This is a genomic window from Shinella zoogloeoides, from assembly GCF_033705735.1.
GTDB lineage: Bacteria > Pseudomonadota > Alphaproteobacteria > Rhizobiales > Rhizobiaceae > Shinella > Shinella zoogloeoides_A.
Genome location: NZ_CP131131.1, coordinates 1,839,372 through 1,891,767, shown reverse-complemented (window position 1 = coordinate 1,891,767; position 52,396 = coordinate 1,839,372). Strand labels below are relative to the sequence as shown.

Annotated in this window: 51 protein-coding genes and 1 riboswitch (1 of these 52 running past the window's edge); of the genes, 32 read left to right on the top strand and 19 right to left on the bottom strand. The window is 66.3% G+C overall.

Going from position 1 to position 52,396, the window contains the following annotated elements; all coding sequences use genetic code 11:
* Window positions 1–257: 257 nt before the first annotated feature.
* On the bottom strand, window positions 258–887 hold the full coding sequence (locus tag ShzoTeo12_RS26460) for a hypothetical protein (RefSeq protein ID WP_318914382.1): 630 nt from the start codon (window positions 885–887) through the stop codon (window positions 258–260).
* Window positions 888–1,050: 163 nt separating this feature from the next.
* Here ShzoTeo12_RS26460 and ShzoTeo12_RS26455 point away from each other — a divergent pair, with 163 nt between their 5' ends.
* The 3 genes from ShzoTeo12_RS26455 (at window position 1,051) to ShzoTeo12_RS26445 (ending at window position 3,580) form a co-directional block, all read left to right on the top strand.
* Window positions 1,051–1,440 carry a RidA family protein gene (locus ShzoTeo12_RS26455; protein WP_318913194.1) on the top strand — a complete coding sequence of 130 codons (390 nt, stop codon included), beginning with the start codon at window positions 1,051–1,053 and terminating at the stop codon, window positions 1,438–1,440.
* A 138-nt stretch (window positions 1,441–1,578) separates the two neighbouring features.
* Complete coding sequence (locus ShzoTeo12_RS26450) at window positions 1,579–2,121, top strand: flavin reductase family protein (RefSeq protein WP_318913193.1); 543 nt, start codon at window positions 1,579–1,581, stop codon at window positions 2,119–2,121.
* 142 nt (window positions 2,122–2,263) lie between these two features.
* Entirely contained in the window at window positions 2,264–3,580 is a 1,317-nt protein-coding gene (locus ShzoTeo12_RS26445) for a replication-associated recombination protein A (protein ID WP_318913192.1), read from the top strand.
* Window positions 3,581–3,584: 4 nt separating this feature from the next.
* Here ShzoTeo12_RS26445 and ShzoTeo12_RS26440 read toward each other — a convergent pair whose 3' ends face one another.
* Window positions 3,585–4,181, bottom strand: a complete 597-nt coding sequence (locus tag ShzoTeo12_RS26440) for a CDP-alcohol phosphatidyltransferase family protein (protein WP_318913191.1) — start codon at window positions 4,179–4,181, stop codon at window positions 3,585–3,587.
* 122 nt (window positions 4,182–4,303) lie between these two features.
* On the opposite strand from ShzoTeo12_RS26440, the gene ShzoTeo12_RS26435 reads away from it, so the two are divergent.
* The 6 genes from ShzoTeo12_RS26435 (at window position 4,304) to speB (ending at window position 10,524) form a co-directional block, all read left to right on the top strand.
* Window positions 4,304–6,040: a bifunctional alpha/beta hydrolase/class I SAM-dependent methyltransferase gene (locus ShzoTeo12_RS26435; RefSeq protein ID WP_318913190.1), complete on the top strand. Its 1,737-nt coding sequence runs from the start codon at window positions 4,304–4,306 to the stop codon at window positions 6,038–6,040.
* Between the two features lie 7 nt (window positions 6,041–6,047).
* A complete protein-coding gene (locus ShzoTeo12_RS26430) occupies window positions 6,048–7,382 on the top strand; it encodes a phosphatase PAP2/dual specificity phosphatase family protein (RefSeq protein WP_318913188.1) in 1,335 nt (444 codons plus the stop codon).
* A complete protein-coding gene (locus tag ShzoTeo12_RS26425) occupies window positions 7,379–7,810 on the top strand; it encodes a hypothetical protein (RefSeq protein ID WP_318913187.1) in 432 nt (143 codons plus the stop codon). The genes ShzoTeo12_RS26430 and ShzoTeo12_RS26425 overlap by 4 nt, the downstream gene beginning before the upstream one ends.
* Complete coding sequence (locus ShzoTeo12_RS26420; RefSeq protein ID WP_318913186.1) at window positions 7,807–8,463, top strand: lysophospholipid acyltransferase family protein; 657 nt, start codon at window positions 7,807–7,809, stop codon at window positions 8,461–8,463. Before ShzoTeo12_RS26425 ends, ShzoTeo12_RS26420 begins: the two co-directional genes overlap by 4 nt.
* A complete protein-coding gene (locus ShzoTeo12_RS26415) occupies window positions 8,460–9,392 on the top strand; it encodes a phosphatidate cytidylyltransferase (protein WP_119255402.1) in 933 nt (310 codons plus the stop codon). The genes ShzoTeo12_RS26420 and ShzoTeo12_RS26415 overlap by 4 nt, the downstream gene beginning before the upstream one ends.
* 178 nt (window positions 9,393–9,570) lie before the next feature.
* A complete protein-coding gene (speB, locus tag ShzoTeo12_RS26410; RefSeq protein ID WP_318913184.1) occupies window positions 9,571–10,524 on the top strand; it encodes an agmatinase in 954 nt (317 codons plus the stop codon).
* A gap of 68 nt (window positions 10,525–10,592) precedes the next feature.
* Here speB and ShzoTeo12_RS26405 read toward each other — a convergent pair whose 3' ends face one another.
* From ShzoTeo12_RS26405 to ShzoTeo12_RS26360, 10 genes are all read right to left on the bottom strand, one after another.
* The gene (locus tag ShzoTeo12_RS26405) at window positions 10,593–11,357 is read right to left on the bottom strand and encodes an ABC transporter ATP-binding protein (RefSeq protein WP_318913182.1); all 765 of its coding nucleotides are present in this window, start codon (window positions 11,355–11,357) and stop codon (window positions 10,593–10,595) included.
* Window positions 11,354–12,394, bottom strand: a complete 1,041-nt coding sequence (locus ShzoTeo12_RS26400; RefSeq protein WP_318913181.1) for an iron ABC transporter permease — start codon at window positions 12,392–12,394, stop codon at window positions 11,354–11,356. The genes ShzoTeo12_RS26405 and ShzoTeo12_RS26400 overlap by 4 nt, the downstream gene beginning before the upstream one ends.
* On the bottom strand, window positions 12,391–13,407 hold the full coding sequence (locus tag ShzoTeo12_RS26395; protein WP_318913179.1) for an ABC transporter substrate-binding protein: 1,017 nt from the start codon (window positions 13,405–13,407) through the stop codon (window positions 12,391–12,393). Before ShzoTeo12_RS26395 ends, ShzoTeo12_RS26400 begins: the two co-directional genes overlap by 4 nt.
* A 154-nt stretch (window positions 13,408–13,561) precedes the next feature.
* A riboswitch (cobalamin riboswitch) is annotated at window positions 13,562–13,811 on the bottom strand.
* Between the two features lie 51 nt (window positions 13,812–13,862).
* Window positions 13,863–15,656, bottom strand: coding sequence for an ABC transporter ATP-binding protein (locus ShzoTeo12_RS26390; RefSeq protein ID WP_318913178.1), 1,794 nt, complete (start codon window positions 15,654–15,656; stop codon window positions 13,863–13,865).
* A 53-nt stretch (window positions 15,657–15,709) separates the two neighbouring features.
* Complete coding sequence (locus tag ShzoTeo12_RS26385) at window positions 15,710–16,654, bottom strand: acetamidase/formamidase family protein (protein WP_318913176.1); 945 nt, start codon at window positions 16,652–16,654, stop codon at window positions 15,710–15,712.
* Window positions 16,644–18,269, bottom strand: a complete 1,626-nt coding sequence (locus ShzoTeo12_RS26380) for an ABC transporter substrate-binding protein (protein WP_413251176.1) — start codon at window positions 18,267–18,269, stop codon at window positions 16,644–16,646. The genes ShzoTeo12_RS26385 and ShzoTeo12_RS26380 overlap by 11 nt, the downstream gene beginning before the upstream one ends.
* Before the next feature lie 29 nt (window positions 18,270–18,298).
* Window positions 18,299–19,219, bottom strand: a complete 921-nt coding sequence (locus ShzoTeo12_RS26375) for an ABC transporter permease (protein ID WP_318913174.1) — start codon at window positions 19,217–19,219, stop codon at window positions 18,299–18,301.
* On the bottom strand, window positions 19,219–20,112 hold the full coding sequence (locus ShzoTeo12_RS26370) for an ABC transporter permease (protein ID WP_318913173.1): 894 nt from the start codon (window positions 20,110–20,112) through the stop codon (window positions 19,219–19,221). The genes ShzoTeo12_RS26375 and ShzoTeo12_RS26370 overlap by 1 nt, the downstream gene beginning before the upstream one ends.
* Entirely contained in the window at window positions 20,099–20,722 is a 624-nt protein-coding gene (locus ShzoTeo12_RS26365) for an ANTAR domain-containing response regulator (RefSeq protein WP_119255395.1), read from the bottom strand. The genes ShzoTeo12_RS26370 and ShzoTeo12_RS26365 overlap by 14 nt, the downstream gene beginning before the upstream one ends.
* Complete coding sequence (locus ShzoTeo12_RS26360; protein ID WP_318913171.1) at window positions 20,719–21,888, bottom strand: transporter substrate-binding protein; 1,170 nt, start codon at window positions 21,886–21,888, stop codon at window positions 20,719–20,721. The genes ShzoTeo12_RS26365 and ShzoTeo12_RS26360 overlap by 4 nt, the downstream gene beginning before the upstream one ends.
* 294 nt (window positions 21,889–22,182) lie before the next feature.
* Here ShzoTeo12_RS26360 and ShzoTeo12_RS26355 point away from each other — a divergent pair, with 294 nt between their 5' ends.
* Window positions 22,183–23,397 (top strand): M24 family metallopeptidase, encoded by a 1,215-nt coding sequence (locus tag ShzoTeo12_RS26355; RefSeq protein ID WP_318914380.1) that lies wholly within the window; start codon window positions 22,183–22,185, stop codon window positions 23,395–23,397.
* Window positions 23,398–23,465: 68 nt separating this feature from the next.
* Window positions 23,466–24,341 (top strand): LysR family transcriptional regulator, encoded by an 876-nt coding sequence (locus ShzoTeo12_RS26350; RefSeq protein ID WP_318913170.1) that lies wholly within the window; start codon window positions 23,466–23,468, stop codon window positions 24,339–24,341.
* Window positions 24,342–24,359: 18 nt separating this feature from the next.
* Here the strand turns inward: ShzoTeo12_RS26350 and ShzoTeo12_RS26345 are convergent, their stop codons facing one another.
* From ShzoTeo12_RS26345 to ShzoTeo12_RS26330, 4 genes are read right to left on the bottom strand one after another with little or no spacing between them, the layout of a single operon-like run.
* Complete coding sequence (locus ShzoTeo12_RS26345; RefSeq protein ID WP_318913169.1) at window positions 24,360–25,169, bottom strand: ABC transporter permease; 810 nt, start codon at window positions 25,167–25,169, stop codon at window positions 24,360–24,362.
* 5 nt (window positions 25,170–25,174) lie between these two features.
* The gene (locus ShzoTeo12_RS26340) at window positions 25,175–26,422 is read right to left on the bottom strand and encodes an ABC transporter permease (RefSeq protein ID WP_318913168.1); all 1,248 of its coding nucleotides are present in this window, start codon (window positions 26,420–26,422) and stop codon (window positions 25,175–25,177) included.
* A 2-nt stretch (window positions 26,423–26,424) separates the two neighbouring features.
* On the bottom strand, window positions 26,425–27,561 hold the full coding sequence (locus ShzoTeo12_RS26335; protein WP_318913167.1) for an ABC transporter ATP-binding protein: 1,137 nt from the start codon (window positions 27,559–27,561) through the stop codon (window positions 26,425–26,427).
* An 11-nt stretch (window positions 27,562–27,572) separates the two neighbouring features.
* Complete coding sequence (locus ShzoTeo12_RS26330) at window positions 27,573–28,616, bottom strand: ABC transporter substrate-binding protein (RefSeq protein ID WP_318913165.1); 1,044 nt, start codon at window positions 28,614–28,616, stop codon at window positions 27,573–27,575.
* A 221-nt stretch (window positions 28,617–28,837) separates the two neighbouring features.
* Here ShzoTeo12_RS26330 and ShzoTeo12_RS26325 point away from each other — a divergent pair, with 221 nt between their 5' ends.
* The 3 genes from ShzoTeo12_RS26325 to ShzoTeo12_RS26315 all read left to right on the top strand — a co-directional run bounded on the left by ShzoTeo12_RS26325 (window position 28,838) and on the right by ShzoTeo12_RS26315 (window position 33,897).
* Entirely contained in the window at window positions 28,838–29,353 is a 516-nt protein-coding gene (locus ShzoTeo12_RS26325) for an RNA polymerase sigma factor (RefSeq protein ID WP_318913164.1), read from the top strand.
* Between the two features lie 141 nt (window positions 29,354–29,494).
* Window positions 29,495–30,514: a FecR family protein gene (locus ShzoTeo12_RS26320; protein ID WP_318913163.1), complete on the top strand. Its 1,020-nt coding sequence runs from the start codon at window positions 29,495–29,497 to the stop codon at window positions 30,512–30,514.
* Between the two features lie 107 nt (window positions 30,515–30,621).
* On the top strand, window positions 30,622–33,897 hold the full coding sequence (locus ShzoTeo12_RS26315) for a TonB-dependent receptor domain-containing protein (RefSeq protein ID WP_318913161.1): 3,276 nt from the start codon (window positions 30,622–30,624) through the stop codon (window positions 33,895–33,897).
* 34 nt (window positions 33,898–33,931) lie between these two features.
* On the opposite strand, the gene ShzoTeo12_RS26310 is transcribed toward ShzoTeo12_RS26315, so the two are convergent.
* Window positions 33,932–34,087: a hypothetical protein gene (locus ShzoTeo12_RS26310; RefSeq protein ID WP_162911266.1), complete on the bottom strand. Its 156-nt coding sequence runs from the start codon at window positions 34,085–34,087 to the stop codon at window positions 33,932–33,934.
* A 98-nt stretch (window positions 34,088–34,185) separates the two neighbouring features.
* On the opposite strand from ShzoTeo12_RS26310, the gene ShzoTeo12_RS26305 reads away from it, so the two are divergent.
* From ShzoTeo12_RS26305 to ShzoTeo12_RS26280, 6 genes are all read left to right on the top strand, one after another.
* Window positions 34,186–34,746, top strand: coding sequence for a cytochrome c oxidase subunit 3 (locus ShzoTeo12_RS26305; RefSeq protein WP_318913160.1), 561 nt, complete (start codon window positions 34,186–34,188; stop codon window positions 34,744–34,746).
* Window positions 34,747–34,756: 10 nt separating this feature from the next.
* Complete coding sequence (locus ShzoTeo12_RS26300) at window positions 34,757–35,032, top strand: cytochrome C oxidase subunit IV family protein (RefSeq protein WP_318913158.1); 276 nt, start codon at window positions 34,757–34,759, stop codon at window positions 35,030–35,032.
* 155 nt (window positions 35,033–35,187) lie between these two features.
* Complete coding sequence (locus ShzoTeo12_RS26295) at window positions 35,188–35,640, top strand: c-type cytochrome (RefSeq protein ID WP_119255383.1); 453 nt, start codon at window positions 35,188–35,190, stop codon at window positions 35,638–35,640.
* 24 nt (window positions 35,641–35,664) lie between these two features.
* Entirely contained in the window at window positions 35,665–37,011 is a 1,347-nt protein-coding gene (locus ShzoTeo12_RS26290; protein WP_318913156.1) for a nitric-oxide reductase large subunit, read from the top strand.
* A 64-nt stretch (window positions 37,012–37,075) separates the two neighbouring features.
* On the top strand, window positions 37,076–37,879 hold the full coding sequence (locus tag ShzoTeo12_RS26285) for a CbbQ/NirQ/NorQ/GpvN family protein (protein WP_318913155.1): 804 nt from the start codon (window positions 37,076–37,078) through the stop codon (window positions 37,877–37,879).
* Window positions 37,880–37,887: 8 nt separating this feature from the next.
* Window positions 37,888–39,786 (top strand): nitric oxide reductase activation protein NorD, encoded by a 1,899-nt coding sequence (locus tag ShzoTeo12_RS26280; RefSeq protein ID WP_318913154.1) that lies wholly within the window; start codon window positions 37,888–37,890, stop codon window positions 39,784–39,786.
* Between the two features lie 60 nt (window positions 39,787–39,846).
* Here ShzoTeo12_RS26280 and hemN read toward each other — a convergent pair whose 3' ends face one another.
* A complete protein-coding gene (hemN, locus tag ShzoTeo12_RS26275; protein ID WP_318913153.1) occupies window positions 39,847–41,199 on the bottom strand; it encodes an oxygen-independent coproporphyrinogen III oxidase in 1,353 nt (450 codons plus the stop codon).
* A gap of 228 nt (window positions 41,200–41,427) precedes the next feature.
* On the opposite strand from hemN, the gene ShzoTeo12_RS26270 reads away from it, so the two are divergent.
* The 4 genes from ShzoTeo12_RS26270 to ShzoTeo12_RS26255 are packed head-to-tail and all read left to right on the top strand — an operon-like array spanning window position 41,428 to window position 43,918.
* Window positions 41,428–41,706, top strand: a complete 279-nt coding sequence (locus ShzoTeo12_RS26270) for a DUF2249 domain-containing protein (protein WP_119255378.1) — start codon at window positions 41,428–41,430, stop codon at window positions 41,704–41,706.
* A gap of 26 nt (window positions 41,707–41,732) precedes the next feature.
* Window positions 41,733–43,085: a hypothetical protein gene (locus tag ShzoTeo12_RS26265; protein WP_318913151.1), complete on the top strand. Its 1,353-nt coding sequence runs from the start codon at window positions 41,733–41,735 to the stop codon at window positions 43,083–43,085.
* Between the two features lie 3 nt (window positions 43,086–43,088).
* Window positions 43,089–43,619 carry a DUF2249 domain-containing protein gene (locus ShzoTeo12_RS26260; RefSeq protein ID WP_318913149.1) on the top strand — a complete coding sequence of 177 codons (531 nt, stop codon included), beginning with the start codon at window positions 43,089–43,091 and terminating at the stop codon, window positions 43,617–43,619.
* Window positions 43,620–43,624: 5 nt separating this feature from the next.
* Window positions 43,625–43,918 (top strand): metal-sulfur cluster assembly factor, encoded by a 294-nt coding sequence (locus ShzoTeo12_RS26255; protein ID WP_313192007.1) that lies wholly within the window; start codon window positions 43,625–43,627, stop codon window positions 43,916–43,918.
* A 39-nt stretch (window positions 43,919–43,957) separates the two neighbouring features.
* Here the strand turns inward: ShzoTeo12_RS26255 and ShzoTeo12_RS26250 are convergent, their stop codons facing one another.
* Window positions 43,958–45,172, bottom strand: a complete 1,215-nt coding sequence (locus ShzoTeo12_RS26250) for an NnrS family protein (RefSeq protein WP_318913146.1) — start codon at window positions 45,170–45,172, stop codon at window positions 43,958–43,960.
* A gap of 213 nt (window positions 45,173–45,385) precedes the next feature.
* On the opposite strand from ShzoTeo12_RS26250, the gene nirK reads away from it, so the two are divergent.
* From nirK to ShzoTeo12_RS26210, 8 genes are all read left to right on the top strand, one after another.
* Window positions 45,386–46,525 (top strand): copper-containing nitrite reductase, encoded by a 1,140-nt coding sequence (gene nirK, locus ShzoTeo12_RS26245; RefSeq protein WP_318913144.1) that lies wholly within the window; start codon window positions 45,386–45,388, stop codon window positions 46,523–46,525.
* Window positions 46,526–46,649: 124 nt separating this feature from the next.
* The gene (locus ShzoTeo12_RS26240) at window positions 46,650–47,567 is read left to right on the top strand and encodes a formylglycine-generating enzyme family protein (RefSeq protein ID WP_318913143.1); all 918 of its coding nucleotides are present in this window, start codon (window positions 46,650–46,652) and stop codon (window positions 47,565–47,567) included.
* A 76-nt stretch (window positions 47,568–47,643) separates the two neighbouring features.
* A complete protein-coding gene (locus ShzoTeo12_RS26235; RefSeq protein ID WP_119255371.1) occupies window positions 47,644–48,339 on the top strand; it encodes a Crp/Fnr family transcriptional regulator in 696 nt (231 codons plus the stop codon).
* Window positions 48,340–48,596: 257 nt separating this feature from the next.
* Window positions 48,597–48,764: a periplasmic nitrate reductase, NapE protein gene (gene napE / locus ShzoTeo12_RS26230; protein ID WP_413251205.1), complete on the top strand. Its 168-nt coding sequence runs from the start codon at window positions 48,597–48,599 to the stop codon at window positions 48,762–48,764.
* An 11-nt stretch (window positions 48,765–48,775) separates the two neighbouring features.
* Window positions 48,776–49,276, top strand: coding sequence for a ferredoxin-type protein NapF (gene napF / locus ShzoTeo12_RS26225; protein WP_318913139.1), 501 nt, complete (start codon window positions 48,776–48,778; stop codon window positions 49,274–49,276).
* Window positions 49,269–49,553 (top strand): chaperone NapD, encoded by a 285-nt coding sequence (locus tag ShzoTeo12_RS26220; RefSeq protein WP_318913136.1) that lies wholly within the window; start codon window positions 49,269–49,271, stop codon window positions 49,551–49,553. The genes napF and ShzoTeo12_RS26220 overlap by 8 nt, the downstream gene beginning before the upstream one ends.
* Window positions 49,528–52,032 carry a periplasmic nitrate reductase subunit alpha gene (gene napA / locus ShzoTeo12_RS26215; RefSeq protein ID WP_318913135.1) on the top strand — a complete coding sequence of 835 codons (2,505 nt, stop codon included), beginning with the start codon at window positions 49,528–49,530 and terminating at the stop codon, window positions 52,030–52,032. The genes ShzoTeo12_RS26220 and napA overlap by 26 nt, the downstream gene beginning before the upstream one ends.
* On the top strand, window positions 52,002–52,396 hold the 5' portion of the coding sequence (locus ShzoTeo12_RS26210; RefSeq protein ID WP_119255367.1) for a nitrate reductase cytochrome c-type subunit. The gene runs 97 nt beyond the window's last position; 395 of the gene's 492 nt are visible here — the first part of the coding sequence; it begins with the start codon at window positions 52,002–52,004; its stop codon lies off the right edge, out of view. The genes napA and ShzoTeo12_RS26210 overlap by 31 nt, the downstream gene beginning before the upstream one ends.

The following is a 52,396-nucleotide window of genomic DNA, read 5'->3' as shown; positions in this document are numbered from 1 at the left end:
GTCACGGATCTCAAGGTGCGATTTCAAGCCCATATGAGGGATTAAACCGCATCTAGAACCGATTCTGATGTAAGAGCAAGGCATTATGTTCGGCGGGAAAGCGCGCCTCACGGGACCACGAACCGCCTTCCACGTTGATCTTCCGCGGGATTCCCCACAAAGTTGCCTTATTTCCCGTCGTGGAATGGCGGGGCGTATAACAGGACTTTGTAACAGGTTATCGCCCTCTGCGGCCTGAAGACACCCGTTGGAAGGCTTTACCCACCGCTTGTTGTGCGAATCGCGGGATGAAATACGGGCCGATATCCGGCACCAAGAACCCTGAGCGTGGAGGGCGGCGTCAGAAGCCAGTCGGCGCACCGAAGCTTGCGGGGCGGATCGTATCCCGCCTCCGTCCAGCGATGGGCAAGACCCGCGTGCAATGTAAAGGCATCCTCTCCGACGACGACCATCGCGCCATCCGGTAGGTCCGCGACAGGGGCGGGAATCGGATGCAGCCGCTTCCTGCGCCGCTCCAGGCGTTCGCCGTGCAGCACGGTATCCATGCCGGCGGCCGTTGGGAGCGCCTGCCTGCCGGACGATGCCCATAGCGTCCGGAACCGCTCGGCGGCCTCCCTCCGGCAGAAGAAGCATGGCCTGTGGCCGGCAGCGAGGGCTACGGCCTCGTCCAGGAAAAAGAGCTCGGTCCAGCTTCGCCCGCCCATCACCGTGCGGCGGCGGCCCTGGAATTCGCAGGCACAGATCAGCCAGGCCTTGCCGGCCCATCGCCGGCCGAGCAGCGTTCTCGTCGCCGGATCGTGGAGGATGCCGCGATTGCCCGTGAAAAGGCCCCGCTGGGCGATGGCGACGATATCTCCGAAGGGCGTGACGCGGTTTTGCAGCGGCATGGTTTCGCACTTGAGTTGGAGCGCAGGCATTCTCCTATAAGCGCAGGCTAGCCGCCGGCGGGCGCAAACGCCACCCGCTTCGAGGGGACCGGATGGTTTTCGGTTGACGGCAGGCGGCAAAGCCGGTGGTTCTCTGACGAAAGACAGCAAAGGAGAATCAGTCATGGCCCACGGCACCGCCCCCTTTTTCATCGAGGATACGGACGAGAGCGAGATTTCCTCGGACGTCGCCGGCCTCGGCAATCTCCTGATGACGACGCATATCCCGCTGCGGGCCGATGGCTCCATCGAGACGGGCGACATCCGGACGCAGAGCATCGCGACGCTGGAAAGCCTCAAGGCTTCGCTGCAGAAGGCGGGCAGCACGCTCGCCGACGTGATCCACCTGACGATCTACCTCACGGACATGGCCGACCGCCCGGCCTTCAACGAGGTCTATTGCAGCTATTTCAAAAAACCCTATCCCGTCCGCTGCGCCGTCGGCGTCGGCGCCCTTGCCGATCCCGGCATGAAGGTTGAGGTGACGGCCATGGCCGCGCGGCGGACCGCCTAGAGATATCCACCCGCATCGGGAAAGGCATTCGGCTACATATTTTCTATAAAAATAGTAGATTTAGAAAAGCCATGCCTGCTGCGCTCCATGGCCCTCTGCTATCCCTTCCCGCATGAGGCCTCCAGCGGAGCGGGAAGCATGAATGCACATATCGAAACCACGCTTTTCAACATCGGCGGTGCCGCTCCGTCCGGGCAGCCCGTCGATGCCGACAGCCTGAAGGCCGCGTTGCGCACGCTCGGCGGCGGCGTCAGCATCATCACGGCAGGGGAGGGGGAGAACCGCACGGGCGCCACCGTCACATCGGCGACGGCGCTCTCCGTCGAGCCGGCGCGCATGCTCGTCTCCCTCAACCGCACCTCTTCCACCTGGCCCATCGTCGAACGCCATGGCCATTTCGGCATCAACATCGTCGGCGCGGATCATGAAGAGCTTGCCAACCAGTTCGCCGGGCGCGGCGGCCTGCGCGGCCCCGATCGCTACCGCGGCGCAGAATGGACGACCGCCGTCAGCGGCGCACCGCTTCTCCTCGGAGCCGTCGCCGCCATCGACTGCACCGTCGAGGAAGCCATCGAGCGGCACAGCCACGTGATCGTCATCGGCAAGGTGCAGGGTATCCGCACCGGCACCGGCCATTCGCTGCTCTATCAGGACGGCCGCTATCACGCCGTTCCCCGCTAGGGAGATTTGCAGCCGTAGGCACCGTGGCGCACGATTGGCTTTGACCCTGCCCGTTCCGACCGGTAGACGAACGTCTTCCGGTCGCATGCGGTTTTCCCGCATGCCCGGCCGGAAAGGACAGCGCCTTTCGACGGGGAATTCCATGACCGATCTTTTCGATGCCGCACCGCGCACCGGTTCCATGCCGCTCGCCGCCGAACTGCGCCCGGCGACGCTGGACGACGTGATCGGCCAGGAGAAGGTCATCGGCCCCGGCACCATGCTGCGCCGGCGCATCGCTGCCGGCAGGCTCGGCAGCATCATCCTTTACGGGCCGCCGGGGCTGGGCAAGACGTCGATCGCCCGCGCCATCGGCAACATGCTCGGCAAGAATTTTCGCCCGCTGCATGCCGCCCACAACAATGTCGCGGACATCCGCAAGATCGCCGACGAGGCGCGCATGCGCCCCACCCTGCTTTTCGCCGACGAGGTGCATCGCTTCAGCGCGACGCAGCAGGACCATCTGCTGGCGCTGTGCGAAGAGGGCGTCGCCGATTTCATCGGCGCGACCACGGGCAATCCTTATCATACGCTGACGCCCGCTCTCATTTCCCGCTCGACCATTTTGAAGCTCGAGCCGCTCGCCATCGAGGAGATGGAAGATGTGGTCCGGCGCGGTCTCCATCACCTCGCCGTGCGTGGCATCGAAGTGACGCTGGAGCCGGCATTGCTGCGCCGTATCGCCGGCCGTTCCGGCGGCGACGCCCGCCGGGCGCTGACCGTTCTGGAAAGCCTTGCGGTCGGCCACGCGCCCGGCGAGCCCGTCGTCATCACGGAAGCCATGGTCGAGGAGGCCTATGCGGCCGCGCCCGTCAACCATGATCGCTCGGGCGATGCGCATTACGACGTGGTGTCGGCCTTCGTGAAATCGATGCGCGGCTCGGATCCCGACGCGACGCTCTACTGGCTCGCCCGGCTGATCCACGGCGGCGAGGATCCGCGCTATATCGCCCGGCGGATCATGATCCATGCCTCCGAGGATGTCGGACTTGCCGACAATACCGCGCTCCAGACCGCCGTCGCTGCGCTGCACGCCGTTGAAAAGATCGGTTATCCCGAGGCGCAGATCATCCTGGCCCACGCGGCCCTGCATGTCGCCCGCGCGCCCAAGTCCAACTCCGCCTGCCGCGGCATTTCGCTGGCGCTCGCCCATGTGGCGAGCGAGGCGCCGTCCGCGGTGCCGCTGCATCTGCGCGACGCGCATTACAAGGGCGCGGCGGCGCTCGGCCATGTCGGCTATGCCTTTCCCCATGACGACGGGCGCGGCTGGAGCGAGCAGGCCTATGCGCCGGACGTGCCGCGCGGCGCCTTCTACCAGAGCGATGCGCGCGATGCCGCCACCTTCGAGCGGCGGGCGGACGAGCATTGGGAGCAGGTGACGGGGCGGCCGGCACCGCGCCGCTTCGGCGAAAAGCGCTGACGGATCAGCTTTCGGCAAGGCCCGCGCGCACGCGGTTGACCACGGTCCAGACGAGCAGCACGCAGGCCATCGGCTGGATATGCCATGTCCAGGCCGGCAGCGTGCCGAAAGCGGCGACGAGGGCGCCCAGCGCCCCGAAAAGCAGCGCACGGTCGCTCTTGCCCATCGGCCCCTCGTAGTTGCGCCCGCTGCCATGGGCGACGCCGAGAACGCCGGCGAACTCCGTGAGGGTCGCGAGGAACACGATGGCCGCCATCCAGGGCAGCGAGAAGGGGGCGATCAGGGCGAAGGGCACATAGAGCGCCGCATCGGAAACGACATCGGCGATCTCGTTGAGATAGCCGCCGAGCGCGCTCTTCTGGCCATGCTCGCGCGCCAACATGCCGTCGATGGCGTTGAACGCCATGCGCAGGAACATCCAGACCGGCACGAGCGCGAAGAGCGCCGGCTCGGGCCGGGCAAGCAGCAGCGCGCCGATCCCCACCGAGACGATGGCGGCGACGAGCGTCACCTGGTTGGCGGTGAGCCCCATGGCCGCCAGCCGTCCCACCAGTGGACGAAGCAGGCTCTGGAAGGACGATTTCAGTTTATAGATCGACATGAAAGCGAAAATCCGCTCGATTGCTTCGATTGAAAAGAAAGCGCAATCGACGAGAAATCAACTGCGAATATGGGGCCTCATCCGTATAGGGGAGGACGATATCAGTGCAAGGGGATGACGGCATGATCGAAAAGGCGTTTGCGAGCCATGATGGCGTGGAGCTGTTCTATCGCGTCTGGCCCGCCCGCTCCGGCACCGCCAGGGGCGCGATCGTGCTTCTGCATCGCGGCCACGAACATGGCGGACGCGTCGCGCATATCGCCGAGGAACTCGGCCTCGACGATTTCACCTTCTATGCCTGGGATGCGCGCGGGCATGGCCGCTCGCCCGGCGAGCGGGGCCATTCCCCGTCCTTCGCCCATTCGGTGCGCGACCTCGACTGCTTCGTGCGCCATATAAGCGAGACGGACGGCTTTGCCATGGAGGACATCGCCGTCGTCGCCCAGAGCGTCGGCGCCGTCCTGGCCGCGACCTGGGTGCACGACTACGCGCCGCATATCCGCGCGCTGGCGCTCGCTTCGCCCGCTTTCGACGTGAAGCTCTACGTGCCCTTCGCGAAGGAGGGCATCGCGCTCTGGCAGAAGCTGAAGGGCACGTTCTTCGTCAACTCCTATGTCAAGGCGCGCTTCCTGACGCACGATCCCGAGCGCATCGCCTCCTTCGAAGCCGATCCGCTGATCACCCGTCCCATCGCCTCCAACATCCTCCTGGAACTCTACGAGGCGGCGGACCGCGTGGTGGCCGATGCCCGCGCGATCACGGTGCCGACGCAGCTTCTCGTTTCGGGCAGCGATTTCGTCGTGCGCCACGCGCCGCAGCACCGCTTCTTCGAAAATCTCGGCTCGACGATCAAGGAACGCCATGTGCTGCCCGGCTTCTATCACGACACGCTCGGCGAGCGGGACCGGGCGAAGGCGCTGGAAAAGCTGCGCGCCTTCATCCTCGCCCGCTTTGCCGCGCCGCCGGTCGCCGCGGATCTCCGGCAGGCCCATTTGTCTAGTCATACGCGCGACGAGGCGGATCGTCTGGCAACGCCGCTTTCGCCCTTCTCCCCGCGCGGCCTCTACTGGGCGATGACGCGCGCCTCGATCCGGCTGGGCGCCCTCTTTTCCAAGGGGATGGCGACCGGCGTTCGCACCGGCTTCGATTCCGGCTCCACGCTGGACTATGTCTATGAAAACGAACCGCGCGGCCTCGGACCCGGCGGGCGGCGGGTCGACAGGCAATTCCTCGAGGCCATCGGCTGGCGCGGCATCCGGCAGCGGAAGATCCATCTGGAGGAACTGATCGCAAAGGCGCTTTCGCGCCTTGCGGCGGAAGGAAGGCCACTGCGCGTCCTCGACATCGCCGCCGGTCACGGCCGCTACGTGCTGGATGCCGTCACCGCCTCGGATGCGAAGCCGGAGAGCATCCGCCTGCAGGATTATTCGCTGATCAACGTGGAGAAAGGCTCGGTGCTGATCGCCGAACGCGGCCTTCGGGACATCGCCGCCTTCCACCGCGCCGACGCCTTCGACACGGAGGGGCTTGCCGCCGTCGCGCCGAAGCCGACGCTCGCCATCGTCTCCGGCCTCTATGAACTCTTCCCGGACAATGCGCTGATCGAGGGCTCGCTTGCCGGCCTCGCGCGGGCGATGGAGCCGGGAGCGCTGCTCGTCTATACCGGCCAGCCCTGGCATCCGCAGCTCGAGATGATCGCCCGTGCGCTCACCTCGCATCGCGGCGGCGAGGCCTGGATCATGCGCCGGCGCACCCAGCAGGAGATGGACCAGCTCGTGGCCGCCGCCGGCTTCCGCAAGATCGAGCAGCGTATCGACAAGTGGGGCATCTTCACCGTGTCGCTCGCCGAGCGCATCTGAGGATCGCATGGGAGAGGGTATCGCATCCGTTCCGTCGAGCGGCCGACGCGCGGTTTTCCGGGCAGCGGCGCTCTGGCTCGCCGTCCTCGCGCCGTTCTTCTATCTCACCTACGGCACGGCGAACTGGCTTGCCTCGCTGAGGGCCGATGTGCCGAACCTCGCCTTCGGCTGGGAAGGGCGCATTCCCTTCATCGCCTGGACCATCGTTCCCTACTGGTCGATCAATGCCTTCTATGCGCTCTCGCTCTTCGTCAACGACAGTCCGGAAGAGGTCGGGCGCCTCGCGCGCCGCTATCTCACCGCGCAGCTCGTCGCCGTCGCCTGCTTCGTCGCCTTCCCGCTGCAGGCGATCTTCCAGCGGCCGGAAACGCATGGCCTGCCGGGCTTCATGTTCGACGTGCTCGGCGGTTTCGACAAGCCGTTCAACCAGGCGCCTTCCCTGCATATCGCCCTGCTCGTCATCATCTGGGACCATTGGCGCACGCGGCTTGCCGGAGGATGGCGTGCCGCATGGCATGCCTGGTGCTTCCTCATCGGCATCTCGGTGCTGACCACATGGCAGCACCATGTCATCGACATTCCGACGGGCGCGCTGCTCGGCCTCCTCGCGCTCTGGCTCTTCCCGTCCGGGCAATCCTCGCCGCTTGCCGGCTTCCGCCTGACGAAGGACGCCAAGGCCCGGGGGCTTGCGATCTGCTACGGGTCGGGCGCGGCGATCCTGCTTGCCCTTACGGTTCCGGCAACGCGCGGCTCCGGGGCCGGCCTCCTCCTTCTCTGGCCGGCGCTCGCGCTCGCCCTTGTCGCCGCCGGCTATGCCGGGGCCGGGGAACGGGTCTTCCAGAAGGGGGCCGATGGCGCGATCAGCCTTGCCGGCCGCTGGCTGTTGCTGCCCTACCGGCTCGGGGTGCGGCTGAATATCCGCTGGTGGACGCGGCATCTTGCACCAGCGGCCGAAATCGCCGACGGCGTCCTCCTCGGCCGCATGCCCGCGCGCGGCGAACTTGCGACCCGTGCCGCGGTCGTCGACATGACGGCGGAACTGCCGGGCCTGAAGGCGCCCGGCCTTGCCTGGCATGCCTTCCCCTCGCTCGACCTGTTGCCCGTCCCTGTCGCGCGCATCCGCGAGGCCGCGCTGGCGGTCGAGACGGCCAGCCGGCATGGCCCCGTTCTTATCTGCTGCGCCCTCGGCTTCCAGCGTAGCGCCATGGTTGCCGCCTGCTGGCTGCTGCGGTCGGGGCATGCGGGAAGTGCCGCGGCCGCCGTGGCGCAGATCGAGGCATCCGGCCGGCCGGTCCGTCTGGACGTCGGGGTCTATGCGGCCATCGAGGAGGCGGCGCGATGACCGCGTGGAGCAGCATGGCGGAAGGCGCCGGCCGTCGGCTGCGGCGCAATGGCCTCACCGGCGGGCTCATCGCCTTGCTGGTCCTCGCACTCGCGCCGCCGACCGCGGGGGCCGAAGGCTTTGCGGGGCCGCTTGCCTGGTGGCTGCTGCTGGCCTTCTGCCTCCTGCCGCTCGTCTTCTCGGTCCATCTTCTCTTCGATGCCGCGCTCTTCCGGCTCGGCGCCTCCTACGGCGAGGAGGCGACAGGCCTTGCCGCGGTGGATGACGTGCTGGCGCGAATGGGCCTTCGCGCGAGGGACGGGGTGGTGCGCACCATGCCGGAACGCCTTGCCGGATGCCGCCGGCTTCTCTGGCTGCAACGCGTTTCGCTCGCCATCGGCGTGATGCTCTATGCCGTTCTCTTGCTCGACGCTGTGGTGGGAACATGAGATACGGCAAGGCATCGCTGCTCCAGAAAGCATCGAGCGCGGCGCTCGCGGGCCTTTCGCGCGCCGTCACCGGCGTCCGGCCGATCTGGGCGGGCGTGAAGCCGAACGGCCCGCAGCGCATCTATTTCGCCAATCACGCGAGCCACGGCGATTTCATTCTGGTTTCCACCTGCCTCAATCCCGCAGAGCGCTGCCGGACGGCCGCGGTCGCCGGCGCGGATTACTGGAAGGCGGATGCCGTCCGCCGCTTCATTGCGCAAAAGCTGCTGCGCACTGTGCTCGTCGAGCGCAACTGGGTTGAGCGCACCACCGATCCCCTTGCCGTCATGCTCGCGGCGCTCGATGCGGGCGAATCCCTGATCTTCTTCCCCGAGGGCACGCGCAACATGACGGATGAACCGCTGCTGCGCTTCCGCTCCGGCCTCTACAATCTCGCGGCCGCCCGGCCGGATGTTGAGCTCGTGCCCTGCTGGATCGAGAACATGTCGCGCGTCCTGCCGAAGGGCGCGCTGCTGCCGGTGCCGCTGCTCTGCCGCGTCGTCTTCGGCGAACCCGTCAGGCTGGAGGCGGGGGAGGACCGGAAGGTCTTCCTCGACCGCGCCCGCGCCGCCCTTCTTGCCCTTGCGCCCCGAAAGGATGGAAATCGCCAATGAGCGACGACACCACGCGCCTCTTCCTCGGCCTCGTCGCCGTCCTCACCACGGCAAGCCTCGTTGCCGGCGTCCTTTCCTGGCGCAGCACGCGGCCGCTGCCGGCAACGCTCGACAACCTCAATGCCCGCATCAAGGCCTGGTGGATCATGGTCGCGGGCATCAGCGCCGCCTTCCTGTTCGGTCCCGGCGGGGTGATCCTGCTCTTCGCCTTCGTCTCCTTCGCGGCGCTGCGCGAATATGTGACGCTCACCAACACCCGCCATGCCGACCGCTGGACGCTGCTCGGCATGTTCCTGATCGTCATCCCGGTCCAGTACTACCTGATCTGGATCGACTGGTACGGGCTCTATTCGATCTTCGTTCCCGTCTATTGCTTCCTCGCCATGCCGGCGCTGACGGCGATCCGCGGCGACACGTCCCGCTTCCTGGAGCGGGTCAGCGAGCAGCAATGGGGGATCATGCTCTCGGTCTATTGCATCAGCCACGTGCCGGCGTTGGTGACGCTGCCCATTCCCGGCAACGAGGGCAGGGGGCTCCTGCTGATCGCCTTCCTGATCGCGACGGTGCAGGGCAGCGACGTGCTGCAATATATCTTCGGCAAGCTCTTCGGCCGCCACAAGGTTGCGCCGAACATCTCGCCTTCCAAGACCTGGGAAGGCCTGATCGGCGGCATCGCCAGCGCGTCGCTCCTGGGGGCCGGGCTCTACTGGCTGACGCCCTTCTCGCCGCTGGAGGCGGGCGTGCTGGCCGGCCTTGCCTGCATCATGGGCTTCTTCGGCGGGCTTGTCGCCTCGGCGATCAAGCGCGACCGCGGCGTCAAGGACTGGGGCCATATGATCGAGGGGCACGGCGGCATGCTCGACCGCGCCGACAGCCTGGTCTTCGCCGCGCCGGTCTTCTTCCATATCGTGCGTTATGCCTGGACGTAACGAGTATCCTGCATCGGATATGCGCAGAATGGTGCACAATGCGCCGGTGCCTGCCTGATTCTCTTCCAGTCGGTGAATAATCGAAAAGGGGTATTCCGGGCGCCCGGGCAAGTTTCGTAAAGTGATGTTCAGGATGGGGCAAACGACAGAAACAGGCTGCCCCACCGGAGGAAGATAGATGACGACCAAGACGTTCAACCAGCCGCTCGGCGGCAACGAGATGCCGCGCTTCGGCGGTCCTGCCACCATGATGCGCCTGCCGACGCAGCCGACGACGGAAGGGCTCGACGCCTGCTTCGTCGGCATCCCCATGGATATCGGCACCTCGAACCGGCCGGGCACGCGCTTCGGGCCGCGCCAGATCCGCACCGAGAGCTGCATGATCCGCCCCTACAACATGGCGACGCGCGCCGCGCCCTTCGACAGCCTGCAGGTCGCCGATATCGGCGATGTGGCGATCGACACGTTCAACCTGCCGAAATGCGTCGACATCATCACCGATGCCTACCGCGATATCATCAGGGACGGCTGCAAGCCGCTGACGCTCGGCGGCGACCATACGCTCTCCTATCCGATCCTGCGCGCCATGGCCGAGAAATACGGCCCCGTCGGCCTCATCCATGTCGATGCCCATGCCGATATCAACGAACACATGTTCGGTGAAGCCATCGCCCATGGCACGCCCTTCCGCCGCGCCGTGGAAGCCGGCGTGCTCGACACCAGCCGCTGCATCCAGATCGGCGTGCGCGGCACCGGCTATGCGGCGGACGATTTCGACTGGCCGCGCGAGCAGGGTTTCCGCGTCGTGCAGGTGGAGGAGTGCTGGCACAAGTCGCTCACCCCGCTGATGGAGGAGGTGCGCGCGCAGATGGGTGACCGTCCCGTCTATCTTTCCTTCGACATCGACAGCCTCGACCCGTCGATCGCGCCCGGCACCGGCACGCCGGAAATCGCCGGCCTCAACACGATCCAGGCGCTGGAGATCATCCGCGGCTGCTGGGGCCTCAACCTCGTCGGCTGCGACCTCGTCGAGGTCTCGCCGCCCTACGATCCGTCCGGCAACACGGCGATCACCGCGGCCAACCTGCTGTTCGAAATGCTCTGCGTCCTGCCGGGCGTACAGAGGCGATAGCCCGCCCGTCGTCCAAAGACCCGGAGTGCCGAACGATCGTCGGCACTCCGCAAGAGCGCCGCCGTCCTTCAGTCCATCGCGTACTGGATATTGTACCGGCCATGGACCGCCGACCGTTCGATATGCGCCCGGACGCCGAAGACGCGCGCGATCAGCTCTTCCGTCAAAACCGCCTGCGGCGTTCCCGCAGCGACGATCCTACCCTTGTCGAGCACGGCGAGACTGTCGCAGAACATCGCCGCGAGATTGAGGTCATGCATGGCGATGATGCAGGTGATGCCGAGCTTCGATACCAGGGAGAGGATGTCCAGCTGGTGCTGGATGTCGAGGTGGTTCGTCGGCTCGTCGAGCAGCAGCTCGCTCGGCGTCTGCGCGAGCGCCCTTGCTATGTGAACCCGCTGGCGCTCGCCGCCGGAAAGGGTCTGCCAGAGCTGGCCGGCCCGGTGGCTCATGTCGACCCGTTCGAGTGCAATGTCCACCGCCGCATCCCCTTCGGGCGTCCATGAGGACAGAAGGCCGCGATGGGGCGTGCGTCCGAGCTGGACGATGTCGCGCACCGTCAGCGGGATATCGGTCGTCGACTGCTGCTCCACGAAGGCGACGCGGCGGGCAAGGCTGGCGCGCGAGAGGGTGGAGACATCGTCCCCGCCCAGCCGGATCACCCCGCTCTCGACGTGGCGCAGGCGGCAGATCAGGCGTAAGAGGCTGGATTTGCCCGATCCGTTCGGCCCCAGCAGGCCGAGCACCTTGCCCTGCGTTACCGCAAGCGTGACCCCGTCGATGATCAGGGTGTTCCCGGCCGAATAGGATACGTCTTCGATGGAGATGCTCATGCGCTTTTCCGGACGCGATAGAGGATGATGGCGAAGGCCGGTGCGCCGAACAGCGCCGTGACCACCCCGATGGGCAGGATCTGCTGCGGGATGATGATGCGCGAGACGATGTCGGCGGCCACCACGAAGATCGCGCCGCCGAGTGCGGTCGCCGGAAGGAGGCGGCCATGCGAGGGCCCGACGAGGAAGCGGGCGGCATGCGGGATGACGAGCCCGACGAAACCGACCGAGCCGACCATGCTGACGACGGCCGCGGTCATGATCGCCGTGACGGCGAAGAGGACGATCTGGGTCCTGCGCACGGCAATCCCCAGCGATGCCGCGGCGTCGCTTCCGAAGGCGAAGGCATCGAGGGCGCGGGCATGGAACAGGCAGGCGGCAAACCCGGCAAGCGTGATCGGCACCGAGAGATAGACATCGGGCCAGCGCACGCCGCTCATCGAGCCGAGAAGCCAGAACAGTACGCCGCGGGCCTGTTCCGCATTCGCCGACGTCGTGACGATATAGGAGGTCAGCGCATTGAAGAGCTGCGAGCCGGCGACGCCGCACAGGATGATCCGCTCACTCGACCCGCCCGTGCCCGAGGCAAGGATGCCCACCAGCAGGAAGGCGACCAGTGCGCCGGCGAAGGCGCCGCCGGAAAGCGAGAGGACGCCGTAGCCGAGGCCGAGGATCATCACGCAGACGGCGCCGGTCGATGCGCCGGCCGATATGCCGAGCACATAGGGCTCGGCCAGCGGGTTGCGAAGCAATGCCTGGAGGATGGCGCCGCACAGCGCGAGCGAGGCCCCCGCGCTGGCCGCCACCAGCGCCCGGCTGAGACGATAGTCCCAGATGACGCCCTCATGGATGCGGTTGAGCTCGAACGCCGTTGCGAAAAGCCGGTTCGACACGGCCCTCGCGGTCGTGGAAACGGGAATCGCGATCTCGCCGATGGAGACCGCGAGGCCGATCATGAGGGCAAGGAGAAGGGTGGCGGCGATGGCAAGTGCCGCAAGCACCCACCACCGATGCCGCCACGAAGCGGTAATCCTCACTGCGCGAGGCCGAAGGCCTTGATGCCGTTCGCCAGCGTCTCGATGCCGTCGATCGTGCGGATCGTCGGGTTCATCGACTGGGCGTCCATCATCACGAAGTGCTTGTTCTTGACGGCATCGAGTTCCCTGGTGACGGGATCGTTTTCGAGGAAGTCGATCTTCACCTTCGGATCGTCCGCGGCATAGCGACGGCGGTCCATGGTCGCGAGCACGATGACGGCGGGGTTCGCCTGCGCGATCGTCTCCCAGCCGACCAGCGGCCATTCCTCCTCGGTCGTGACGACATTCTTCGCGCCGATGGTCTTGAGGATATAGGCCGGCGCGCTGTTCTTGCCGGCGATGAAGGCATCGCCGTTGACTTCCTTGCTGGAGAACCAGAACACGACGGGAAGGTTCTTGCCGGCCGCGCCCGCGATGGACGCCACGGCATCCGCCTCGCGCTTCTTCAGCTCGGCGATCAGCGCGTCGCCCCGGTCCTTCACGTCGAAGATCTCGGAGAGTTCGGCGATTTCCCGATAGACCAGGTCCATGGTGAACAGCGTCTCGCGCACGCCGTCTCCGCCGTCCGTGTTGATCTTGGCGACGCAATCGGCCGGCGCGATATAGGTCTCGATGCCGAGATCGGCGAATTGCTCGCGCTTGCCGACGGAGCCCTGCGCGCCGACATGCCATTCGAATTCCGCGGCCACCAGATCGGGTTCCTGCCCGACCACGGCCTCGAAGCTCGGATCGTTGTCCGCCAGCCTTTTGATCCTGCTATTGGCCTCGGCATATTGCGGCAGCACCGGCCCGACCCAGACCGCCGTTCCCGCGACCTTGTCGGCAAGGCCGAGCGAGAAAAGCACCTCGGTCATGCCCTGGCCGATGGAGACGATCTTCTCCGGCGCTTTCTCGAAGGTGACCTGCCGGCCGCAATTTTCGAGCGTCAGCGGATACTGGGTGGCGGCGAAAGCCGTGCCGGCAAGGCCGGTAAGGCCGAGGGCGAAGGTGATGGTTGCGATTGTCTGGCGCATGGGAGCCTCGATCTCGGGGAGGGCGGCAATACGGCGCAGCGGATTGCTCACGCCTCGTGGACGGGAAAAGCCCAATCGAGGCGGATGAAGGCCGTGTATCGGCGAAGGCTCAGGTCAAACATGTCTGCTCCCTTCCAGGCATCCCCGCCCGGCTGATTGGATCGTGTTCGACGGCAGGTCTCCTGGCTCGCGGATATCTGTCGATCACCTGCCTTCCCGCGACATCCGCAGTGGCATGGCCCTTGGCCCGGAAAAGGCCTTGCTGGCCCTTCCCGTGATGATCGGCAATCCGCTTACAGTTGCGGGGGCAGCCACGGTCTTGGTCCCTGTTGGGTCGTCCGCACCGTGTTCCCTATTAATCCCGTCGGAGTCTTCCTCCGGGAACCGTCGGGCCCAATTAGGACGCCGGTCCGCACGGCGTCAAGTGGCGTCCTGCCCGATCCCTATCCCGGGTCTCAGGCGACCTTCGCCTCCTGCCAGACCACGTGCCCGTTCCCGACCTCCCTGCGGACGGAGAGGGGCGGGGCGTAGTCGAGCGGCTTGACGGGGCTGGGCAGCTCGCCCTCGTTCGGGAGGAAAAGGCGGCGCTCGCGGTCGGCGTCGGCAATGGGCACCGCATCCATCAGCTTGCGCGTATAGTTGTGCTGCGGGTTCTCGAACACCTGGGCGCGCGTGCCCATCTCGACGAAGCGGCCGGCATACATCACGGCGACGCGATGGCTGATCTGTTCCACCACCGCCATGTCGTGGCTGATGAACAGGTAGGAGATGCCGGTCTCGTTCTGGATGTCCTGCAAAAGGTCGAGCACCTGCGCCTGGATGGAGACGTCGAGCGCCGCGACGCTCTCGTCGGCGACGATCAGTTTCGGCGACAGCGACAGGGCGCGGGCGATGCAGATGCGCTGGCGCTGGCCGCCGGAAAATTCGTGCGGATAGCGCCGCATCTGCTCGGCCGACAGGCCGACGCGGCGGAAGAGATATTCGACGCGGTCCTTCAACTCGCTTCCCGAGGCGACGCCGTGGATGACGAGCGGCTCGGCGACGAGGTCGCCCACCCGCATGCGCGGGTCGAGCGAGGCATAGGGGTCCTGGAAGATCATCTGGATATCGCGCAGCACCGGCCGCATGGCCGCGCGGCTGAGCCCTCGCGTGCTTTTTCCGCCGATGCGGATGCCGCCGCTCCACGGCACGAGGTTGAGCAGCGCCTTCCCGGTCGTGGATTTGCCGCAGCCGGATTCGCCGACGAGCGAAAGCGTCTCGCTGCGCCCGACGGTGAAGGACACGCCCTCCACCGCATGGACGCGCCGCACCGGCCGCTGCAGGATGCCGCCCTTGATGTCGAAACGGACGACGAGATCGTCGACTTCGAGCACGGGTGCTGCCTTCTCCGCCTCTTCCTCCGCCCTGGCCTGCGCGGGCGCGCGCTTGGGCCTGTCCGTCCCGGTCATCTCGCCGAGCCGCGGCACGGCGGCGAGCAGCTTGCGCGTATAGTCGTCCTTCGGATGGTGGAAGACCTCGCGCAGCGGGCCGTGCTCCACGTCCTTGCCCTTGTTCATCACCATCACATGATCGGCCATTTCCGCCACCACGCCCATGTCGTGGGTGATGAGGATCACGGAGACGCCGTTTTCGGCCTGGAGCTTGCGGATGAGGGCGAGGATCTGCGCCTGCACGGTGACGTCGAGCGCGGTGGTCGGCTCGTCCGCGATCAGGATTTCCGGCTTCTGCGCGAGCGCCATCGCGATCATCACGCGCTGGCGCATGCCGCCCGACAGTTCATGCGGATATTGCAGCAGGCGGCGCGCGGCATCGGAAATCTGCACCTCGTCGAGCAGTTCCTTGCAGCGCTGCGCCATCGCCGCGCCCGAAAGGCCCGACCTCGATCCGACGGCCTCGGCCAGTTGCCGCCCGATGGTCAGGATGGGATTGAGCGAGGTCATCGGCTCCTGGAAGATCATGCCGATATGGCGCCCGCGCACACCGCGCATCTGGCCTTCGTCGAGTTTCAAGATATCGCGGCCGTTCATGATGGCCGATCCGCCGGCCACGCGCGCGAGGTTCTTCGGCAGCAACTGCATCAGCGACAGCACGGTCATCGACTTGCCCGAGCCGCTTTCCCCCGCGATGCACAGCGTTTCTCCGCGTTTGAGGTCGAAGGACAGCCGGTCGACGACGGTGCGCGCACCGTCGGGCGTTGCGACCTGCGTCACCAGATCCCTGACCTGCAAGAGCGGAGAAGCCGTATTCATGTCCATGCTTTCTGGATTGTGGGAGGGGCGGCCGGAGCCGCCGCCCCGCATGCCTATTCGAAGACCGAGCGCGGGAAGTAGAAGGACACGACCCAGTTCGGCTGGTCGACGATCTCGCTGATGCGCAGGTCGCCGCAGACCGAGCAGAGCATGTAGGCGTCCACCGGGTTGAGGTTCTGCGTCTGGCAGAGGAGGTCGATCATGTTGGAAAGGGCCGCCTTCGCGCCGTCCCACAGGTCCGGGCCGATGCCGGTGGTGACCTCGTAGCCCTTGGCATCGAGATGACGGGTCACGGGGCCGGGCGTGGTGAAGCGCGGCATCTTCAGCGGCGTATCCCGGATGAGGTCGAGCGTCAGCGCGACGTTCATCTGGCTTTCGATCGCCGTGCCGCAGACCTCGCCGTCGCCCTGCGCGGCATGCGTGTCGCCAATGGAGAACAGCGCACCCTCCACCTCGACCGGCAGGTAGAGCGTGGTCCCGGCGGCGATGTCCCGGATGTCGAGATTGCCGCCGACGCGCCGCGGCGGCACGACGGAATGCAGGCCCTTTTCGGCCGGCGCGACGCCGATGGTGCCGGCAAACGGCTTCAGCGGCACGCGCGCATGCTGGCCGAACAGCGCCGGCTCCAGCGTGGAGGGATTGTAGTTCCACAGCGCCAGCGCCGGCTCCTTGAAGTCGTCGGCGAGCAGGCCGAAGCCGGGAATGTTGGCCGTCCAGCCGAAGCCCGAGGGCTCGAACTCATGGATGGTGACCTTCAGCACGTCGCCGGGCCTGGCCCCATCCACGAAGATGGGGCCGCTGACCGGGTTGACCCTGGAGAAATCCATCGTCGACACGTCCGCGACGGTGCTGCCGGGATGATAGTGCCCGGCGCCGCTGTCGAGGCATTCGAATTTCAGCGTCGAGCCCGGAGCCACCGTCTCCGCCGGCTGGAACGAATTGTCCCAGCCGAAGTGATGGTGCCGGCCATGGATGGTGTACTGGCAGTTATTGCACATCTTTTGCATAGACCTCGTCGTAATTGACCGGGATGTGAACGGGATCGACGAAGATCGCATCCGGGCCGCCGAGGCGCTCGGAGCGCACGGAGAAGCGTTCCTCGTTGAAGATCGGCGCCCAGGGCGCGTCGTCCATGATCCTCAGGTAGATGTCGCGCCACAGCGCCTCGCGCTCCGCCTTTTTGGCGGGGTCGACCATCGCGTCGGCTTCCTGCGCCTTCTTGTCGAGCTCTTCGTTGCAGTACCACGACCAGTTCCAGCCGCCCTGGACCGCGCCGCCGCAGCCGAGGATCGGGCCGTAGAAGTTGGACGGGTCCGGGAAGTCGGCGATCCAGCCCATGCCGCCGGACCAGACCATCGGTGCACCGTCCGGCTCGCCGCCGGCCGCGATGACGTTGGCCTGCGCCAGCGACTTGATCGACGCCTTGATGCCGATGGCGGCGAGGTCTTGCTGGATGGCCTGTGCGATGCGCGGCTGCGGATCGGTGTTGGCGACGAACAGCTCGGTCTCGAAGCCGTCCGGAACGCCGGCCTCGGCAAGCAGCGCCTTGGCCTTTTCCGGATCGTAGGGATAGCCCTTGTAGTCTTCCGCGTAGCCCGGCATGGAGCGCGGCAGCGGCTGGTTGGCCGGCAGGGCGCGGCCGTTGATGATGCGGACGATGCGGTCCTTGTTGATGGCCATGTTGACGGCCTGGCGCACCTTCACATTGTCGAACGGCTTGATTTTCACGTTCATGGTGACGTAGCCGGTATGCAGCTGGCCGCCCTGGATGATCAGCTCCTTGAGCTTCGGATCCTGCGTCGCCTCGATGAACTTGGCCGGCGGAATGCCGTCGCCGGGAATGTCGATCTCGCCGTTCTGCAGGCGCAGCAGCGCGACAACCGGCTCCTGGCCGACCTCGAAGGTGATCTGGTCGAGCTTGGGCAGTTCGGGATTGTAATAGTCCTTGAAGCGCTCGAAGACAATGCGCTGGCCGAGCGTCCATTCGGCCATCTTGAAGGCGCCGGAGCCGACCGGATGCTTGCCGAAGTCGGCACCGTATTTCTCGACCTCCTCCTTCGGAACCACATGGGCGAAGTTCAGCGCCAGCACATGCAGGAAGGTCGCGTCGGGACGGCTCAGCTCGAACTTGATCGTATAGGGATCGGTCACGGTGATGCCGGAAAGATGGTCGGCCTTGCCGGCGGACGCTTCCTCGAAGCCGGCGATGGAGCCGAAGAAGCCGGCGCCGGGGCTCTGCGTCGCCGGGTTCACCACGCGCTCGATGGAATACTTGACGTCGTCGGCGGTCAGTTCGCGGCCGTTGTGGAACTTCACGCCCTTGCGCAGGGTGAAGACGAAGGTCTTGCCGTCCTCGGAGATCGTGTAGTCCTCGGCGATTTCCTTGCGCAGGTTGGTGGTGCCCGGCTCGTAGTCCATGAGGCCGTCGAACAGCGACTTGATCATCGACCAGTTCTGCCAGTCGTAGCCGATGGCCGGGTCGAGCGTGGAGACGTCGTCCTTGTAGGTGACGATCATCGAACCGCCCTGCTTGACGGTTTCGGCCATTGCGCCGAGCGGGGCGGCAAGACCAAGCGCCAGCACGGACGCGGCTGCGAGAAGTGTTTTTTTCATGTCTGTCCCTTTCTCTCTGGAGTGTTTTTTCACCGCAGCTTGATGCGCGGGTCGATCAGCGGAGTGATGAGGTCCGCAAGAAGGTTGCCGAGAACGATGGCGAAGGCGGAAACGATGGTGACGCCCATGATGATGGGAATGTCGACGCGCTGGATGGCCTGCCAGGCGAGCTGGCCGATGCCCGGCCAGCCGAACACGCTTTCCACCACCACGATGCCCGACATGAACAGGCCGATATCGATGCCGATCATGGCGATGATCGGCAGGACGGCGTTGGGCATGGCGTGGCGGAAGAGGATCGTCCAGCGGGCGAGGCCCTTGGCGCGGGCGGTGCGGATATAGTCCTGGCGTAAGACGTCGAGGAGCGACGAGCGCATCATGCGCGAATACCAGCCCGCGCCGAGCAGGCCGAGCGTCAGCGACGGCAGGACCATGTGCTGGAACGTGCCGTATCCGCCGATCGGGAACCAGCCGAGCTTCACCGCAAAGACGTAGAGCATCAGGATGCCGATGACGAATTGCGGCGCGGAGACGCCGACGAAGGAGAAGATCATCAGCGCGTTGTCCGTGCGGCTGCCGCGCCTTGTGGCGGCGACGACGCCCATGGTGAGGCCGATGACGAGCTCACTGACGATCGCCCCGGCCATGAGCAGGAGGCTCGCCGGAAGGCGCGACCAGATGAGCGAGGCGACCTCCGTCTTCTGGAGATAGGAGCGCCCGAGATCGCCCTGCACGAGGCCCTTCAGATAGCGCAGATATTGCTCGTAGAAGGGCAGGTTCAGCCCGAGCTGCTCGCGGATGTTCTCCACGGTCTGCGCCGTGGCGCTGCGGCCGGCGATCTGGCGCGCCGGATCGGCCGGCACCAGATAGAGCAGGATGAAGGTCACGAAGCTGATGCCGATCAGGATCATCAGCGTCTGGAGCAGCCGGCGGGCGATATAGGCGGGCATCAGTGGTGTCCCTGCTGGGTCGGGTCGAGCACGTCGCGCAGGGCATCGCCGACCAGGTTGAAGGCCAGCGCCAGCAGCAGGATCGCCGCGCCGGGAATGAAGACCAGCCAGGGCGCGCTGGTGAAATAGGTCTGGTTCTCGAAGATGATGTTGCCCCAGGAAGGGGTCGGCGGCTGTACGCCGATGCCGAGGAAGGACAGCGTCGCCTCCAAGAGCACCGTGGTGGCGATGCCGAGCGTCGCCCAGACGATCATGGTGGAGAAGAGATGCGGCAGGATATGCTTGAGGATGATGCGCGGCGCGCCCGCGCCCATCGCCCGTTCGGCCTCGATGAAGTCGCGCTCGGAGAGCGAGCGGGTCTCCGTGTAGAGCACGCGGGCGATCTGCACCCAGTTGACCATGGCGATCACCATGGCGACGATCCACAGGCTCGGCTTGAAGATGGCGGCCAGCACGATGGCGAGCAGGAGGGCCGGAAAGGCCATCATCAGGTCGGTGAAGCGCATCAGCACGGTCTCGACCCAGCCGCGGAAATAGCCGGCGCAGATGCCGACCGCCGAGCCGATCAGGACGGCGATGCCGTTCGCCACCACGCCGATGATCAGCGAGGTCTGCGCGCCGTAGATCAGGCGCGAGAACAGGTCGCGGCCGACGAGGTCGGTGCCGAACCAGAACTTGCCGTCGGGCGGCAGCGGCGCGCCCTCGAGCGTCAGCCCGTCGAAGAACTGCTCGTTCGGATCGAAGGGCACGATCCACGGCGCAAAGAGCGCCGCCACGACCGTCAGGACGATGACGAAGAGGCCGAATGCCGCCAGCCGCCGGCGCAGGATGCGGGCGAACACGCCGCGCTCGGCCTTTTTCCGGTTGCCGGGAAGGGTATCAAGCGCGCTCACGGTCGGGTCCTGCCTGCTGTTCGTTCAGGAAGCGCCGCGCCATGGCCTCGACGCTGACGCGCTCGGTCATCGCGGCAAGGCGCAGCTTCTGGTAGGCCTGCCTGGGGGACATGTTTTCCGCCAGCATCAGGATCGCGGTCGCCTGCGCCACCGCCTCGCGCTGGTCGAGGCTGTCGCGCAGCGCGCCGATCTCCGTCGCCAGCGCGTGCCGCCGGTGGAAATTGTGCATGGCGATGACCAGCGCGCTGTAGACGCCGGCGCTGCCGATCGGCTTGATGAGCTGCGCATCCGCGCCCTGCCGCAGCGCCCAGTCGATGCGCCCGGGCGCTTCGGAGCCGATCAGCGCAACGGTCGGCACCGGCGCCTGCTGCGGCTGCCAGGGGAATTGCCCGTCATAACCCATGTCCACATCGAAGAAGACGATGTTGAAGGGGGAGATGTCGGCATTCTCTGGCACGTCCGGCCAGCACTCCACCGCCTCGACGCCGATGCGCTGCAATTGCTGCGTGATGGCGTCCACATTGGCGTGGCGGCGGTGGACGATCAGCGCCGTCCAGTTTTCGAAGGCGCCCCAGGAGGGGAAGGCGAGGGAGCGGTCGGTCTTGGTCATTTGACGAGCCTCAGGAAGCCGGGCTGCTGGCCCTCGTTCATGCTGGACTTCAGATGGGTCCGGGCCATGAAGGGGTCCGGCTGGATGGCGCTTTCCGCCAGATGCACGATATCGAACCCGCCGTCATTGCGCGCGCGTCCGATATGGGCGGGCAGGGCGATGTGGTTGGTGCGGGCGTCGACGATGATATCGCCGAGCGGCGTGCTTGTCGCATGCGTCTTGCAGGAGGCGAGCACCGGCTCGATGGCATCCGTGCCGGCGCGGGCGATCCCGTCCGCGATCAGCAGAATGCTGGAATAGCTCTGGGCGAAGAAGGCCGAGATTCCGCTGCCGGAGGCGTCGCCTTGCGCCTTTTCGAGAAAGGCCCGGTTCGCCTCCCCGGGAAGCGACCGGAAATAACAGCTCACGGTGAAGTTTCCTTCCGCGTCCCCGCCCACTCTTTCCAGCTCGCTTTCGTAGAAGTTGCAGCTGAGCACCGGCCGCGCGGTGGCGCGGAAATCGGGGTCGCGCCGGCCGAGGTCGGCATAGGCCTTCAGGAAGGCATAGGAGGATTCGCCGATCAGGTTGTTGAGGATGAAATCCGGCCTCCTGACCTCGATCTCGCGGATGAGATGGCCGATATCCGTGTCGCCGATGGCGACGGCGCGCTCGCTGAGCACCTCGCCGTCGGCCGCATGCAGCATCTCGCGCGCGAGCCGGTTGGTTTCCCAGCCCCAGATATAGTTCGAGCCGAGCAGGATCGCCCGCTTGCCGAAGCGCGGCATGATGAAGTCGATCAGCGGGACCAGATGCTGGTTGGCGCAGGCCGCGATATAGACGACGCGATCGCTCGCCTCGAAGCCTTCATAGACGCAAGGGTACCACAGCACCGCATCGCGTTTCTCGACGATCGGAATGACCTCCTTGCGGCTCCACGACGTCGTGCATCCGACGACATGGCGCACGCCATGGCCGGTGACGAGATCGTCGCACAGCGCCGCATAGCGGTCGATATTGCCGCCCGGGTCGGCGGCGACGGGCTTCAGCGCGAACGGCAGGTCCTGCGCATTGACGGCCTCTATCGCGGCGATCGCGCCGCGATAGCCCTCGTATCCCAGCCGCCCGTAGGGACCGGACTGGGAGAACAGCACTCCCACGGAGATGATCTTCTTGCCGCTCGCGACCATGCCTGGAAACCAAACAAAAAAGCCCCGCCGGAACGATCGGTTCCGGAGGGGCCCAAGTGCCAATTAGAATTTTCCGGAAATTACCGAGTTCGAGGCGGATTTGTCAACTTGTTTCCACCGGCCGCCGCTTTGGGGAATTTCCTTGCGTGCGTGTCGCAGGCGCCGTGGCGCGTTCCTTATGAGGGCATTGGAACTTCTAATTTTCCAGAACCCGTGAAGGTTCCTACCCTGATCCCCGTCAAACAGCGCGTTGGCGCGGAGAAGGAGCTTCACATGAACATGTTTGCGCGGGGGATGCCCAACCAGCTTCTGCGGCTGCAGGAGATGCACAATGGCAGGAAGGTACAGCCGACCTTCTCGGCGGGCGAGATGGAGCGGCGGCAGAATGCGATGCGCCGCATTCTGGAGGAACTGAAGCTCGATGCGGCGATCCTGACCTCGTATCATAACATCTGCTACTTCTCCGATTTCCTCTATTGCTCCTTCGGCCGGCGCTACGCCTTCGTCATCACGCCGGAAAAGGCCACCTCCGTTTCCGCCGGCATCGATGCCGGCCAGCCCTGGCGCCGCACCTTCGGCGACAACATCACCTATACGGACTGGCAGCGCGACAACTTCTTCCATGCCCTGCAAACGCTCCTGCCGAAGGCTTCGCGCATCGGCATCGAGTTCGACCAGGTCGATCTCGAGCTGCGCCGCCTGCTGGAAGAGGCCTTCCCGAATGTCGAATTCGTCGACATCGGCTCGCCGACCATGTGGCTGCGCACGATCAAGTCGGACGAGGAGATCGCCCTCATCAAGGAAGGCGCCAGGACCGCCGATATCGGCGGGGCCGCCGTCGCGAAGGCGGTGCGCGAGGGCGTGCCGGAATACGAGGTGGCGCTCGCCGGCACGCAGGCCATGGTCCGCCATATCGCGAGCCGCTTCCCCCATGCCGAGCTGATGGACACCTGGGTCTGGTTCCAGTCGGGCATCAACACCGACGGGGCGCACAATCCGGTGACCTCGCGCCGCGTCGAGAAGGGCGACATCCTGTCGCTCAACTGCTTCCCGATGATCGCGGGCTACTACACGGCGCTGGAGCGCACGCTGTTCCTCGACCACGCCAGCGACGAGCACCTGCGCATCTGGGAGATCAACTGCGCGGTGCACCGTCGGGGCCTCGAACTGCTCAAGCCCGGCGCGCGCTGCGGCGACGTGGCGGCCGAGCTCAACGAGATCTACCGCGACCACGGCCTGCTCGGCTACCGCTCCTTCGGCTACGGCCATTCCTTCGGCGTGCTCTCGCATTACTACGGCCGCGAGGCGGGCGTGGAACTGCGCGAGGACATCAACACGGTGCTCCAGCCGGGCATGGTGGTCTCCATGGAGCCGATGCTGACCATCCCGGACGGCATGCCGGGAGCCGGCGGCTACCGCGAGCACGACATCCTGGTGATGACCGAAGCCGGCAGCGAGAACATCACGGGCTTCCCCTTCGGTCCGGAGCATAATATCCTCCCCGCCTGACCCGTCCGCGGGCAACTTGGAACGGGCCGTCCGATCGGCCCGTTTCCTTTTGGAAGCGGTGCCGCCCCGTGAGAAACATCCCGACCGACCTTCTTCGCACCTTCCTGGCGGTCATCGACCTGCGCAGCCACACGCGCGCCGCCGAACAGCTCGGCCGCACCCAGCCGGCCATCAGCCTGCAGATGAAGAAGCTGCAGGAACTGCTCAACGTTTCCCTCTTCACCAAGGATGCCAGTGCACAGCCGACCGAGGCGGGCGAGCTTGTCGCGAGCTATGCCCGGCAGATGCTGGCGCTTAACGACGAGATGGTGCTGCGCCTGTCGCGGCGCGACCAGCACGGCAAGATCCGCCTCGGCATTCCCAACGACTATGCCGATCATTTCCTGCCGAAGCTGATGCCGCGCCTTGCGCGCAGCGGCCACGACTTCCGTTTCGAGGTCGTCTGCGACCTCTCCCATGTCCTTCTACAGGGCCTGCGCAACGGGCTCTACGACCTTGTCGTGGCGATGACGCCGGACGGGCCGGCAGAAGGCGCGTTCATGACCTGGAAGGAGCCGCTCGCCTGGGTCGGCGACAGCCCGACCTCCCTCGTCACCGACAGCGGCGGCAACTTGCGCATCGTCTGCTATCCGGAAGGCTGCCTCTACCGGCGGGCGATGCTGACGGCGCTGCAGCGCGACGGGCGCGGCTACGATCTCGTCTATACCAGCCCCAGCCTTTCCGGTCTCGAGGCGGCGGTCGGCTCCGGCTTCGGCAATACGGTCCTCGCCCGCCGCATCCTGCCGTCGAAACTCGCAACGCTCGACGACGCCCTCGGCCTGCCAAGGCTCACGGACGTCGTCGTCGGCATCTATCTGAGCTCGGACCGCAAGCGCTCCGCGGTGGCGGAGAGCTTCGCGGCGCATTTCGCCGATGCGTTCCTCGCCGAGACGCGGGACGGCTGACGGAAAAACCCGCCGCGATCAGGCCCGCCGTACCCGGCGGATGAGGCTCAAGGCCAGGAACAGCGCGATGGAGACGGTGGTAAGCAGGCTCGCCGCCGCCATGATCGTCGGGTTGATCTGGTCGCGGATGCCCGAGAACATCTGCACCGGCAGGGTGCGCTGCTCGGCGCCCGTCAGGAAGAGCGCGACGATCACCTCGTCGAAAGAGACGGCGAAGGCGAGCAGCGCGCCGGAGACGATGCCGGGCAGGATCAGCGGCAGCGTGACGGCGAAGAAGACGCTGACGGGCCCCGCGCCGAGGCTTGCGCCGGCCCGCGAGAGGTTGGCGTCATAGGTGGAAAGCGCTGAAAGCACCGTGACGACGACGAAGGGGATGGAGAGCGCCGCATGGGCGAGCACCAGCCCGGTGCGCGTATTGGTAAGTCCAAGCGAACCGAAGAACATATAGGCCCCGACGGCGACGATGACGACGGGCATGATCATCGGCGAGATCATCAGTGCCATGACCGCCTTTCGCGCCGGAAAACCCGGCCGGCTGATGCCAAGCGCAGCGAGCGTGCCGAGCAGCGTGGCGAGCGCCGTGCTGCAGGCGGCTGCGACGAGGCTGTTGAAGAGGCTCTGCGTCCAGCGCGCGTTCTGGAAGAAATCCGCATACCAGCGCCAGGAATAGTCCTGGATCGGGAAGGTGAAGAACGGATCCTTCGAGACGGAGAGCGGGAAGACGACGAAGAGCGGCCCGATCAGGAAGACGAGCACGGCGAAGGCGAAGGCGACGACGGCGAGGCGGCAGAGCCGTTCGCCGCGGGTTGCGTAAGCGGGAAGCCACATTGTTCTCATCCAAGCTTGATGCGCTCCGCGCCGACGAGGCGCAGGAACACGAGGTAGATGGAAAGCGTCATGACGAGGAGCAGGCAGGCGAGCGCGGCGGCCATGCCCCAGTTCAGGTCGCGGTTGATGTAGGTGGCGATGAAGTTGGACATCATCTGGTCGCGCGGGCCGCCGACCAGCGCCGGCGTGATGTAGTAGCCGAGCGACAGGATGAAGGTCATCAGGCAGCCGGCGGCAACGCCCGGCAGCGTCTGGGGCGCATAGACCCGCCAGAAGGCGAAGAAGGGCGGTGCGCCGAGCGAGCGCGCCGCCCGCATCTGCCCTTCCGGAATGGACTTCATGACGCTGAGGATCGGCAGGATCGTGAAGGGAAGCTGGATATGCGTCATCGCCGTGACGGTGCCGAAGCGGGTCAGCATGAGCTGGAGCTTTTCCGTGGTGAGGCCGAGCGCCAGGAGGATCTGGTTGATCACCCCGTCCGTCTGCAGCAGCACGACCCAGGCGGTGGTGCGCACCAGAAGCGACGTCCAGAGCGGCAGCAGCACGAGGAGCAGCAGGAATCCGGCGATGCGCGACGGCGCCAGCGAGATGACATAGGCCGTGGGAAAGCCGAGGACGAGCGTCGCGGCGGTCACGAGGGCCGCGATCCAGAGCGTGCGCCCGAGAATGTCGAGGAACACCGCTTGGCTCGCCTCCACCCGCTCGATGCCGCCGGAGGCGTCCTGCGCGAGGTCGACGGATGTCAGCAGGTAATAGGGCGTGACGGCGCTGCCGTTGCGCTTGATGATCGCCCAGAGGTCGGGACTGGCCCAGACCGGATCGAGCGCCGCAAATTGCGGGGCGAGGGCGCCATCCTTGAGATTGCCGAGGTGGCGGACCACGGACATGATGCGGCTGCGCATGCCGGCGCTTTCGTAGTTCAGCCGCTTGCCGAGCGATGCGGCGGTGTTGTCCTCCTTCGCGCGGGCAAGGTCGGCGGCAAGCGCGGCGAAGGCCTCTTCGCCCGGCGTGGTGCGCCCGTCCCAGCCGTCGAGCGCGGCGACGGTCTGCGGCAGGACGCTGCGGACCTCCGGGTTGCGCACGGCGGTGGTGAGGAAGAGGCCGATCGGGGCGGCGAAGGTGACGACGAGGAAGAGGAGCGCCGGCAGCGCGAGCGCGAAGGCGCGAAGGCGGTTCGGCCGCTCGGCCCGGCGCAGGGCCGCGCCGAGGCTGCCCGACGTAGGCGGAATGGCAAGGGACATGGTCTCGGTCATGGCTACCTCGTCAGCGTTCGGCAATCGGCGGCGAAACAGGCCATGCCGATGCGGCTTCCCGGCAGGATCGCCGCGCCCTCGGCGGCCGGCACGGAAGCGACGAGCCGCTCGCTGCCGAAGGCCTCCAGCGTCAGCCGCACCCGGTCTCCGAGGAAAGTCCTGTCGAGGACGCGGGCGGGGATACGGTTTTCGGCGTCTCTACGGTCGGGGCCGTCGAGGCCGAGCCGCTCGGGGCGGAGCGAGACCGTGAGGTCCGCGCGCGCTTGGCCGGACGGCCCGGTCGTGAGGAGCCGCGTTCCGTCCGGCATCCGCACGACGCCGAAACCGTTCTCCGTCCCGGCGAATTCGCAGGCGAGCGTGTTGTTGTCGCCGATGAAGCCGGCGACGAAACGGTTTTCCGGCCGGTCGTAGAGCGTCATCGGGTCGGAAAGCTGCTGGATGCGGCCCTCGTGGAAGACCGCGATGCGGTCCGACATGGTGAGCGCTTCCGACTGGTCGTGCGTCACATAGACCATGGTGATGCCGAGCTGCTGCTGGATCCGCCTGATCTCGACCTGCATGTGCTCGCGCAATTGCTTGTCGAGCGCGCCGAGCGGCTCGTCCATCAGGATCAGCTTCGGCTTGAACACCATGGCGCGGGCGAGCGCGACGCGCTGCTGCTGCCCGCCGGAAAGCTGCGCCGGACGGCGTTCGCCAAGGCCGGTGAGCTTGACCATGGAAAGCGCTTCCTCGACCCGGCGCTTTGCCTCCGCTCCCCTGATGCCGCGATAGCGCAACGGGAAGCCGATATTCTCGGCCACCGTCATATGCGGGAAGAGCGCATAGTTCTGAAAGACGAAGCCGATGTCGCGGCGCTCCGGCGGCAGGCGTTCCACGGCCTGTCCTTCGAGCAGGATGCGCCCGCTCGTCGGCTGCTCGAAGCCGCCGAGCATCATCAGCGTCGTCGTCTTGCCGGAGCCGGAAGGACCGAGCATGGTGAGGAATTCGCTCCGCCGCACCGCAAGGTTCAGGTCCTCGACGACGAGCGTGCGCCCGTCATAGGTCTTCTGCACGCGCTCGAAAGCGACCATGGTCTCGCTGGCTGTCGTGATCGGCGGCGCCTTGTCGAGGCGCCCCCTTTCCATCGTCATCGTGTTCATCTGCGCGCTCCTCAGTTGGAAAGCCAGGTGGTGAAGCGCTTGCGGATCTCGTCGCCATGGTCCGCCCAGAAGGCGTTGTCGAGCGTCAGGGAGGTCGTCAGGTTCTGCGGGCTGGTCGGCAGGTTCCTGGCATCGTCGGAGGCCACCTCCGCGGCGGCCGTCGTGCGGACGGGGCCGTAGGGAATGTATTTCGCGATGCCGGCCAGCACCTTCGGTTCGACGGCGAAATGGATGAAGGCGAGCGAGCTCTCCATGTCCTTCGCGCCCTTCGGGATGACCCAGTAGTTGGAATCGAGGATCTGGTTGTCCCAGACGATGCCGAAATGGCGTCCTTCCTTGTTGGCGTTGAAGATGCGCCCGTTCCATGCCGTCGTCATGGTCACCTCGCCCGAGGCGAGGAGCTGCGGGGCCTGCGCGCCCGCCTCCCACCAGACGATCTCCTTCTTGATCGTGTCGAGCTTGGCGAAGGCGCGGTCGAGGCCTTCTGGCGTGGCGAGCACCGTATAGACATCCTGCGGGGCGACGCCGTCGGCCAGCAGCGCGAATTCCAGATTGGTCGCCGGGTTCTTCCACAGGCCGCGCTTGCCGGGGAAATTCGCAAGGTCGAAGAGATCGGCCAGCTTCGTCGGCGGCTTGGCGAGCTTGTCCTCGTCATAGGAAAGGATCGTCGCATAGACGATCGTGCCGACGCCGCAGTCCGATGTCGTGCCGTCGAGCCAGTCCGATTTCGGCCCGATCTTCTCCCAGTCGATCGTTTCGAAAATGCCCTCGTCGCAGCCCTGGAGCAGTGTCGGGGCGTCGACGTCGACAACGTCGATGGTCGTGTTGCCGCTGTCGATCATCGCCTTGATCTTGGCGATCTCGCCGCCGTATTCCTGCTCGGAGACGGGCCTTCCGGTCTCCTCGGCATAGGCGGTGAACACCGCCTTTCTCTGGGCTTCCTGATAGGCGCCGCCGAAACTCATGACGGAAAGCGGCTCGGCGGCCATCGTCGTGCCGAGCGCGAGACCATAGGCAAGCGTCGTCGCTGCCAGGAACATGCGTGTTCTGAACATGGAAATTCCTCTCTGGAGACAGATCTGATGTACCCGTCACAGCGCCCGTCTTGCTTGCGGGCTATGGGGAAAGCCTATGTTGCGACATGCCGCGGCGCAAATAAGTTGCTGTCATGGGAACATGAGTGCCGCTTATCGGGGCGCGCGCATAAATATGATCTTGAAAGTCATGTTTTTGCTGTCTAGTAGTCGCCCACTTCCGGACTGGTAGCAGGCAGAGCGTGGCCGCTGATCTTGAAAGCATCTATCTCGGCATGCGCCGGTCGTTGATGGCGACGGCCCTCAGGGTCGTCCGCGATCCGCAGATCGCCGAGGACCTTGCCCAGGAAAGCTACCTGCGCGTGCGGCGTGCCATGGAAAAGGGGCCGGTCGAGCATGTGGAGGCGTTCCTCCATCGCACCGCCCACAACCTCGCCCTCGATTACCTGCGCAAGAACAGGACGCGCGGCCATGTCGAAACCATGGATGCCGCGGCCCCTTCGGCGCTGGACGTGGCGGACGCCACGCCTTCGGCCGAGGAGCGGATGATCCAGGCCGACAGGCTCCGGCATGTCGAGGACCTGCTCACGCAACTGCCGGACCGGGCGCGGCGCGTCTGGCTCCTGAGCAGAGTAGAAGGATGGTCCTATCCCCGGATCGCGGAGCATCTCGGCGTGTCCCCGAACACCGTCTTCAACGACGTCAAGCTCGTCATGGGCAGTCTGCGGGACCTTTTCAGCCGCCTTGATCGAGGATGAAATCGTGTTGAAGCAAAGCCCCGGCACAGGAAGCCTGCCCGCGACGCACCCTGGACATCGTCTCTGTCCGAGGGTTCGTTGTGAGATCGCGCGGGCTGAAACGTCATCCTGTGGAAGGGCGTGCCAATCGAAGAAGAAGGGATGGGCGCTTTGAGCCTGGAGAAACCCGACCGGAACGTTCCGGGCATCGAGCCGGCAGATGCAGGGTCCGTCGCGGACCAGGCGCTGGACTGGTTCGTCCGCCTGCAGGGGGCCGAGGATCCGGCCGAGCTGGCGGCATTCGGCCGCTGGCGCGGCGAGAGCGCGCAGAACGAGCGGGCCTATGCCGAACTTCTGCGGATCTGGAACCTGCCGGAGGTCGCCGCCGCCTCGCAGAACCTCGCGCGGGCGCAGGGCACGCAGGGCCGCCGACCCGTTCCCGCAAGCGGCCGGTCGGCGCGCCGACCCGGGATGAGGACCGTGGCGGCGATGGCCGCGTGCATCGCTCTCGTCGTCGGCGTGCTGGAATATCCCGCGCTCCTGATCCGCTGGCAGGCGGATTATCTGACGGCCGCCGGCGAGCAGAAGGATGTCACTCTGCCGGACGGCTCGCGGATGCTGCTGAATACGGCAAGCGCGGTCGCGCTCGACTTCGAAGGCGGTCGGCGCGACGTGCGCGTGCTGGACGGCGAGGCGTGGTTCGACGTCAGGCACGATCCGGCCCACCCCTTCAGGGTCGCCGGGCGCTATGGCGAGGCCGAGGTGAAGGGAACGTCCTTCGCCGTCCGCTCCGGCGATGAAGGCGACCGCGTCGTTCTGGAGCGCGGACGGGTCGATGTCGCCCGCCTGCCGGACCGTGGGCAGGGCGTGGAACTCCGGCCCGGCGAGATGATCGAGGTGGAGGAGGATGCGCTCTCCCCCATCCGTCCGGCCGATCCCGTGCGTGACCTCGCATGGCGCGAGGGTCGGGTGATCTTCTATTCCAAGCCGTTCGGCGCGGTGATCCGCGAGCTCTCCCGCTATTACGGCGGGCGGGTCATCACGCTGAACGATCGCGCTGCGGACGTGCTGGTCAGCGGCAACTATCGCCTGGAGGAAGCCGAGAACGCGATCCGCAGCCTGGCGGAAGTCGTCGGGGCGAAATGGACCCGCCTTCCGGGCGGCGTCATAATCCTTCGATAAATTCTCAAGTTTTTTTGTGAGATTGCCCGGCGGCTTACGTCGAATGGGTATTGGCGGCGGCAGGGGATGCCGCCGCCGCATCCGACGACGTTTGAAGGGGTAGGGAAATGGCGAAAGCCGGTGGTATCGACAAGAGGCATGGCAGCAGGACGACCCGTTGGGCGCTTCTGGCGTCGACGGTATTGGCGAGCGTTGCGATGACGCCCGCCGAGGCGGTCGCCCAGCAGAAGACGAGCCGCGTCTCCATGGAGACCAGGGGCGTTGCCTTCTCCATCCCGGCCCAGCCCTTGCCCGATGCGCTCGATGCCTTCATTCGCGCGACCGGCTGGCAGGTCGGCTATTCCGCAAGCGCGCTTTCCGGCAAGCGCTCGCAGGCGGTTTCCGGGCAGATGCCGCCCGCCGCGGCGCTGCGACGGCTGATCGCCGGCAGCGGCCTCTCGGTGCGCATGACCGGCCCGACGACCGCGGCGCTGGTCGATCTCCAGGCGACGGGCACCATCGACGGCGCGGCAGCCGATGCGGACGGATCGACGGTGCTCGAGGCCATCACGGTCGACGGCGCCCGCACCGGCAACGGCGCCGACGATCCCTATGTCGCATCGGATTCGAGCGCCTATATCACCGGCGACCAGATCGAGCGCTATCGCGGGGCGAGCCCCGCCGATATCCTGAAGGGCGCGCCGGGCGTCTATTCGGGCCAGAGCCGCGCCAGCGGCGGCATCGACGCGAATATCCGCGGCCTGCAGGGCCAGGGCCGCGTTCCCGTCACCGTCGACGGCGCGCAGAACTCGACCGCGATGTACCGGGGCTATCAGGGCATTGCCAATTCGACCTTCATCGATCCCGATTTCATCGGCGGCGTCGCCGTCGAGAAGGGACCGAGCACCAGCGCGACCGGCGCCGGCGCCATCGGCGGCATGGTCAGCATGCGCACGCTGAATGCCGACGACATCATCCCGGAAGGCGAGAATTTCGGCGCGCGCATGAAGATCGAGGGCAGCAGCAACACGACCTCACCCTGGACGTCCCTGTCGAAGCGCCACCTGGCGCTCTCCGGTGAACGGGACACGGCCGGCTATCTCTGGACGCTGCCGGGAAGCAAGGTGGACCGTCCGGGCCTCTTCGACATCAATTCGGGCTCGGCGAGCCTCGTTCTCGCCGGACGGAGCGAGAATGTCGATATCCTGGGCGGCTTTTCGCGCCGCGTTTCCGGCAATTACCACGCGGGCAGGAACGGCAGCGGCGCGCCGAGCCCGGCGGCATGCGACGATGCCGCCGGCCGCGATTGCGCGCTCGACTGGTACGAGAAGGGCCTGTCGATCTATCTTCCGGGCGAGGAGGTCCTGAACACCTCGCAGGACATCTACTCCGGCCTGCTGAAAGGAACATTTCGCTTCGGCGACGACCATACGCTGGAACTCGGCTATTCGCTCTATGACAGCACCTTCGGCGAGCAATATGCCACGGAACTGGCGACCGACAGCGACTCGACCTACCAGCGCAATCCCTCCCATATCCGCGTCGATACCCTGACCAGCCGCTACCACTGGGACCCTGAAAGCGACCTCGTCGATCTCAAGTGGAACCTGTGGGGAAGCTGGCTCGACGAGGAGACGCAAGCGGTCGACGGCACGATCACCAAGGAATCGCAGATGCGGGGCACGGATCTGTCGAACACCTCGCGCTTCCAGACGTCCTTCGGCGACATCTCCCTGCAATACGGCCTGTCCTATCTCCACGAGGAGACGCGGCCGCTGGATGTCGGGGGAAATGTCGCGCCGCGGAACGGCGAGCGTTGGGAGGCCTCGGCCTTCACCAATGCGGGCTGGCAGGCGCTCGACTGGCTCAAGCTCGACGGCGGCCTGCGCTACCATCGCTTCGAATCCCGCAACAATGCTCCGGGAAACACCGACCCGGTCCAGACGGACGATGCGCTCGACTATTCGAGCACCCTGACCGTGACGCCGCTCGAAGGCTGGAACGTCTATGGCAGCTACAAGAACGCCGCGCGCCTGCCGTCCCTGTTCGAATCGGCCGGCGGCTTCGCCACGGTGGTCGATCCGAACTTGCGGCCCGAAACCTCGAAAACCTGGGAATTCGGCACGAACCTCACCCGTGAAGGCGTCTTCGACGGCGATGACAGCCTGCGGCTGAAAGTCGGCTATTTCGACAGCACGATCGACGACTACATCAACCGGACGCGGGTCAACAGCACGACCATGCGGATCCGCAATATCGAGCAGGCGAAGTTCTCGGGCGTCGATCTTTCCGCCCGCTACGAGCGCGGCGGCTTCACCGCCGAGCTGGGCGGCTCCTACTACACCAATGTCGAATATTGCGTGACCGTCGCGACTTGCGCGAATTCCTCGCTTGCGAGCGACTACGCCACGAACTACGTTCCCCCGGAATACCAGGTGAACCTGACGCTGACGCAGACCCTGCTGGACGAGCGGCTTTCGCTGAGCAGCCGGTTTTCCCATATCGGGCCGCGCGCCGCCGGCGCCCAGGCTCCGGGGCAGGGCGGCGCCAGCCTCATCGCGCAGATTCCGTGGAAGCCCTATACCATCGTCGACGTATGGGCGTCCTACAAGCTGACCGACTATGCGACGCTCAGCCTTGCGGTCGAGAACCTCACGGACGTCTATTATGTCGAGCCGCTGAGCCTGACGCGGGTTCCCTCGCCGGGACGGACGATCCGCGTCAGCCTGACGACCGATCTTTCCGCATCCTCCCTCGAAGGCGCGCTCGGCCTCGACGATGCCGACACCTATGACTGGACCGGTTTCCATGCCGGCCTTCATGCCGGCACGGGGCTGACCAGCTTCCAGATGGCCGATTTCTCCCAGAACGGCATGAACCCGCAGAATTACAGCTTCGGGGACACGTCCGGCTACGCCGCCGGTTTCCAGATGGGCTACGACTACCAGCTCGCCAACAATGTCGTCCTCGGCGTCGGCGGCGAGTTCTCGTGGTCGAACACCCACAAGGACATGGTCATCACCGGAATACAGGGTGGAGAGGTCGATACCAACTGGTTCGCCGGCGTGCATGGGCGCATCGGCTATGCCATCGGCGACATCCTGATCTTCGGCAAGGCGGGCTATGCCGTGGCGGACATGGATGGCAAATACAAGCGCGCCCGGCGCATCGCCGGCCAGCTCGTCTGGTCCGAGGCCTCCGACAACAGCCGCTTCTCCGGCTGGACGGCGGGCGGCGGCATCGAATATGCCCTCTCCGACAAGGTCACCGTCACGGGCGAATACAGCTTCGCCAACCTGTCGCATGGCAGCTTCGAGACGCCGGAGCTCAACGGCATCGCCTATCGATGGAAGGGCAAGCCCCGCATGGACCAGATCAAGCTGGGCGTGAACTACCGGTTCTAGGCGAAGTGGGGCCGCAGCCTGGAAGCTGCGGCCCCTACTGGCCGAAGAACAGCACGGCCGCGATGACCACCGAGGCACCGACGGCCGAAAGCGTTCCTGCCCCCTGAAGCACGCCCATGCGGTAGAGCATGAGGGCAAAGCCGATAATCACCGGGGCCGCGACCATCAGGCCGAACTGCGCGTCGCTCATGAAACCATCCTTTTCTGCCGCCACCATGCCGCGTTCCGCCGGGTCCATCTTTGTGCCTGCGCAAAGAAGGCCGCGGCCCGGCCTGCTAGGGAAAGGCCATGACGGCAGCGAATGATCTCGGCACGGCGGCAACGAAGGTGGAGAGCGGGGAAGCGGATTCCCTGCTTTTATGGATTCTGGTCTGGAGCGAACTTGCCGTCTTCGGGGCGCTGCTCGTCGCCTTCATGGTGTTGACGGTGCTCGATCCGCAAGGGGCGGCGCTGTTTCGCGCCCATCTTCATCCGGGGCTTGCGGCCGCGAACACCATCATACTCGTGCTGAGCGGCTGGCAGGCGGCGCTGGCGGTGCGGCTCAGCGCCGGGGAAAGGGCGGCTCGCCGTCCCCTCGTCCTGGCGGCGCTGCTCGGCTTCGCCTTCGCCGTGGTGAAGGCCTTCGAATATACGCTCGAAGTGAAGGCGGGTGTCGGCGGTCTCGGCACGCTTGCCGAACTCTATTTCCTCGTCACCGGCTTCCACCTGCTGCATGTCGTCTTCGGCGCGGCGGTCCTGCTTCTCGTCGCCCGGCGGCCGTCGCGCGGCAATGTCGTGATGATCGCGACGCTCTGGCACGCGATCGATCTCGTCTGGCTGGTCATGTTCCCCATCATCTATCTGACGTGAGGATTTTCCGATGACCCGACAGGCCCGCGAACAGTTTATCGCCACCCTCGCCATGCTGCTGACGCTCGCCGCCGGCGGTGCCTTCGTCGGCGGGCTTTCGGGCGGGCTGCTGGTGCCGGTCGCCGCCGTGCTCGTCATGGCCTATGCGAAGGGCCGCCTCGTCATCCTCGATTTCATGGAACTGCGGGCGAACCGCGGCTTCATGCGCTCGGCGCTGCTCGCCTGGCCGGCGACGCTGCTGTCCCTCGCGCTCGTGCGCGCGCTCGCCATCAACTTGATCGGCTGACGAACCGCCCCGGTCTTTGCCTATTCGCAAAGAAGGCTTTTCTCCCGCGGCTAGAACCGGAGACGTCCCGCAGGCCGGCGAGGGGATCGCCGGCAACCGATCGGCGGGGTTTTGGCGCCGGGCCTCTCGGGTTCGGCAAGGGAAAGGACCAGGGGATGGCAGAGCGCCTAACCAAGACCGGGGCCCGCAACGTCTTCTATGGCGGGTCCATCTTCTTCTTCACGATCTTCGTGGGGCTTACGGCCCACTCGCACTATTACATGCGCACCACCTCGACGGACGAGGCGACGCTCTCCGACAGCGTCACCCGCGGCAAGCACGTCTGGGAAAAGAACGCCTGTATCAACTGCCACACGCTGCTCGGTGAAGGCGCCTATTTCGCGCCCGAGCTCGGCAATGTGTGGAAGCGCTACGGCGGCGCGGAGGACCCGGAGGGTGCGCGCGAGGCCTTCAAGGCCTGGATGGCCGCCCAGCCGAGCGGGGCGGAGGGCCGGCGGCAGATGCCGCAGTTCAACCTCACCGAACAGGAACTCAACGATCTTGCCGACTTCCTCGAATGGACGAGCAGGATCAAGACCCAGAACTGGCCGCCGAACGATGCCGGCTGAGCGACAGGCCTGAGGAGAAAAGACATGAAATATCAGACACAGAAGGTCGCCATGCTGTATTTCTACGGCGCGCTCGGCCTGTTCCTCGCGCAGGTGGCCTTCGGGGTCCTCGCCGGCACGATCTACGTGCTGCCGAACACGCTCTCCGAGCTCCTGCCCTTCAACATCGTGCGCATGATCCACACCAATGCGCTCGTCGTGTGGCTGCTCATGGGCTTCATGGGCGCGACCTACTACATGATCCCGGAGGAGACCGAGACCGAGCTGTTCAGCCCGAAGCTCGCCGTCCTCCAGTTCTGGCTGTTCTTCGTGGCGGCGGGGCTGACGGTCGTCGGCTATATGTTCCGCATCCATGAGGGCCGCGAATTCCTCGAGCAGACCTTCATCGCCAAGGTCGGCATCGTCGTCGTCGTGCTGATGTTCCTCTTCAACATCACCATGACCGCGCTGAAGGGCCGCAAGACCACGGTCATCAACATCCTGCTGTTCGGCCTGTGGGGCCTTGCGCTCTTCTTCCTCTTCGCCTTCTACAATCCGGCGAACCTCGCGCTCGACAAGATGTACTGGTGGTACGTCATCCATCTGTGGGTCGAGGGCGTCTGGGAGCTGATCATGGCCTCCGTGCTCGCCTTCCTGATGATCAAGATCAACGGCATCGACCGCGAGGTCGTGGAAAAGTGGCTCTACGTCATCGTCGGCCTCGCCCTCTTCTCGGGTATCCTCGGCACCGGCCACCATTATTACTGGATCGGCGCGCCGGGCTACTGGCAGTGGATAGGCTCGCTATTCTCGACGCTGGAAGTGGCGCCCTTCTTCACCATGGTCATCTTCACCTTCGTGATGACCTGGAAGGCGGGCCGCAACCATCCGAACAAGGCGGCGCTGCTCTGGTCGATCGGCTGCTCGGTCATGGCCTTCTTCGGCGCGGGCGTCTGGGGCTTCCTGCACACACTGTCGTCGGTGAACTACTACAGCCACGGCACGCAGGTCACCGCCGCGCACGGGCACCTCGCTTTCTTCGGCGCCTATGTGATGCTGAATCTCGCCATGATGGCCTATGCGATCCCCGAGATCCGCGGCCGCCAGCCCTACAACCAGTGGCTCTCGATCGCCTCGTTCTGGATCATGTGCACGGCCATGTCTGTCATGACCTTCGCGCTCACCTTCGCGGGCGTCGTGCAGATCCACCTGCAGCGCGTGCTCGGCGAAAGCTTCATGGACGTGCAGGACCAGCTCGCGCTGTTCTACTGGGTCCGCCTCGGCTCGGGCGCCGTCGTCCTCGTCTCGGCGCTGATGTTCATCTGGGCGGTGCTGGTGCCCGGCCGCGAGCGTGCCGACAGCCTCACCCGGATGGTCCAGCCGGCCGAGTGAGCGCTGGCCGGCCCCGTCATCCCGCGGGGCCGGCACATTTTCCTCTATGAACCTGGAGACCGACATGAACGTGATGCTCAAGGCCGCGCGCGCCGACATCCCCGCCTACAGCCCCTCCGGCAACGAATGCGCCCTGTTCGAGACCGCCTGGACGCGGCAGCTTCCGCTGCTCCTGAAGGGACCGACGGGCTGCGGCAAGACCCGCTTCGTCAGCCATATGGCCGCAAGGCTCGGCCTGCCGCTCTCCACCGTCTCCTGCCATGACGACCTTTCGGCTGCCGACCTCACCGGCCGCTACCTGCTGAAGGGTGGCGATACCGTCTGGGTCGACGGCCCGCTGACCCGCGCCGTGCGCGAGGGAGGCGTCTGCTACCTCGACGAGATCGTCGAAGCCCGCAAGGACGTCGCCGTGGTGCTCCATCCGCTCACCGACGACCGCCGCATCCTGCCGCTGGAGCGCACCGGCGAGGTGCTGGAAGCCCCCGCCGGCTTCATGCTCGTCGTCTCCTACAATCCCGGCTACCAGAACCTCCTGAAGGCGCTGAAGCCATCGACGCGCCAGCGCTTCGTCGCCATTGAGTTCGACTTCTTGCCGAAGGCGGCCGAGATCGCCGTCGTCGCCACGGAAAGCGGGCTGGACGAGGCGCGCGTCGCCCCGCTCGTCGCGCTCGCTCACCGGCTGCGCGCCCTCAAGGGCCACGATCTGGAGGAGGGCGTCTCCACGCGCCTTCTCGTCTATTGCGCCTGCCTCATCGACAGCGGCATGACGGTGCGCGAGGCGGTCCGCGCCGCCATGATCGAGCCGCTCACCGACGAGCCGGACGTCCGCACCGCGCTTCTCGAAATCGCCGACGCGATGATCCGCTGAGGCCCGCCATGCTGGATTTCCTGGAGCTGGAGGAAACCGTCGGCCGGGCCTGGCACAGGCTCGTCGGCAACACTGCCACATGGCAACGCCACCCGGATCACACCGTCCGGCTGGAGGACGTCCGGCCCGTGCTCGCCGTCTGCTTCCGTGGCTTCGGCGGGGAGGGCGCGGTGCAGATCGCGCCGGCGCGCGGGCGCACCTCGACGCACCGCCTGCGGCTGCGCCAGCGCATGGGGCTCGGCGAGGAGAAGCTGGTGCAGCCCGGCCGCGACCACGCGACGCTGATGCTGCCCGGCGAGATCGCCCTCTTCGCCGACCGCGGCCTCAACCGCGACCTCTATGTCTGGCTCGCCGCCGCCATGGCGGTCATGCCGCTGGACCAGGTGACGCATGCCGACCCGCTCCAGCGCGACCTTGCGATCCTGGCGCGGGCAGAGGCGACGGCGAAGGCGGTGCTTGCCGCCTTTCCGGGCCTTGCTCGGCGCTATCGTCGGCTTTGCGCCGCGACGCTTGCAGCGCGCCGCAGTCGGCCGCTTCCGTCCATCGAACGCCATATCGAGAACCGCATCCTCGGCCTGCTGAAGAAAGGGGCGGGGCTGGCCGACGACATGCTGCCGGTCATCTTCCCCCATCGTGCCCCGCCCGGCTACCTACCCATGCTGCCGGTGCCGCTCTGGCCGGATGCGCTCGCCCGCGAGGACGGCGAGGGACGAGGAGAGGACGACCAGCCGGCGAGCGGCGGCGATCCACAGGCCGCCGAGACCGGCCGGCATGTGGCTGAGCGCGAGAAGGCGGAGAACCGCAAGAGCGAGCGCAGCCCCTTCATCCTCAATCGCTTCGAGAAGATCCTTGCCATGGCCGAGATGGTCAATGTCGATCGCCCCGGCGACGACAGCGACGACCACGACGCCTCCGCCGCCGACGAGCTGGACGACATGACGCTCGGCGAGCGCAAGGGAAGGCCCGCCGCCCGCTTCCATTTCGATCTCGACCTGCCGCCGGAGGCGCTCGACCGCACCCGGCTGACCGGCGAATACACCTATCCCGAATGGGACTACCGCACGGCGACCTACCTGCCGGACCATTGCCGCGTGCTCGCCTCGCCTGCGCCGGACACGGCCGCTGTGCCGGAGGCCGATGCCGACACGAAGAGCCTCATCCGCCGCGTGCGCCGGCAGTTCGAGGTGCTGCGGCCGCGGCACGAGATGCTGCGCGCACAGCTCGACGGGGCGGAACTCGACCTCGACGCCGTGGTCAGGGCGCGCAGCGACCTTGCCGCCGGCGGGCAGGGCAGCGACCGCATCCACCTGATGAGCCGGCCGCAGGCGCATGACCTTGCCGTCACCATCCTCGTCGACGTCTCGCTCTCGACCGACGCCTGGTTCGACAACCGCCGGGTGCTCGACGTCGAGAAGGAGGCGCTGACGGTGCTCGCTCATGGCCTTGCCGCCTGCGGCGACAACCATTCCATCCTCACCTTCACCTCGCGCCGCCGCTCCTGGGTTCGCATCGAGACGGTGAAGGATTTCGGCGAGCCGATGGGCCATGGCGTGGAGGCGCGCATCGCGGCGCTGAAGCCGGGCTTCTATACCCGGATCGGCCCGGCGATCCGCCATGCGGCGGCCAAGCTCCGCGAGCAGCCGAACCGCCGCAAGCTCCTCCTCGTCCTCACCGACGGCAAGCCGAACGACGTGGACCACTACGAGGGCCGCTTCGCGCTGGAGGACAGCCGCCGCGCCGTGACGGAGGCGCGCCGTACCGGCGTCAGCGTGTTCGGGGTGACGGTCGACCGGGAGGCGCAGGCCTATGTGCCGGCCATGTTCGGCCGCAATGGCTATGCCATCGTCAGCAATATCGCCAGGCTGCCTGCGGCGCTGCCGGCGATCTATCGCGGTCTTGTGGGATAGAGGACGCAGGACCAGCGCGGAAAGGCCCGGCATGCCGCACCATGCCGGGCCTTTCTCGTTTCAGGCGGCCTTGCTGTGGGTGCGGGCGAACTGGTCGATATAAGCGTCGAAGGCCGCAGCGACGGCGCGGATGATGAAGCGATGGTCCTGCCGCACGGTGATCGTGCCGCCGCGGATGTCGACCGCCCCGTCCTGTTCCAGCGCCGCCAGTCGGGCATTGCCCTCGATAAGCGCCGCCGGATCGAAGCCGTGCCGGCCGGCGATGGTGCCGACATCGGCGCGGAAATCGCACATCAGCCGCTCGATGATCTCGGCACGCAGCCGGTCCTCCGGCGTGATGCGGTAGCCCTTGACGGTCGCGAGCCGGCCGGAGGCGATGCGCTGGGCGTAGAGCCCGGGCGGCACCTCGTTCTGGACGTAGCCTTCCGGCGTGCGCCCGATGGACGAGGCGCCGAAGCCGATCAGCGTCGTGCAGGCATCCGTCGTGTAGCCTTGGAAATTGCGGTGCAACCGGCTGCGCCTTGCCGCAAGCGCAAGGCTGTCGGCCGGCAGGGCGTAATGGTCGAGGCCGATGCGGACATAGCCGGCGGCGGCAAGCGTCTCGGCGATGGCCTCGGCCTGCTCGGCGCGCATCGCCGCATCCGGCAGGGCGCGCTCGTCGATCAACCGCTGGTGCTTCTTGAAGGAGGGGATATGCGCATAGCCGAAGACGGCGAAGCGCTCCGGCCGCATGGCGATCGCCGCCCGCGCCGTCTCGATGCAGGAGGCCACCGTCTGGTGCGGCAGGCCGTAGATGAGGTCGAAATTGATGCCGCCGATGCCGGCCTTGCGCAGCCGCTGAACGGCATCCAGCGTCTGCGCCTCGCTCTGGATACGGTTGATCGCCTTCTGCACGACGGGATCGAAGCTCTGCACGCCGAGGCTGGCGCGGGTGACGCCGGCCTCACCGAGCGCATCGGCCATGTCGGGCGTCAACGTGCGCGGGTCGATCTCCACGGCGATCTCCATGCCGGCCGTGAAGGCGAAGCGGGCACGCATCAGGCCGATCAGGTCGCGGAACTCCTCCGGCTGCATGATCGTCGGCGTGCCGCCGCCGAAATGGACGTGGCGGATCCTCGGCCGGTTGCCGACCCTGTCGGAGACGAGGCCGATCTCCTTTCGCAGCATGTCGATATAGTCGAGGATCGGCTCGTCGCGCTGGGTGATGGTCGTGTGACAGCCGCAGTACCAGCACATCGACCGGCAGAAGGGAATGTGCAGGTAGAGCGAGGCATCGGTGCCCGGCGCGATGCCGGAGAGCCAGTCGCCATAGGTGCCCGCGCCGACGGAAGGCGAGAAGGCGGGTGCGGTCGGGTAGCTCGTGTAGCGCGGCAGCCGCGCCTCGCCGTATTTCTCGATCAATGCCTGTTGCATGGCGCGCTCCTTCTTTCGTTCGGTCGATTGACGAAAGCCTAAGAGCCGGCGCGCGGGGCTTCTTTGCGAAAAGCCAAGCAAGACGCCATCGCCCCGGCAAACCGGGAATTGTTTGCGCATGGTCAAAGTGGCGGGACGGGCGCGGCGCTAGCCTTGGCCGGTTCCGTTCGGGTCGGGCCGTGCCCTTGCGGAACGCAAACCGGAGCGGCCGGGACGGAACACCCGAACATGTCAGACCTTCAGGAAAAGCCCCTCATCGATGTCCGCACGGTCCCGCCGCGCGAACGCCATCCGCGCATCTTCGGCATGCTCGGCGCGCTGCTTCCCGGCAAGTCGATGCTGATCACCAGCGACCACGATCCGCGTCCGCTGCACTACCAGCTCGAGACGAATTTCCCCGGACAGTTCGGCTGGGACTATCTGGAACAGGGGCCGGAGGTCTGGCGCGTCGAGATCGACCGGCTGGAAGACGGCGGCTGCGATTGCTGCTGCGGCTCCGATCACTGAGCCTTCCGCGGCGAGGAGGAATCAAGATGCCGGGCGCCACGCTTTCCCGCTGGACCATGTCCTACTTCGCCGTCGCCTGCCTGATGCTCCTTGCGGGGCAGGGGCTGATGGTCGCCGGCTACGGCTATCCGGCCGCCGCCATCGGCGCGCCGGAGACGCTGGTCCACGTCCATGTCCTCGCCATCGGCTGGCTGAGCCTGCTGATGGCGGGCGCGCTCCTGCAATTCGTGCCGGTGCTCATCGCCCGGCCGCTGGTCGGCGGCCGGTTCGCGGCCCCGGCGCTGGCGCTCGTCGTCGGCGGCCTCGGCCTGCTCGTCGCCGGCTTCGTCGCGCTTTCCGGCCTCGTCGACCTACCGCCCCTTCTCCTGCCGGCCGGCGGCGGGCTGCTGCTCCTCGGTTTCGGCCTCGTCGTCGCCATCCTCGCGGCGACGCTCCACGCGGCGCGGCCCCTGCCGCTGCCCGCCCGCTTCGTCGCCCTGGGGCTCGCCGCGCTCACGGCGACGGTCCTCGTCGGCGCGACCTTCACCCTCGCCCTTTCCGGCATCGTCGATGCCGAGCCCTTCGCCCGGCTGGTCGCCGACGGCCTGGGGCTGCATGCGGCGCTCGGGCTCGGCGGCTGGCTCAGCATCACCGCCGTCGGCGTCAGCTATCGCCTCCTCGCCATGTTCCTGCTCGCGCCGGAAATCGAGCGTCGGACGAGCCATGCGGCCTGGTGGGCGACGGCACTGGCGATCGGCCTCATCGCGGCCTGCATTCCGCTCGTGCTTCTCGCCGTCTCCGGCGTGGGCCTGCTCTTCGCCGCGGCGCTCCTCTTGTCGCTGGTAGCGGCGCTGCTCTATGGCGGCGATGTCCTGCATCTCTACCGCGCGCGCAGGCGCAAGCAGGCGGAGCTGAACATCCGCGCGACCTTTCCGGCCTTCGCCGCGCTCGCCGTCTGCGTCCTCCTCGTCAACATCCCCGCCGTGCGGGAAGGGGACGGCGTCGCGGCGCTCGTCTATCTCTTCGTCTTCGGCTGGCTGACGGGGCTGGGGCTTGCCCAGCTCTACAAGATCGTCGCCTTCCTCACCTGGCTGGAAGCCTATGGGCCGGTTCTCGGCCGCGCGCCGGTGCCGCGGGTGCAGGATCTTGTCGAGGAAGGCCGCGCGCGTATTCTCTTCCTGATATACTACGGTGCGGTGGCCGCCGCCGCGCTGGCGCTTCTCGCGGGTGCGGCGGGCGCGTTCCGTCCCATCGTGTGCATGCAGCTTCTCGCGACGCTGGCCCTGATGCGCGAATTCGTCCGCACGCGCCGCCTCGCCATCGTGCCGGCGGCGCTGCGCGCGCCGGACGGCGCGGTGCGGCCGCACCTTTTCCTGCCCCTTTCCCTCTCAAGGAGATGACCGATGCCCGATGTTTCAACCGAGATCGCACCGAAAGTCCTCGACGTGCGGCCGATCCTCCAGAACGGCGGCGAGCCGTTCCAGGAGATCATGCAGGCGGTGCGGGAGCTCGCGCCCGGGCAGGGGCTGAAGCTCGTCGCCCCCTTCCGCCCGCAGCCGCTCTTCCGCGTCATGGAGGGCCGCGGCTTCGATCATGAGGCCCGCGAGATCGCGGACGGTCACTGGGAAGTGCTGTTCACGCCGCAGCCTGCCGCATCGGTCGAGACCTCGGCCGATGCCGGCAATCCCGAGACCTGGCCCGATCCCTCCTTCCATCTCGACCTCTCGGACCTCGATCCGCCGGAACCGATGGTGCGCCTCCTCGCCGCCGCGGAAAAGCTGGAGGCGGGCGAGGTGCTTTTCGCGCTGCTCTCGCGCGAGCCGGTGTTCCTGTTCCCCGAACTCGTCAAGCGTGGCCACCAGTGGGCCGGCAATTTCGATGAGGCCGGCACCGCCTACCGCATCCTCGTGCGGGCCGGCCGGCCGAAGGGGTGAGCGCGATGGAAGACGAGGAAAAGGCCGCGCTCGCGGACGATATCCGCAACGCGCTGCGCATGATTATCGACCCGGAGATCGGCCGCAACATCGTCGATCTCGGCCTGATCTACGACGTCGCGGTGGAAGAGGGCGGCGTCGTCCGCGTCACCATGACCACGACGACGCGCGGTTGCCCGGCGAGCGGCTATCTGAAGGAAGCGGTGGGCAATTGCGTCTGGCATGTGCCGGGCGTGGAATATGCCGAGGTGCATATGACCTACGAGCCGCCGTGGACGCCGGACATGATGGACGCATGAACGAGAGACGGCCCGGAGATATCCGGGCCGTTTTCGCCTTCAGAGCGGCGTGCGCCGCTTGCGCGCGAGGATCGGCGCATATTCGAACGAGAAGAGGCCGAAGGCGATGATCCAGAGTAGGCCGGCGACGGCATAGATCGTGGCGCTCGCATCGGGCAGGATCTCGCCGAGCGGGCGCACCAGCGCGCAGAGGATCAAGGCCGCATAGGCGGCGATCGTCAGGCGCGAGGCCGTCAGCGCATGGCCGGTATGGCCGAGGCTCGCGCGCGTCATCATCGCCAGCATCATGCAGGCGACCCCGCCGACCGAAAGAAGATGCAGCACCGACCGCTCCTCCAGGAGGCCGAGCGCGCTGACGCCGATGGCGGCAAGGCCGAGCGGGATGAAGGCATAGGCGGCGTGCAGCACGAGCAGCAGCTTTTCCGGCGCCACCGTCCATCCGCGCCAGCGGTAGAGGCGGGCGGCATGCACGAGGGCGGCGGCAGCGCCGAGCACCGCCGTGACGGGATGGTCCGGCGCGGCCGCCCAGGCGGCGAGCGCCGCCACGCCGCCGAGAATGGCGACGGTGTCGTAGCGGTTGTACGGCACGGGAAAATCCGTGCGGCCGAACTTGTTCAGCCAGTTGCGCGTGAAGCTCGGCACGATGCGGCCGCCGACGATCATCACCAGCACGATATAGGCCGAAACGGCAAGGCGCAGCGCCATGTGGTCATGGCCGCCGTCGATCACCGCGACATGGAAGATGCCGTTGGCGAGCGACAGCGCCAGCAGGCCGCCCAGCACCTTCAGGTCCTTCCACTTGCGGCCCGCCACGACTTCGCGCGTGCAGATGGCGAGCAGCACGGGAAGGAACAGCCCGTCGATCACGGCGGCGGCCACGACGCCGATCCCGTCCGTGGCGAGCAGCGCGAGGCGCCCGGCGCACCAGAGGGCGAAGAGGCCGCCGAGCGGCCAGCCCGACACCGGCAGGCGCCCCGTCCAGTTCGGCACGGCCGTCAGCAGGAAGCCGGCGAGCACGGCGGAGGCGAAGCCGAAGAGCATTTCGTGCGCATGCCAGTTGGCCGCGCCATAGTCGCCGGCAAGGTCGATCCGCCCGGAGATCGCCGCGATCCACAAGGCCATCGCCACGATGGCCCAGAGGCCGCCGCCGAGGAAGAAGGGCCGGAAACCGTAGGAAAACAGCACCGGCCCCGTGCGGGAAAGGCCGCGCGGGACGGCGCGGCTGACGCGCGCGGCGGATTGGCTTGCAGTCATGATCGCTGCTCCTTTGCAAATGACCGGTCCCTTCTAGGGCAGGCGCGGTGCCGCTTCTTTGCGAGATGGCAAAGAGCAAATCGGCGCCTGCCAAAATGCCGCAGCAACCTGAAGGGGTAATTTGAGCCAACACAAAGAGGACGGCGCGAATGCTCCTAGAACAGAAGGGACAGGGCGATACACCGCCTCGTCCTTTGAAAAGGAGATAAGGCAATGACTGAGCAGCTTCAGATGACTCGCCGCACGATCCTGGGCGGAGCCGCCTTTGCGGGCGTCCTGACGCCGATCATTGCGGCCTCGATGGCGCATGCCGAGGGCGGCGCGGCGGAAGCCGGCAAGGCCGCACCGGCCGACATCGCCAGGCTGGAGCGGGTGAAGGTCGAGCTGGTCAAGCCGCCCTTCGTCCACGCCCATAGCCAGAAGGCCGAAGGCGGACCCAAGATCTACGAATTCACCATGACGATCGAGGAAAAGAAGATGATCCTCGACGACAAGGGCACGGAAGTCCATGCCATGACCTTCAACGGCTCGGTCCCCGGCCCGCTGATGGTGGTGCACCAGGGCGACTATGTCGAACTGACGCTCATCAACCCAGAGACGAACGAGCTGCAGCACAATATCGACTTCCATTCGGCCACCGGCGCCCTCGGCGGCGGCGCGCTGACCGTGGTCAACCCGGGCGAGCGGACGGTGCTGCGCTTCAAGGCCACCAAGGCCGGCGTCTTCGTCTACCATTGCGCACCTCCCGGAATGGTGCCCTGGCACGTCACCTCGGGCATGAACGGCGCCATCATGGTGCTGCCGCGCGAGGGCCTGACGGACGGGCACGGCAAGGAGCTGACCTATGACCGCGTCTACTATGTCGGCGAGCAGGACTTCTACGTGCCTCGCGACGAAGCGGGGAACTACAAGAAGTACGACAGCGTCGGCGAGGCCTATGACGACACGCTGAAGGTCATGCGCACGCTGACCCCGAGCCACATCGTCTTCAACGGCGCGGTCGGGGCCCTCACCGGCGAGAACGCCCTGAAGGCCGAGGTGGGCGAGAAGGTGCTGATCGTGCATTCGCAGGCCAACCGTGACACCCGTCCGCACCTCATCGGCGGCCATGGCGACTATGTCTGGTCGACCGGCAAGTTCCGCAACGTGCCGGATGTCGACCAGGAGACCTGGTTCATTCCGGGCGGCACGGCGGGCGCGGCCTTCTACACCTTCGAGCAGCCGGGCATCTACGCCTATGTCAACCACAACCTGATCGAAGCCTTCGAGCTCGGCGCGGCCGCGCATTTCACGGTCACGGGCGAGTGGAACGACGACCTGATGACCTCGGTCACGCCGCCGAACGGCGTCTGACGCTCCCCGGTGCGCCCGTCCTCAGGCGGGCGCATCCTTCCGGGCCGCCGCCGGCGGTCCGGTTCCCCATCGGCGCCGTCCCGGACGCCGAACGATCGTCCGGGCGCGGTGCAAGGAGGCCACCATGGCTGCACTGACATCGGGCACATCCTGGACGTCGCTCACCCTTCCCGCCCTCTTGCTCGCCGCCCTCGCCGCCCTCGCCGGGGCGCTCGCGGTCAAGACCGACCTCGTCGGCGGCGCGCCGGTTGGCCATGTGCTGGACGAGCCGCTGACGGTGGAGATCGCCCCGCGCAGCTTCACCTATCGCGAGAGCGGCGAATTCTACCGCGCCGGCTATGCCGTCGACGGGCCGCAGAAGACCGTCACGGCAAGCCGTGCGCTCACCATCATGAAATACCAGGTCACGGCCGCCGATTACGGGCGCTGCGTGGCGGATGGCGCCTGCGCGGCGGCCGAGCCCGGCTTCGCCCCGAAGGACGCCGCCGACACACCCGCGACCGGCGTCAGCTATGACGACGCGGCCGCCTATGCCGCCTGGCTCAGCGCGCGCACCGGCGAGATCTGGACGCTGCCGAGCGACCGGGACCTCGCCTTCGCCGCCGGGGAACGCTTCCCCGACGATGCGCTCGGCGTCGATATCGACAGCACCAATCCGGCGGAACGCTGGCTGGCGGACTATCGCCGCGAGACGGCGCGCAAGGCCTCGCGCGATCCCGTTCCCCAGCCGCTCGGCCGCTTCGGCGAGAACGAATACGGCCTTGCCGATTTCGCCGGAAATGTCTGGGAATGGACGACGACCTGCAATCGCCGCGTCAATCTCGACAAAGCGGGCGAGGTGCTGAACGACACCTCCTCCTGCGGCATCTATGTCGCCAGCGGCAAGCACCGCGCGGCGATGAGTTCCTTCGTGCGCAATCCCAAGGGCGGCGGCTGCGCCGTCGGCGTGCCGCCGGACAATGTGGGGTTCCGGCTCGTCAAGGATACCCGCTGGTACGCGCCGCTCCTCGCCGCATTCCGGGCGCGCGGCATCCCGCTCTGAACTTCCGGCGGGCGGCAAGGCGTGATAGAAGCCGGTAACCTTCACGCCGATGACGGCACGCGAGAGGAACGCGACCTTGAAAATCGACCGGACCGTCGTCCGCTCGCTCGCCCTGTTCGAGAGGATGAGCGACGAGGACCTCGACAGGCTTCTCGCCCATGCGACCGCGCGCCGCGTGGCGCAGGGCGACGCCGTCTTCGAGCAGGGCCAGCAGGCGGCGAGCTTCTTCCTCCTCCTGCATGGCCGGCTCAAGGTGACGCAGGTGACGGAGGACGGCCAGCAGATCATCGTGCGCGTCGTCCATCCCGGCGATCTCTTCGGCTTCGCCAAGGCCCTGCAGCGGGCGGACTATCCCGGCACCGCGCGGGCGGCGACGGAAAGCGTGATCCTCGGCTGGCCGACGGACCTCTGGCCGCATTTCGTCGAGCAGAATCCCCGCCTTGCCGTCACGGCCATGCAGACGATCGGCCAGCGGCTGGAAGAGGCCCATACCCGCATCCGCGAGATGTCGACGCAGGAGGTGGAGCGCCGCGTCGCCCATGCCGTGCTGCGGCTTTCGCAGCAGGCCGGAAGGAAGGAAGCGGATGGCGTGCGTATCGACTTCCCGATCTCGCGGCAGGACATCGCCGAGATGACCGGCACGACGCTGCACACCGTTTCGCGCATCCTGAGCGCCTGGGAGTCCCGCGGCCTCGTCGAGGGCGGCCGGCAGAAGCTGCTCATCCGCGATCTGCCCGGCCTTTCATCGCTCGCCGACGGCGCGCGCGACTGAATTGCCCCGATGCGGGTGTATCAAGCTTAAAATTATCGAAGCACATCCGGTTGTGATGCTCTTGCATGGCAATTTAGTAAATCTGTAAACATCAATCGTTGTATTTTTGCAAATATATCGACAGTTGATATTTATCAATTACAGCAAGACGATGCCGTATAATTGATTATACTTCCTTTTCCGCCTGCGAGTGCTATACTTTACTCAGTGCTCTTGTCGCGGAGGAACGAGGCTTGTCCGAAGTCACGACAGAACATCTGTCGCCGGAGGCTGGAAAGCCGAGCCGGCGCCGTGAATTGATCACTTTCTTCATTCTTGCCTTCGGCATCTGGCCCATCGTCGCGGTGGGGGTGGTCGGCGGCTACGGCTTCCTCGTCTGGATGTTCCAGATCGTCTACGGGCCCCCCGGCCCGCCCGGGCACTGAGGAGCGTCGCGATGAAGCGGGAGGCCTTGTCGAGACGCGATTTCCTGAGCGGCGGGAAGCGGAGCGAAGCCGCCTGCATCCGGCCGCCGGGCATCGTGGAAGACGCGCTTGCTGCCTGCACCGGCTGCGACCAATGCGTCGAGCATTGTCCGGCCAGCATTATCAGCCTGGCCGATGGCCTGCCGGCGCTCGATTTCACCCTCGGCGAATGCACCTTCTGCGGCGCCTGCGCGGAGCACTGTCCCGAGCCGGTCTTCACGACCGGCCATATTCACCGTTTCGACCACATCGTTTCCTTTGCCGCCACCTGCCTGTCGTTCCAGCGGGTCGACTGTCAGGCCTGTCGCGACGTCTGTCCGACGGCGGCGATCCGCTTCCGCCCGGTGCGCGGCGGGCCTTTCGTGCCGGACCTTATCGCGAGCGCCTGCACCGGCTGCGGCGCCTGCATTTCCGTCTGTCCCGTCGGTGCGGTCGCAGCCGTGCCGCTGAACGCGGAGGCTATCCATGCCTGAGGCGCGGCCCCATCACATTTCGAGCGCGGTGATCGCCGCCAAGCCCGGCTGCCTCGACAGCATCCTTGCGGCCCTTGCGGGCTTCGAGAATGTCGAGGTGCACGGCGCGGACAAGGGCAAGATCGTCGTGGTGATCGAAGGGCCGAGCACCGGCGTACTCGGCGATACGCTCATGCGCATCTCCCTCATCGACGGCGTGATCGCCGCCAACATGGTTTTCGAACAGATCTATACGGAAGAGGACGAGGCTGATGGGCAGCGAACTGACGCGGCGTGATATCCTGAAGGCGCAGGCGGCGGGTGTCGCGGCAGCAGCAGCCGGCATCGCGCTACCCGCCGCCGCCCAGCCCGTGCCGGGCGGCGTGAGCGCGCTGGAGATCAAGTGGGACAAGGCGCCCTGCCGCTTCTGCGGCACGGGCTGCGGCGTCATGGTGGGCGTCAAGGAAGGCAAGGTCGTCGCCACGCATGGCGACATGCAGGCCGAGGTCAACCGTGGCCTCAATTGCATCAAGGGGTACTTCCTTTCCAAGATCATGTACGGCGCCGACCGCCTGACGACGCCGCTCCTGCGCAAGCGGAACGGCGCCTATGCCAAGGACGGCGAGTTCGAGCCCATCACCTGGGAAGAGGCCTTCGACGTGATGGCCGAGCAGGCCAAGAAGGTGCTGAAGGAGAAGGGTCCGACCGCGCTCGGCATGTTCGGCTCCGGCCAGTGGACGATCTTCGAGGGCTATGCTGCGACCAAGCTGATGCGCGCCGGCTTCCGCTCGAACAATCTCGATCCGAACGCCCGCCATTGCATGGCCTCGGCCGCCTACGCCTTCATGCGCACCTTCGGCATGGACGAGCCGATGGGCTGCTATGACGATTTCGAGCATGCCGACGCCTTCGTGCTCTGGGGCTCGAACATGGCGGAGATGCACCCGATCCTCTGGACACGCATCGCCGACCGGAGGCTCGGCAACGAGCATGTGCGCGTGGCGGTGCTCTCCACCTTCACCCATCGCAGCATGGACCTTGCGGATATCCCCATGGTCTTCAAGCCGGGCACCGACCTCGTCATCCTCAACTACATCGCCAATCACATCATCCAGTCCGGCCGGGTGAACGAGGATTTCGTCAAGAACCACACGAAATTCGTGCGCGGCGTCACCGATATCGGCTACGGCCTCAGGCCCGACGATCCGAAGGAAACGAAGGCGGCGAATGCCGCCGATCCCACCAGGACCGAAGCGATCGACTTCGAGGCCTTCAAGGCGCATGTCGCCGAATACACGCTGGAAAAGGCCGTGGAGATGACCGGCGTCGAGGCCGGCTTCCTCAAGCAGCTCGCCGAGCTCTATGCCGACCCGGACCGCAAGGTCATGTCGCTCTGGACCATGGGCTTCAATCAGCATGTGCGCGGCGTCTGGGCGAACCAGATGGTCTACAACCTGCATCTTCTGACAGGCAAGATTTCCGAGCCCGGCAACAGCCCGTTCTCGCTGACCGGCCAGCCGTCCGCCTGCGGCACGGCGCGCGAGGTCGGCACCTTCGCCCATCGCCTGCCGGCCGACATGACCGTGACGAACCCGGAGCATCGCAAGCATGCGGAGGAAATCTGGCGCATCCCGCATGGCATCATTCCGGAAAAACCGGGCTATCACGCGGTTGAGCAGGACCGGATGCTGAAGGACGGCAAGCTCAATTTCTACTGGGTGCAAGTCAACAACAACGTCCAGGCCGGGCCCAACACCGCGAACGAGACCTATCAGGGTTATCGCAATCCGGAGAATTTCATCGTCGTCTCGGATGCCTATCCGACGATCACGGCGATGAGCGCCGACCTCGTGCTGCCGGCGGCCATGTGGGTGGAGAAGGAAGGGGCCTATGGCAATGCCGAGCGGCGCACCCATGTCTGGCACCAGCTCGTGCAGGCGCCCGGCGAGGCTCGCTCCGATCTCTGGCAGCTCGTCGAGTTCTCCAAGCGCTTCACCACGGACGAGGTCTGGCCGGTGGAGATTCTCGCCGCCAATCCCCAATACAAGGGCAAGACGCTCTATCAGGTGCTTTATGCCGAAAGCGATGTCGCGAAATTCCCCATCGACGAGGTGAAGCCGGACCACGACAACAACGAGGCGCAGCATTTCGGCTTCTACATTCAGAAGGGCCTCTTCGAGGAATATGCCACCTTCGGCCGCGGCCATGGCCATGACCTTGCACCCTATGACACCTATCACGAGGTCCGCGGCCTGCGCTGGCCCGTCGTCGACGGCAAGGAAACGCTGTGGCGCTACCGCGAGGGTTACGACCCTTATGTGAAACCTGGCGAAGGGGTGAAGTTCTACGGCAACAAGGACGGCAAGGCGGCGATCATCGCCGTGCCCTACGAACCGCCGGCCGAGTCCCCGGATGACGAATACGACACCTGGCTCGTCACCGGCCGCGTGCTGGAGCATTGGCATTCCGGCTCGATGACCATGCGTGTGCCGGAGCTCTTCAAGGCCTTCCCCGGCGCGCGCTGCTTCATGAATGCGGACGATGCCCGCAAGCGCGGCCTCAACCAGGGCTCCGAGATCCGCATCGTCTCGCGGCGCGGCGAGATTCGCTCGCGCGTCGAGACGCGCGGGCGCAACCGCATGCCGCCCGGCGTGATCTTCGTGCCGTGGTTCGATGCCAGCCAGCTCATCAACAAGGTCACGCTCGACGCCACCGATCCCATCTCGAAACAGACGGATTTCAAGAAATGCGCAGTCAAGATCGAACCCGTCGCCTGACCCCTTCTCCAGGGTGGGTTTTCGCTGCCATCGGCGCAGCCGTCATCGCCACGAGCGCCATGGCGCAGATGGTGCCGCAGCTGTCCGGCCCGGATGGCGACAAGATGCAGACCCTGCCGGCCGATCCGCTGCCGAAATGGGTCATCGACGATGTCCGGCGCATGCGCGCCTATCCTGAGCAGCCGCCGATCATCCCCCATTCGATCGACGGCTACCAGCTCTCGGTCAATGCCAACCGCTGTCTCTCCTGCCACAAGCGCGAGTTCTCGCAGGATGCCGGTGCGCCGATGATCAGCATCACCCATTACATGACCCGCGAGGGCCAGATGCTCGCCGACGTCTCGCCGCGCCGCTATTTCTGCAC

Coding starts and splice junctions, on each gene's coding strand:
- ShzoTeo12_RS26460 (WP_318914382.1), bottom strand. CDS start 887: ATGCCGCTGCAAAACCGCGTCACGCCCTTCGGAGATATCGTCGCCATC.
- ShzoTeo12_RS26455 (WP_318913194.1), top strand. CDS start 1,051: ATGGCCCACGGCACCGCCCCCTTTTTCATCGAGGATACGGACGAGAGC.
- ShzoTeo12_RS26450 (WP_318913193.1), top strand. CDS start 1,579: ATGAATGCACATATCGAAACCACGCTTTTCAACATCGGCGGTGCCGCT.
- ShzoTeo12_RS26445 (WP_318913192.1), top strand. CDS start 2,264: ATGACCGATCTTTTCGATGCCGCACCGCGCACCGGTTCCATGCCGCTC.
- ShzoTeo12_RS26440 (WP_318913191.1), bottom strand. CDS start 4,181: ATGTCGATCTATAAACTGAAATCGTCCTTCCAGAGCCTGCTTCGTCCA.
- ShzoTeo12_RS26435 (WP_318913190.1), top strand. CDS start 4,304: ATGATCGAAAAGGCGTTTGCGAGCCATGATGGCGTGGAGCTGTTCTAT.
- ShzoTeo12_RS26430 (WP_318913188.1), top strand. CDS start 6,048: ATGGGAGAGGGTATCGCATCCGTTCCGTCGAGCGGCCGACGCGCGGTT.
- ShzoTeo12_RS26425 (WP_318913187.1), top strand. CDS start 7,379: ATGACCGCGTGGAGCAGCATGGCGGAAGGCGCCGGCCGTCGGCTGCGG.
- ShzoTeo12_RS26420 (WP_318913186.1), top strand. CDS start 7,807: ATGAGATACGGCAAGGCATCGCTGCTCCAGAAAGCATCGAGCGCGGCG.
- ShzoTeo12_RS26415 (WP_119255402.1), top strand. CDS start 8,460: ATGAGCGACGACACCACGCGCCTCTTCCTCGGCCTCGTCGCCGTCCTC.
- speB (WP_318913184.1), top strand. CDS start 9,571: ATGACGACCAAGACGTTCAACCAGCCGCTCGGCGGCAACGAGATGCCG.
- ShzoTeo12_RS26405 (WP_318913182.1), bottom strand. CDS start 11,357: ATGAGCATCTCCATCGAAGACGTATCCTATTCGGCCGGGAACACCCTG.
- ShzoTeo12_RS26395 (WP_318913179.1), bottom strand. CDS start 13,407: ATGCGCCAGACAATCGCAACCATCACCTTCGCCCTCGGCCTTACCGGC.
- ShzoTeo12_RS26390 (WP_318913178.1), bottom strand. CDS start 15,656: ATGAATACGGCTTCTCCGCTCTTGCAGGTCAGGGATCTGGTGACGCAG.
- ShzoTeo12_RS26385 (WP_318913176.1), bottom strand. CDS start 16,654: ATGTGCAATAACTGCCAGTACACCATCCATGGCCGGCACCATCACTTC.
- ShzoTeo12_RS26380 (WP_413251176.1), bottom strand. CDS start 18,269: ATGAAAAAAACACTTCTCGCAGCCGCGTCCGTGCTGGCGCTTGGTCTT.
- ShzoTeo12_RS26375 (WP_318913174.1), bottom strand. CDS start 19,219: ATGCCCGCCTATATCGCCCGCCGGCTGCTCCAGACGCTGATGATCCTG.
- ShzoTeo12_RS26365 (WP_119255395.1), bottom strand. CDS start 20,722: ATGACCAAGACCGACCGCTCCCTCGCCTTCCCCTCCTGGGGCGCCTTC.
- ShzoTeo12_RS26360 (WP_318913171.1), bottom strand. CDS start 21,888: ATGGTCGCGAGCGGCAAGAAGATCATCTCCGTGGGAGTGCTGTTCTCC.
- ShzoTeo12_RS26355 (WP_318914380.1), top strand. CDS start 22,183: ATGCCCAACCAGCTTCTGCGGCTGCAGGAGATGCACAATGGCAGGAAG.
- ShzoTeo12_RS26345 (WP_318913169.1), bottom strand. CDS start 25,169: ATGTGGCTTCCCGCTTACGCAACCCGCGGCGAACGGCTCTGCCGCCTC.
- ShzoTeo12_RS26340 (WP_318913168.1), bottom strand. CDS start 26,422: ATGACCGAGACCATGTCCCTTGCCATTCCGCCTACGTCGGGCAGCCTC.
- ShzoTeo12_RS26335 (WP_318913167.1), bottom strand. CDS start 27,561: ATGAACACGATGACGATGGAAAGGGGGCGCCTCGACAAGGCGCCGCCG.
- ShzoTeo12_RS26330 (WP_318913165.1), bottom strand. CDS start 28,616: ATGTTCAGAACACGCATGTTCCTGGCAGCGACGACGCTTGCCTATGGT.
- ShzoTeo12_RS26320 (WP_318913163.1), top strand. CDS start 29,495: ATGGGCGCTTTGAGCCTGGAGAAACCCGACCGGAACGTTCCGGGCATC.
- ShzoTeo12_RS26315 (WP_318913161.1), top strand. CDS start 30,622: ATGGCGAAAGCCGGTGGTATCGACAAGAGGCATGGCAGCAGGACGACC.
- ShzoTeo12_RS26310 (WP_162911266.1), bottom strand. CDS start 34,087: ATGAGCGACGCGCAGTTCGGCCTGATGGTCGCGGCCCCGGTGATTATC.
- ShzoTeo12_RS26305 (WP_318913160.1), top strand. CDS start 34,186: ATGACGGCAGCGAATGATCTCGGCACGGCGGCAACGAAGGTGGAGAGC.
- ShzoTeo12_RS26300 (WP_318913158.1), top strand. CDS start 34,757: ATGACCCGACAGGCCCGCGAACAGTTTATCGCCACCCTCGCCATGCTG.
- ShzoTeo12_RS26295 (WP_119255383.1), top strand. CDS start 35,188: ATGGCAGAGCGCCTAACCAAGACCGGGGCCCGCAACGTCTTCTATGGC.
- ShzoTeo12_RS26290 (WP_318913156.1), top strand. CDS start 35,665: ATGAAATATCAGACACAGAAGGTCGCCATGCTGTATTTCTACGGCGCG.
- ShzoTeo12_RS26285 (WP_318913155.1), top strand. CDS start 37,076: ATGAACGTGATGCTCAAGGCCGCGCGCGCCGACATCCCCGCCTACAGC.
- ShzoTeo12_RS26280 (WP_318913154.1), top strand. CDS start 37,888: ATGCTGGATTTCCTGGAGCTGGAGGAAACCGTCGGCCGGGCCTGGCAC.
- hemN (WP_318913153.1), bottom strand. CDS start 41,199: ATGCAACAGGCATTGATCGAGAAATACGGCGAGGCGCGGCTGCCGCGC.
- ShzoTeo12_RS26270 (WP_119255378.1), top strand. CDS start 41,428: ATGTCAGACCTTCAGGAAAAGCCCCTCATCGATGTCCGCACGGTCCCG.
- ShzoTeo12_RS26265 (WP_318913151.1), top strand. CDS start 41,733: ATGCCGGGCGCCACGCTTTCCCGCTGGACCATGTCCTACTTCGCCGTC.
- ShzoTeo12_RS26260 (WP_318913149.1), top strand. CDS start 43,089: ATGCCCGATGTTTCAACCGAGATCGCACCGAAAGTCCTCGACGTGCGG.
- ShzoTeo12_RS26255 (WP_313192007.1), top strand. CDS start 43,625: ATGGAAGACGAGGAAAAGGCCGCGCTCGCGGACGATATCCGCAACGCG.
- ShzoTeo12_RS26250 (WP_318913146.1), bottom strand. CDS start 45,172: ATGACTGCAAGCCAATCCGCCGCGCGCGTCAGCCGCGCCGTCCCGCGC.
- nirK (WP_318913144.1), top strand. CDS start 45,386: ATGACTGAGCAGCTTCAGATGACTCGCCGCACGATCCTGGGCGGAGCC.
- ShzoTeo12_RS26240 (WP_318913143.1), top strand. CDS start 46,650: ATGGCTGCACTGACATCGGGCACATCCTGGACGTCGCTCACCCTTCCC.
- napF (WP_318913139.1), top strand. CDS start 48,776: ATGAAGCGGGAGGCCTTGTCGAGACGCGATTTCCTGAGCGGCGGGAAG.
- ShzoTeo12_RS26220 (WP_318913136.1), top strand. CDS start 49,269: ATGCCTGAGGCGCGGCCCCATCACATTTCGAGCGCGGTGATCGCCGCC.
- napA (WP_318913135.1), top strand. CDS start 49,528: ATGGGCAGCGAACTGACGCGGCGTGATATCCTGAAGGCGCAGGCGGCG.